Here is a 57,671-nt window from a genome sequence, read left to right on the forward strand (position 1 = left end):
GAGTGCCGCTCCGAGCCGTCGCTCGGACAGCCCGAGCCCGTAGTGCGGCGCGGTGTCGAACCCGCGGACCCCGGCCTCCCACGCGGTGTCGACCGTGGCCCGCGCCTCGTCGTCGGACACCTCGCGCAGCAGGTTGCCGATCCCCGCACCACCGAACCAGAACGGTCCGCGGTCGAGGTCCGGGGCCGTCACGCGTCCACCTGGTCTGCGAGCGACCACACCCGGGGGATGCCGTCGTCGCCGCCGGAGTAGTCGTCGTCCGCCTCGAGCAACGGGTTCACGACCGCCTGCCACTCGGCGTTCACGGGGTCGTCGGCGAGCGCCTTCCGCATCGCCCGGTAGTCGTCGACCTCGACGAGGTGCACGAGGTCCTGCCCGTCCCGCCAGATCGTCCAGTCCTGCACCCCGGCCGCGCGGAGCCGTGCCGCCAGCGCGGGCGGGACCGAGGTGTGCACGCGTTCGTACGCCGCCTCGCTCCCCGCCCGCAGCCGGGTCCTCGTCAGGATGCGCTGCATCAGTCGCGCAGGAAGAGCTCGACCACGGGCACCGCCACGTCCGGCCGGACGATCGGCAGGGTGAGCGTCAGCGTCCCCGCGGGCTGTCCACCGAGGCCGGTGTTCTGCGCCCGGGTGCCGGGCGCGATCTCGCGGTAGTGGATCTCCGACGCGTCGTTCAGGAGCTGGGCGTACGCGACCCGGCCGGCGAGGTCGGCGAGGTGCACGTGCTCGAACGGCCACGTGAAGAGGTGCAGGTACAGCCGGTTCCCGTTCTGCGTGTACACGGTGCCCGCCGGCGCCCGGAACGACGACGGTCCGGCGCCGTACACCGACCGCGCGTGCTGGTGCATCCACGTGCCGATCCCGGCGAGCGCCGTCCGGGCGACCCCGTCGAACTCGCCACGACCGGTCGGGCCGACGTTGAGGAGCATGTTCCCGTTGTTCGAGACCCCGTCGACGAGCATGCGCACGAGCAGGTCGGTGCTCTTGACGTTCAGGTTGTCGCGGTCGTACCCCCACGAGCCGTTGAGGGTCTGGCAGGCCTCCCACGGCACCTGGACGCCGTCGACCTCCATCGGCTTGTCCGGCTGGTACTGCTCCGGCGTGACGATGTCCCCGGGCAGGTCGAGCCGGTCGTTGACGATGATGCCGGGCTGGAGCCGCTTGGTCAGCGCCAACAGCTCCTCGGACCCCCAGTCGTCGCGGCCCTTGCCGCCCCAGATGTCCTCGTGGTCGTTGTCGCGGTACGAGAAGTCGTAGAACAGGTAGTCGATCCGCCCGTAGTCGGACAGCAGCTCCGTCACCTGCCCGTGCAGGTAGTCCCGGTAGCGCGCCATGTCCCGGCCCTCGTTCAGCGCGGCGATCGCCTCGTCGCCGTCGTCCCGCCTCGGGTGCACGCCGTCGATCGTGAAGTCCGGGTGGTGCCAGTCGATGAGCGAGTGGTAGAACCCGACCCGCAGTCCCTCGGCGCGGACGGCGTCGACGAACTCGCGCACGATGTCGCGGCCGAACGGGGTGTTCGTCGACTTGTAGTCGGTCAGTGCGCTGTCCCAGAGTGCGAAGCCCTCGTGGTGCTTCGTGGTGAGGACGACGTACTTCATGCCCGCCTCACGTGCTCGTCGCGCCCAGTCGGCGGCGTCGAACAGGTCCGGGTCGAAGTGGTCGAAGTACTTCTGGTAGTCGGCGTCGGTGATCCGCTCGCGGTTCTTCACCCACTCGTGCCGTGCCGGCAGGGCGTACAGCCCCCAGTGGATGAACATGCCGAACCGGTCGTGGGTGAACCACGCGGGCAGCCCGGAGGGATCGGTCGCGGTCTGCGGCTCTGCAGGTGCGGTGATGGTCATGTGGCCAGTGTTCCTTTCACGAGTACAGCACGTCACCGGCCGCCGAGGCCGCTGGTGACGATGCCCTTGACGAGGTGCTTCTGCAGCAGGACGAGGAGGATCACGGTGGGGAGCATCGAGATCACCGAGGCCGCCATCACGAGGTTCCACTCGGACCCCTGCTGCCCGAAGAACTGCTGCAGGCCGAGCGGGATCGTGCCGTGGGCCTCGACGTCGTTGACGACGACGAGCGGCCAGAGGAACGAGTTCCAGTAGGAGATGAACGAGAAGACCGCGAGCACGGCCATCGTCGGCCGGGCGAGCGGCAGCATCACCGAGACGAAGGTCCGGATGGCGCCGGCGCCGTCGACGCGTGCTGCGTCGTCGAGCTCCTGCGGCACGGTGAGGAAGAACTGCCGGATGAGGAACGCGCCGAGCGCCGTGAACGCCCACGGGACGATGAGCGCCTGGAAGGTGTCCACCCACCCGAAGCCCTGCATCATCACGTACATCGGGATGACGAGAACGTCCTGCGGGATCATCAGCGTCACCAGGAAGAGCAGGAACACGGTGTTCCGCCCCCGCCAGCGCAGCCGCGAGAACGCGTACCCGGAGAGCACGGCCACGACGACGTTGATCACGGTGCCGGCGGCCGCCACGAAGATCCCGTTCAGGATGAAGCGGGCGAACGGCAGGTAGGTGAACGCCTGGACGTAGTTGTCCCACTCGAGCGAGCGTCCCCAGAGCGTCGGCGGCGTGGTGAACACCTGGTCCGCCGGCTTGAGGCTCGTCGCCACCATGTAGATGAGCGGCGAGACGAAGAGCAGCGCGACGAGGCAGAGGAGCGCGTAGCCGATCGCGTGCCGGAGCCGTCCGGGCCGGGGTGCCGAGGCGGTCCGGGGCACGGACCGCGGGTTGACCGTGCGGTTCGACGTCGTGAACCCGCTCGTGCGGGGCTTGGTCAGCTCACTCATAGTGCACCCACCGCTTCTGCCCGAGGAACTGGACGGCCGTGATCCCGAGGATGATGACGAACAGCACCCAGGCACCGGCGGAGGCCAGCCCGAGCTGCTGGTTCTGGAAGCCCGTGTTGTAGATGTACTGCACGAGGGTCTCCGTCGCCGTGCCCGGTCCGCCCTTGGTGAGGACGAAGGGCTGCACGAACACCTGGAACGAGGTGATCAGCGTCATCATCGTGGCGAAGAACACCGACGGTGAGATGAGCGGGAACTTGATCGCCCAGAACGTCTGCCACGCGTTCGCGCCGTCGAGCTGCGACGCCTCGATCTGGTTCTCGGGCACGGCGTCGAGCGCCGCCGAGAAGATGAGCATGTTGTACCCGAAGCCCTGCCAGACGCTCATCGCGACGATCGCCAGCATCGCCCAGTGCTCGTCGGCGAGGAAGTTCGGCGCGTGCACGCCGACCGTCGACTGCAGGGAGGCGTCGATCGCGCCGCCCGGCTGGTAGAGCATCCGCCAGACCACGACGTTCGCGACGATCGGCGTGATGGTCGGGATGAAGAACAGCACGCGGAAGACGTGTCGACCGGCGATCCGCGGCGTCAGCCAGGCGGCGAGCCCGAGCGACACGACGAGGTTGAGCGGCACGTACAGCACGACGAACAGGGCCGTGTTGAGCGTCACCGTCCGGAACACCGGATCGGCGAAGAGCCTGGCGTAGTTCTCGATGCCGGCGAAGCTGCGCTCGCCGAGCATCGGCCAGTTCATGAAGCTGACGACGAGGGAGGCGATGATCGGGAACGCCGTGAAGACGACCAGCCCGATGGAGTGCGGCGCAGCGAAGGCGGCGCCCCACCACGAGCGCCGACCGACGACGCCGTCGGCGTCACCGCCCTTGGGCCGGGGCGTCGCGGTGCCCGTCGCGACCGCGGTCGCGACGGCGGGGACCGCCGGTGGATCCTGGATGGTGGTCATGCGACGACCTCCTCGTCGTTCGCGGGTGCTTGCTGTCGGGGTGGCGGACTGGAGGCGCGGGGCGGGGTCGACCCGCGCCTCCAGTCCGTCAGTCGGTCGCGTCGGTCACTGCGTGCCGAGCTGGCCGGCGATCGAGGACATCGTGTCCTTGCCGGACGTCTGTCCGTTGACCGCCTGGAGCGCGTACTGCGTGAAGAGCTGGCCCAGCTGGTCGCTCTGCTTGTTGCCCGGGAGCGGCGAGGACTTGGCGAGGGCCGCCTTGAGCGCGGTCTCGGCCCCGTCGATGCCGGCGCTGGAGTACCACGCGTCCTGCGCCGCGGTGCGGGCCGGGAAGGCACGCCCCTGCTCGGCGAGGGACGTCAGGACCTTCTCGCTCGTCATCGTCTGGACGGCCTTGAACGCCTGCTCCGGGTACTTGCACTGCTTCGAGACGCCGAAGCCGGAACCGGCGGCGAAGGTCGACGGGCCCGAGGTCCCGGCCGGCAGCGTCGTGACGCCGAGGTCGAACTTCACCTTGGCCTTCTGGCTGATCAGCGACCACGGACCGTCCGTGTACATCGCGACCTTGCCGGCGGCGAAGTCGTTGCCGGGCGTCGAGGTGTCCGACGACGCCTGGGTCGCGTAGCCCTTCTTCACCAGGCTCGCGAGCCAGTCCAGGCCGTCCGCGAACTTCGTGTCGGTGGCGTCGATCTTGCCGGCCTTCGTGATCACCCGGCCGCCGTTGTAGCCGTAGATCATCGACTCGAGGTTGAGGTCGCCCACGGTCGAGCCGAACTCGGTGATGCCCTTCGCCTTGAGCGCCTCGCCGGCCTGCTCGAAGTCGTCGGTGGTCCACCCGGGCTCGGGGTCGGCCACGCCGGCCTGCTTGAAGAGGTCCTTGTTGTAGAACATCAGGATGGGCCCGGTGTCGTACGGCAGACCGTAGAGCTTGCCGTCGACCTTCATGCCGTCGAGCGCCGTGCTGTCGTACGCCGACAGGTCGAGCCCGTCTTTCTTCGCGAGGTCGTCGAGCGACAGGAGCGACGAGGTGTAGTTCGCCGCGCGGAGCGACTGCATGCTCACGATGCACTGGGCGCTGCCGGCGCTGAGCTGCGTGCTGAGCTTCGTGAAGTAGTTCTCGAACGGGGCGCCCTGGATCGTCAGGGTGATGCCGTCCTCGCTCTTCACGGTGTCGGCGACCTTCTGCCAGGCGGCCTTGTCCTCCTTCCCGGCGATCCACATGGACCAGGTCATGGCGTCCTTGGACTGGCTGCCGCCGGCACTGCTGCCGGAGGAACAACCAGCGAGGACGAGCGCGGTGGCGGCGGCTGCCGCCAGCCCCGCGACGATTCGGCGTCGGTGCATCGGAGTCTCCACTTCGTCGTGGTGATCAGGGTGGGGGGGGTCGGTTCGGGAGGAACGTGGTGCGGGTCAGGGTCGTCGGGCGTCGCGATCGGGGTGCGTCAGGCGACGCGGACGGGGTCGGTGTGCGTCAGGCGACGCGGACGGGGTCGGTGTGCGTCAGGCGACGCGGACGGGGTCGGTGTGCGTCAGGCGACGCGGACGGCGTCCGGGACGCTCGCGTCGACGGCGGCCCAGACCGGGCCGTCGGGGAACGCGTGGTCCTCGAGCGTGGCGGCGTGCATCTCGGTGCCCGCGCCGGGAGCGGTGGGGGGCCAATAGCGGCCGTCGTGCACGTCGACCGGTGTCACGAAGTGCTCGTGCAGGTGGTCGACGAACTCGATGCAGCGGGTGTCGAGGTCTCCGGTGAGCGCGACGGCGTCGAACATCGAGAGGTGCTGCACCGCCTCGCACAGACCGACCCCGCCGGCGTGCGGGCAGACGCGGACGCCGTACTTGGCGGCGAGGAGCAGGATCGCGAGGTTCTCGTTCACCCCGGCGACTCGCGTGGCGTCGATCTGGAGCACCGACATCGCGTCCGCCTGGATGAGCTGCTTCGCGATCACCCGGTTCGCCATGTGCTCCCCCGTCGCCACCGGGATCGGTGCGATGCGGCGGGCGATCTCGGCGTGTCCGAGGACGTCGTCGGGGCTCGTGGGCTCCTCGACCCACGCGATGTCGAACGGGCGGAGCCGCTCGATCCACGTGACCGCCTCGTCGACGTCCCAGCGCTGGTTGGCGTCGATCGCGATCCGGATGTCCGGACCGACCGTGGCGCGGGCGATCCCGAGCCGTCGGACGTCCTCGTCGATGTCCCCGCCGACCTTGAGCTTGATCTGGGTGAAGCCCTCGTCGACGGCCTCGCGGCAGAGGCGGGCGAGCTTCTCGTCGTCGTAGCCGAGCCAGCCGGGGGTGGTGGTGTACGCCGGGTAGCCCTCGCGCTCGAGGCGGCGTCGGCGCTCGGCACGGAGCGGCACGGCGGCCTCGAACAGTTCCCGTGCGTCGGCCGGGGTGATGGCGTCGGAGAGGTACCGGAAGTCCACCAGGTCGACGAGCTCGTCCGGGCTGAGATCGGCGAGCAGCGCCCAAAGCGGCTGCCCGGCACGCTTCGCCCGGAGGTCCCAGAGGGCGTTCACCACGGCGCCGATCGCCATGTGCATCACGCCCTTCTCGGGCCCGAGCCACCGGAGCTGCGAGTCGTGGACGAGTGAGCGCCACGTCCCGCCCATGTCCGCCAGGACCGACTCGGCGTCCGCGCCGACGACGTGCTCGCGGAGGGCGGCGATCGCCGCTTCCTGCACCTCGTTGCCGCGGCCGATCGTGAAGACGAAGGCGGTGCCGACGTGGCCGTCCAGGGCGTCGGTCGCGATCTCGACGTAGGCGGCGGAGTAGTCGGGCGCCGGGTTCATGGCGTCGGATCCGTCGTGGTCCCGGGAGGTCGGGAACCGGACGTCGCGGACGCGCAGACCGGTGATGCGGCTCATCGTGTCTCCTACCCGTTCGGTCTCCGTCGACCGAACGGACTCATCGAAACATCCGATGTCTCTGCTGTCAAGGGTCTTCTCATTCAGGTTTGCGCCGGAATGCGCGGTGAGTCGTCCGATGAATGCGGATGTGCCCCCGCTCCGGAGTGGAGCGGGGGCACTTCTGGGTGATCCGGTTACCGCGCGTGCAGGGTGAAGGTGACGTCCTTCGTGCCCGCGGACTTGAGGGTGCGCGTGAAGGTGTCGTCGTTGATGACGGCACCGGTCGTGTACGACCACTTGCCGTCAGCGCCGGCGATCACGTGCATCAGGTACTTCGACCCCGAGTACACATCGACGCGGGCCTTCGGTGCCGCGGCGCCCTCGATCCGCTGCTTCTCACCCTTCACGAACGACGTCGTCGCCACCGTGATCGGTGCCGTCTGCTCCTGCTCGGCAGCCGTCAGCGTGAACGTGACGTCCTTCGCCCCCTCCGACTTGAGCGTCCGGGTGAACGTGTCGGTGTTGATGACCCCACCGGTCGTGTACGACCACTTCCCGTCAGCGCCGGCGATCACGTGCATCAGGTACTTCGACCCCGAGTAGATGTTGACCTTCGCCTTCGGCGCGGCCGTGCCCTCGATCAGCTGCTTCTTGCCCTTCACGAACGTCGTCGTCGCGACCGTGACCGGCGGCGTCTGCGGCCGTTCCGACGGCACGATCGTGGCCTGCAGGGAGCGGTACTCGCCTCCCCCGAAGCCCGACACGATGATCGGGGTCCGGCCGGTGATCGGCTCGCCGCTCGTGGCGACCCAGTTGCCGTCGGCGTCGGCGATCACGATCTTGCCGTTCGACGGATCCCCGGGCAGCCCTCGGAAGTGCACGACCGCGAACGCGTCGGACGTGCCCCGGATCGTGGCGCGTTCCCCGACCACGAACGACTGCCCGCTCGCGAACGCCAGGTCGTGCTCGACGACGTCGAGGTCCGGGTCGGCGGTGACGGTGCGCGTGACCGCGGAGCCCGCGACCGTGAACGTCAGGTCGTACCGGTCGGCCGTCGCGGCACGGTCGGAGGACGCGATCGCCCATGCGCCGTCGACGTCCGCCACCACCCAGTTGGTCTTCGACGGACCGGAGGCGGACGGCAGCCCGTCGACCGCGATCCGGGAGAACGGCAGAGCGGTGCCGGACAGGCCGACGGTCCCGTCCGGGACGTAGGTGAGCCCACGTTCGATCGTGAACGCCTCGAACTCGCCCTCGCGCGGCGCCTGGTCGATCACGGCGGTCACCACCGGACTGACCGTGCCGTGCTGCTGCCCCTGCACCCGGACCTCGAACACGTTCGTCACCGGGTCCGCGCTGGTCGCCGTCCAGTTGCCGTTTCGGTCGGCCACGACCCCGTACCCGAGGGTCCGCCCCGGAAGGCCGTCGACCCGCACGCTCGTGTAGGCGTCAGCCGTCCCGGTCACCGTGGCGACCTCGCCACGGACGTACGTCTGCCCCTCGGTGACCGTGACGTCGCGCTGCACCGGGACGAAGGACTCGTCCGCAGTCGCCCGCTCCGACCGCGATGATCCGCCGACCGTGAAGGTCAGGTCGTAGCGGTCGGCGGTGGCCGATCCGTGCAGCGTGACGAGCTGCCACGTGCCGTCGTCGTCGGCGGTGACGCGGCGGGTCGTCCCGGAGCCGGAACCGCCGTGCTGCTCGGGCAGTCCGTCGACGGTGATGATGGACCCGGGGAGCGCCTCCCCCACCAACACGAGCCGACTGCCCGGTGCGTACACCAGACCCTCCTCGATCGTGAACGCCTCGAACTCGCCGGGCCGCGCCTCCTGCTCGACCCGCTCCTGCACCCAGCGACTCTGCCCGAGTCCCTGACCCCGTGCCTCGAGCAGGAGCGCGCCGAACGCCGGCTCCTCGCTCGTGATCGACCAGTCGCCGTTCTCGTCGGCAGTGGTGCCGGTACCCGGCTGGCCGGGCTTCCAGCCAGGGAGCCCGAGCACCGCGACGGAGGTGTACGCGTCGGCCGTTCCGGTGAGCGTGAGCGTCTCGCCCCGGACGAAGCGCTGCTCCGCCGGGATCGTGAGTTCTCGCTCGGCGAGTCGGTAGCCGTCCGTCGCACGCGTGGTGACGTCGATCGACGCCCCGCCCGAGGCGACGGCGAGGTCGTAGGACTCGGCGAGCGCCGACCCGGGAACGGTGAACACGATCCACTTGCCGCTCTGGTCGGACCGCACCGTGACCGGTCGGTCGATCGTGCCGCCCTTGCGGGGGATCCCGGTGATGGTGACGTCGGCGTTCGGCGCTGCCGTGCCGGTCAGACCGAGCCGGTCCCCCGGTGCGTACTCGAGGCCGTGTGTGACGGCGAGTGCGGCAGTCGTGTCCTGCTGCGTTGCGCGCTCGGCGGCCTGCGACGCGGACGTCGACGGCTCGGCGGCCGTTGCCGGGGTGGCGGGGAGGGCCACGAGGCCGGCGAGGACCGCGACGGCGATCGCACCACCGGCGCAGCGTCGGCCCGTCGTCGTGGGGTGTTTCTGCTGTTCCATGTCCTTGCTCACTTCGCGGTCAGGGTGAAGGTGACGTCGTCCGTACCCGCGGACTTGAGCGTCCGGGTGAACGTGTCGGTGTTGATGACCCCACCCGTCGTGTACGACCACTTCCCGTCAGCGTCGGCGATCACGTGCATCAGGTACTTCGACCCCGAGTACACATCGACGCGGGCCTTCGGTGCGGCCGTGCCCTCGATCAGTTGCTTCTGCCCCTTGGCGAAGGTCGTCGTCGCCACCGTGATCGGCGCCGCCTGCTCCTGCTCGGCAGCCGTCAGCGTGAACGTGACGTCCTTCGCCCCCTCCGACTTGAGCGTCCGGGTGAACGTGTCGGTGTTGATGACCCCACCGGTCGTGTACGACCACTTCCCGTCAGCGCCGGCGATCACGTGCATCAGGTACTTCGACCCCGAGTAGATCTCCACCTTCGCCCGCGGTGCGGCCATACCCTCGATCAGCTGCTTCTGACCCTTGACGAAGGTCGTCGTCGATACCGTGACCTCGTTCGCCGGTGCCTCGGCCGCTGCCGTGAAGATCGTCTCGACCTCGTGGTCGTTCACCCCGAGCAGCCGGAGCGTGAAGGAGTCCTGGGCGGCGAAGGTGGGGCTGATCCGGAGGGACCACGTGCCGTCCTTCCCGACGCTGAGCTTCGGGTCCGAGATGTACTTGCCGTCGAGCCAGTAGCGGATGTCCGTGTCGGGGAGGCCGGTTCCCCGGAGCGTCAGCTGGTCGCCCTTCGTGTAGGTCGTCCCCGAGGTGATCGTCACCGGCGTCGGCTCGGAGTCCGGGTCGGCCGTGAAGGTCGTGGTCGTGTCGTGTCCGTTCACGCCGACGAGTCGGAGCGTGAACGAGTCCTGTCGGGCGAACGTCTGGCTGATGGGGAGCTCCCACTTCCCGTTCTCGTCGACCGTGACCGGTGCGGTGGAGAGCGCGTCGTCCACCCAGTACTGGATCCGCGTCTCGGGCAGCCCGGTCCCGGCGATGGTGAACGGGTCGCCCTTCGTGTACACGGTTCCCGAGGTGATCATCACCGGCGTCGGCTGCGCGTCCGGATCGGCGGTGAAGGTCGTGGTGCTGTCGTGCCCGTTCTCGCCGCGGAGTCGGAGCGTGAAGGAGTCCTGCCTCGAGAACTCGCTGAGGATCGGGAGCTCCCACTGCCCGTGTTCGTCGACGACGAGCCTGGGTTCCGAGACGTAGGCGTCGTTCACCCAGTAGTCGATGACCGAGTTCGGCAGCCCGGTACCGGTGATCGTGAACGGGTCACCCTTGGCGTACTCCGTGCTCGAGGTGATGGTGACCGGGAGCGTACCGGCGTCCGAATCGGCCGTGAACGTCGTGGTGGTGTCGTGCCCGTTGACGCCGACGAGCCGCAGGTCGAGCGTCTCACCGCCGGTCAGGGACGGCGGAAGCTGGAGGGACCAGCGCCCGTCGGCGTCCGTGTGCAGCTGGGGACTGATGCCCGGGACACCGTTGACCCAGTAGTGGATCCGGGTCTCCGGCACTCCGGTCCCCGTGATCGTGAGCGACGCGCCCCGCGTGTACGAGGTCCCCGACGTGATGGCGACAGGCGTGATCTCGGCATCGGGATCCGCCGCGAAGGTGGCCCCGGCTTCCTGCCCGTTCAGACCGAAGAGCCGGAGCTCGAACGAGTCACGCCCCGCGAAGGCCACGCCGATCGGCAGCGTCCAGCGCCCGTCGTCGTCCACCGTGAGTTCTGGCGACGAGATGAGCTTGCCGTCGATCCCGTAGTTGATCGTCGTGTTCGGCAGTCCGGTACCGGTGACCTTGAACGGCTCGCCCTTGACGTAGGACGTGCCGGACTCGATGGTGATCGGCACGGGCTTCGCGTCCGGGTCGACGGTGAAGGTCGTGGTGCTGTCGTGGCCGTTCTCCCCCACGAGCCGGAGCGCGAACGAGTCGCGAGCGGTGATGCCCGCGCTGATCGGCAGCGACCAGCGCCCGTCGGCGTCGACGTCGATCTCCTTCGGCCCCGGGGCGCCGTCGATGAAGTACTGGATCGTCGTGCTGGCCGGCCCGGTGCCCGAGACGGTGAGCGGTTCGCTCGTCGTGTACTCCGTCGCGGACGTGATGGCGATCGGCGTCGGCTGCGCATCGGGGTCTGCGGTGAACGTCGTCTCGATCTGGTGGTCGTTCGTCCCGCGCAGTCGCAGGGAGAAGGAGTCCTGTCCGGCGAACGCGGCACCGATCCGGAGCGACCAGGTTCCGCCCTTGCCGACCGTGATCTCCGGGTACGAGATGTAGCTGTCGTTCACCCATGCCATGACGGTCGTGTTCGGGAGCCCCGTGCCCGTGATGGTGAAGGGCTGACCCTTGACGTAGTCCGTGCCCGACGTGATGGTGACCGGGGTGCGCTCGGCGTCCGGGTCCGCCGTGAAGGTCGTCGTGGAGTCGTGCCCGTTCTCGCCGTACAGCCGCAGTCTGAACGAGTCCTTCGACTCGACGAACGCTGCGCTCAACTGCAGCGTCCACAGGCCGTCCGAGTCGGTCGTGAGCTTCGGGTCGGCGACGAGGTCGTCGTTGATCCAGACGCGGATCGTCGAGTCCGGAATGCCCGTGCCGGAGATGGCGAGCGGGTCACCCTTGACGTAGGTCGTGCTCGACGTGATCGTGATCGGGGTGGTGGCGCTGTCGGCGCTGCGGGCGACCGGCGCCGCCGCCTGCGCGGGGGCGGCCGTCGAGAGCGCCGGACCGCTCAGGAGGACGAGGCCAGCGACGCCGAGCGCACAGGCGCGGGCGATCGTGGATCGTGGGTGCATGGGAGAGTCCTTCCTCGGGGGAGGACTCAAATGTAGTATTTCCCTCTGAAATACGGCACCGTGCAATTGCTACCGCGCCGAGCGCCGACGGCTCAGGCGGGCAGCGCCGCCTCGATCGCGGCGATCACCTGCGGCGCATCCGGCTTCGTCGTCGGGCGGAACCGCGTGACCGTGCCGTCCGGGGCGACCAGGAACTTCTCGAAGTTCCACGTGACCCGCCCGGCCTTGCCGTCGGCGTCCGGGGTCTCCTTGAGCGCCTGGTAGAGCGGGTGGGCGCTCTTGCCGTTCACCTTGACCTTCTCGGACATCGGGAAGGTGACGCCCCACGTGGTGGAGCAGTACTCGTCGATCGCCTCGGACGAGCCGAGCTCCTGCAGGAACTGGTTGCTCGGGAAGCCCAGGACCGTGAAGCCGCGGGGCCCGTACTCCTTCTGGAGCGCCTCGAGCTGCTCGTACTGCGGAGCGAGGCCACAGCGCGACGCGACGTTCACGACGAGCACCGCCTTGTCCGCGAACGCCCCGAACGTGGTGTCCTCACCGTGCAGCGTCGTGATCGCGATGTCGTCGAAGCGTCCCATGTCCCAAACGTTATCCCCAGCCCTGCTGGTTCGCAGGGTCGTCGTCCAGCCAGACCGTAGGATCGTCCCCATGTGTGGAATCGTCGGCTACGTCGGCAGCAACAGCAGCCAGGACGTCCTCCTCGGTGGTCTCCGTCGGCTCGAGTACCGCGGCTACGACTCGGCGGGCATCGCCGTCGTGGACGGGTCGCACGAGCTCGCGTCCGCGAAGAAGGCGGGCAAGCTCCAGGCCCTCGTGGACGAGCTGGAATCGCACCCCATCGCCGACGGCGGGACGGGCATCGGCCACACCCGCTGGGCGACCCACGGTGGCCCGACCGACGGCAACGCGCACCCGCACCTGGCCGACGGCGGCAAGCTCGCCCTCATCCACAACGGCATCATCGAGAACTTCTCCGAGCTCCGCACCGAGCTCGAGGCCGAGGGCGTCGCGTTCCTCAGCGAGACTGACTCCGAGGTCGCGGCACACCTCGTCGCCCGGTCGTTCCGCGCGACCGGTGACCTGACCGCCGCCATGCAGCAGGCCGTGCAGCGGCTCGAAGGGGCGTTCACGCTCCTCGTCGTGCACGCCGACCAGCCCGGTGTCGTCGTCGGCGCCCGTCGCAACTCCCCCCTCGTGGTCGGCCTGGGCGACGGCGAGAACTTCATGGGCTCCGACGTGGCCGCGTTCGTGGCCTACACGCAGCGCGCCCTCGCCATCGGGCAGGACGAGATCGCCACGATCCGCCCCGACGGCGTCGCCGTCATCCACTTCGACGGCACCCCGGCATCGCCGAGCGAGTTCGAGGTGAACTGGGACGCCTCCGCGGCCGACAAGGGCGGCTGGACCTCGTTCATGGCGAAGGAGATCAGCGAGGAGCCCGAGGCCGTCGCCAAGACCATCCTCGGCCGCGTGCACGACGGCGCCGTGACGCTGACGGACCTCGACCCGATCGCCGACCGCCTCGCGCAGGTCGACCGGGTCATCGTCATCGCCTGCGGCACCGCGGCCTACGCCGGTATCCTCGGCAAGTACGCGATCGAGCAGTGGGCCCGCGTCCCGGTCGAGGTCGAGCTCGCGCACGAGTTCCGCTACCGCGACCCGGTGCTGAACGACCGCACGCTGGTCGTCTCGATCAGCCAGTCCGGCGAGACCATGGACACGCTCATGGCCGTGAAGTACGCCCGCGAGCAGGGCGCCCAGGTCCTGTCGATCTGCAACACCCAGGGCGCAACGATCCCCCGCGAGTCCGACGCCGTGATCTACACGCACGCCGGTCCCGAGGTCGCCGTCGCGTCGACCAAGGCGTTCATCGCGCAGGGTGTCGCGCTCTACCTGCTCGGGCTGCACCTCGCCACGTTGCGGGGCACCCTCACGGCCGAGCAGATCGCCGAGCAGGTCGCCGAGCTCGAGGGCCTCGCACCGAAGCTGCAGCAGACCATCGACGACGCGTCCGGCATCAAGGACCTCGCCCGCTGGATGGCCGACACCCGGAGCGTCCTCTTCCTCGGCCGCCACGTCGGCTACCCGATCGCTCTCGAGGGTGCCCTCAAGCTCAAGGAACTCGCGTACATCCACGCCGAGGGCTTCGCCGCCGGTGAGCTCAAGCACGGCCCGATCGCCCTGATCGAGCCGGGGCAGATCGTCTTCGTGATCGTCCCCTCGCCGCGTGACCCGCGGTCGCTGCACCCCAAGGTCGTCTCGAACATCCAGGAGATCCGCGCCCGCGGTGCCCGGGTGATCGCGATCGCGGAAGAGGGCGACGCCGCCGTGCTGCCCTTCGCCGACGAGGTGCTGCGCATCCCGCTCGCGACGCCGCTGTTCGAGCCGCTGCTCGCGGTCGCACCGCTGCACATGTTCGGCATGGAGCTCGCCGCGGCCAAGGGCCTCGACGTCGACCAGCCGCGCAACCTCGCGAAGTCGGTCACCGTCGAGTAGTCGCGCGATGATCATCGGCATCGGTGTCGACGTGGTCGACCTGGAACGGTTCGAGCGGGTGCTCGACCGGACGCCCGCGATGCGCACGCGCCTCTTCACCCCGTCGGAGCTCGTCCGCGACGGGGAACCCCGGCCGATCGCGTCGCTGGCCGCGCGGTTCGCGGCGAAGGAAGCGCTGATCAAGGCGTTCGGGTCGAGCGCCGGGCTGAGTTGGCAGGACCTCGAGGTCGTCTCCGACGACCAGCGGAACCCGTCGCTGACGCTGCGCCAGGGGGCGCGCCAGGTGGCGGACGGGCGCGGGGTGACGAGCGTGCACCTCTCGCTCTCGCATGACGGAGGGATCGCGACGGCGTTCGTGGTCCTCGAAGGGAAGCAAGCGTGAGCGCGTTCACCGGCATCACGGTCGATCGGGAGGCGCTGATCGCCAACTACGCGACCGTCGCCGAACAGGTGGCTCCGTCCGGCGTCATCGCGGTCGTCAAGGCCAACGGCTACGGCCACGGCGCAGCGGAGTCCGCGCAGGCCTTCGTGGACGCCGGCGCGGAGTGGCTCGGCGTCGCGGACATCGACGAGGGGATCGCCCTCCGCCACGCCGGCATCGACGAGGGCGTCCGGATCCTGGCGTGGTTGCACGCCCCCGACGAGGACTTCCGTCGCGCCGCGCAGTACGGCATCACGCCGGCGGTCTCCAGCGTCGACCAGCTCTCCGCCGCCGCCGACTCCGAGGTCCCCGCGGTGCACATCTGCGTCGACACCGGCCTGAGCCGCAACGGCGCGGTCGAGTCCGAGTGGTCCGAGCTCTTCGCCACCGCCGGTCGCCTTGCCCGCAGTGGCAACCGCACCCGCATCGAGGGCCTCATGTCGCACCTGGCGAACGCCTCCCGCGCCGACGACCTCGACCAGGACGCCGCACTCCAGCGGGCGCTCGACGGTCTCGCCGCGAACGGCATCGTTCCCGACATGGTGCACCTCGCCGCCAGCGCTGCGAGTCTCGCCGTCGCGGAGACCCGGCACGACGTCGCCCGGGTCGGCCTCGCGCTGTACGGCCTCAGCCCGTTCCCCGACCGCACCTCGGCCGACCTCGGGCTCCGCCCTGCGATGCGCGTGACCGCCGCGGTCCTCCGGACGGTCCCGGTGCGAGCTGGCGAGGGCGTCAGCTACGGCTACACCTGGCGTGCGACGTCGGACACCCGGCTCGCGGTGATCGGGCTCGGGTACGCGGACGGCTTCGACCGCGACTTCGGCAACCGCGTCTCGGTCCGGATCGGCGACCGCACCTTCCCGGTCGTCGGTCGCGTGGCGATGAACGCCATGCACGTCGACATCGGCGACGCCGACGTCCGGATCGGCGACGAGGCCGTGCTCTGGGGCGACCCGGCGAACGGCGACCCCGCGGTCGAGGACTGGGCCGCCGCAGTCGGCACGATCAACTACGAGGTGGTCGCCCGGGTCGGCCGCAGCGTCGAACGGAGGACCTCGTGAACGCGCCGCTGCGCCGAGCCCGGATCGACCTCGACGCCTACCGCGCCAACCTCGACCTGGTCCGCGAGTGGATGGACCCGGTCGAGCTCATGGCGATCATGAAGGCCGACGCCTACGGGCACGGTCTCGAGCCGATCGCCCTCGCCGCGGTGGACGCGGGCATCCGGTGGATCGGCGTGCTCACGGTCCCCGCGGCCCTGCGTCTGCGGTCGATCGGCGTCGGCGAGGACGTCCACCTCTTCACGTGGCAGCACGACCCGGCGCTGGACTTCCGCGACGCGATCGACTCCGCGGTCGACCTCGGCGTCTCGAACGTGCCGGAGCTGCAGCGGGTGATCGACGCCGTCGACCAGCGTCCCGCCCGGGTGCACCTCGGCTTCGACTCCGGCCTGCACCGCGACGGTTCGACGCCGGACGACTGGCCGGCCCTCGTGACCCTCGCCCGTGACGCCCAGCGTGACGGGCGCATCGAGGTCGTGGCCGCCTACACGCACCTCGCCGAGTCCTCCGACGACGAGGACGCCTCCGCCGTGGCGCTCTTCGACGACGCGGTCGAGCAGGCCGACGACCTCGGGCTCGACATCCCGACGGAGCACGTCGCCGCCTCGCTCGCCGGGCTCGAGCGCAAGGAGTTCCGCAAGGACATGGTCCGGATGGGCGCGAACCTGTTCGGCATCCCCGGTGCCGACGGCGTCTCGGCGGCCGACCTCGGCCTCGAGCCCGTGATGACCCTGACCGCCTCGGTCGCGAAGACGAAGCGCGTGCCCGTCGACACCGGTGTCTCGTACGACTACACGTACCGCACCACCGCCGAGACCACCCTCGCGCTCGTCCCGGTCGGCTACGCGGACGGCGTCCCGCGGCTGGCGCAGGGCCGCATCGAGGTCGCGATCGGCGGCACGCGCTACCCGATCGCCGGTCGCGTCGCGATGGACCAGTTCCTCGTGGACGTCGGCGACGACGACGTCCGGGTCGGTGACACCGTCGTGCTGTTCGGCACGGGTGAGCACGACGAGATGACGGTCCTCGAGTGGGGCGACGCGCTCGGCACCATCGGCGAGGAGATCGTCTGCCGGATCGGCACCCGGGTGCCCCGCGTCTACGAAGGGCACCGGGTCGAGGGCCACGTCGCCGAGTACCTCCGGGGCGAACGGTGACCGACTCCCACGTGCTGCTCGACACCACGGCCCGGACCACCGAGGAGATGGGTGCACTCGGCGCCCGACTCGCGGCCGTCCTCCGCGCCGGTGACCTCGTCGTCCTGACCGGTCCGCTCGGCGCCGGCAAGACCACCCTGACCCGAGGGCTCGGCGCAGCGCTCGGCGCCCGCGGGCAGGTCTCGAGCCCGACGTTCGTCCTCGCCCGGACACACCCGACCTCGGCCGGGCCGGACCTCGTGCACGTCGACGCCTACCGACTGTCCGACCCGGTCGAGCTCGACGACCTCGACCTCGACTGGGACGCCTCGATCGTCGTCGTCGAGTGGGGGCGCGGGTTCGTCGACGGCATCTCGGACAGCGTCCTCGACGTCGAGATCGTCCGCGCGACGGGTGCCGACGACGCGGTCGCAGGTGACGACCTCGACCCGGACGACGTCCCCGACGAGCCGCGCCGTGTGGTCGTCACCGCCTCCGGCCCACGCTGGGCGGACGCCACGATCTGACGGACAGGAGGCGCGGATCACGTGAGCCGGTCGGCTCGCGTGATCCGCGCCTCCTGGTCGACCTGTCGGGCCGATTACTGCGCGGTCAGGGTGAAGGTGAGGTCCTTCGCCCCGTCGGACTTGAGGGTCCGGGTGAAGGTGTCGTCGGTGATGACGGCACCGGTCGTGTACGACCACTTGCCCTCGGCGTTCGCGGTGACGTTCATCAGGTACTTCGACCCGGAGTAGATGTTGACCTTGGCCTTCGGCTCCGCCGTGCCCTCGATCAGCTGCTTCTGACCCTTCACGAACGTCGTCGTGACGACCGTGATCGGCGCCTTCTGCTCCTGCTCGGCAGCCGTCAACGTGAACGTCACGTCCTTCGCCCCCTCCGACTTGAGGGTCCGGGTGAACGTGTCGGTGGTGATGACGGCCCCGGTCGTGTACGACCACTTCCCGTCCTCACCCGCCACGACGTTCATCAGGTACTTCGACCCGGAGTACACATCGACGCGAGCCTTCGGCGCGGCCGTGCCCTCGATCAGCTGCTTCTGCCCCTTCACGAACGACGTCGTCGCCACCGTGATCGGTGCCGCCTGCTCCTGCTCAGCAGCCGTCAACGTGAAGGTGACGTCCTTCGCCCCCTCCGACTTGAGCGTCCGGGTGAACGTGTCACTCGTGATGACGCCACCGGTCGTGTACGACCAGGTCCCGTCCTCACCGGCCACGACGTGCATCAGGTACTTCGACCCCGAGTAGATGTCCACCTTCGCCCTCGGTGCGGCCGTGCCCTCGATCAGCTGCTTCTGCCCCTGCACGAACGACGTCGTCGATACCGTGATCTCCGGGGCCTGCGCCTGCTCCGGCTGGATCGTTCGCTCCACGACCTCGCTGAACCCACCGTGCTCGAAACCGCTCGCCTGCACGGTGAAGGCTGCGGTCGCCGGCACGGCGCTCGTCGCCGTCCAGTTGCCGTGACGGTCCGCCTCGACACCGTAGATGCCGGTCCGCCCGGGGAGCCCGTCGACCCGCACGGTCGAGTACGCGTCGGCCGTACCCGTCACGGTCGCGACCTCGCCGACCACGAACGTCTGACCCTCGGCGACGGTGAAGTCCCGCTGTACCGGGGCGTAGGCCTCGTCCGCCGTCACGCGCTCGACCCTGGTCGATCCGGCGACCGTGAAGGTGATGTCGTACCCGTCTGCAGTCGCGCTCTTCCCGGGCGTGAAGAGCTTCCACTTGCCGGATGCATCGGCGACGATGCGCTGCGTCGGTCCGAGGTTCGGGACGCCGGGGTTCGTCGGCAGCCCCTCGACCTTGATGGCCGAACCCGGGAGCGCCTCACCGGAGAGCGCGAGCCGGGTGCCGGGCGCGTAGGTCAGCCCGTCCTCGATCGTGAACGCCTCGAACTCGCCAGCCCGGGCCTCGAGCTCGACGTGTTCCTGCACGGTCTTCGACTGCCCGAGGCTCTGCCCGGTCACGTCGACGACGATCGCGCCGGACGCGGGCTGCGCGGCACGGATCGACCAGTCGCCGTTCTCATCGGCGATCGCACCCACCGCATCGCTCGACGGCGTACCGGGGAGACCCCGGACGATGACGATCGAGTACGCGTCCGCGGTCCCGGACACCACCGGCCGTTCGCCGGCGACGAAGCGCTGGCCCGCCGGGACGGTGAGCTCCCGCTCGACGAGGTGGTAGTCCGGGTCCGCCTTCGTGGTGACGTCGATCGACGTGCCTCCGGACGTGACGGTGAGGTCGTACGAGTCGGCGCGTGCCGAACCGGCGGAGGTCGCGACGACCCACTTGCCGGTGTGGTCCGCGAGCACCGTGGCGGGCTTGTCGATCGCGCCGTTCTTCCCGGGCAGTCCGGCGATCGTCACCTCGGCGTCGGGGGCTGCGGTACCGGTCAGGCCGACTCGGTCGCCCGCTGCGAACTGGAGCCCGTGCGTGACGGCCAGGGCGGCGGAGGTCGAACGTTCCGCTGACTGCGCCACCGCGGTGGTCTGCGCAGCGGCGGCCGCAGCGGTCGCCGAGGTCGCGGGGAGGGCGACGAGGCCGGCGAGGACGGCCACGGCGATCGCGCCGCCGGCGCACCGCTGACCGGGGGTGTACTTGTGCTGCTTCTGGTGTTCCATGTTCAGTCTGCTTCCTTGGTGAGGGTGAAGGTGCGGTCCCCAGTCCCGGCGGACTTGAGGGTGCGGGTGAAGGTGTCGGTGTTGATGACCCCACCGGTCGTGTACGACCACTTGCCGTCGGCGCCGGCCGTGACGTTCATGAGGTACTTCGAGCCGGAGTAGACGTTGACCGTCGCCCTGGGCGCGGCGGTGCCCTCGATCAGCTGCTTCTGGCCCTTGACGAACGACGTCGTCGCGACCGTGATCGGCGGAGTCTGGGACGGCGCAGCGTGCAGCGTGAACGTCACGTCGTCCGCGCCGAGCGACTTGAGCGTCCGCGTGAACGTGTCGACGTTGATGACCCCACCGGTCGTGTAGGACCACTTGCCGTCGGACCCAGCGATGACGTGCATGAGGTAGTTCGACCCCGAGTAGACGTCCACTCGTGCGTTGGGCTTGGCCGTGCCCTCGATCAGCTGCTTCTGGCCCGTGACGAACGTCTTGGTCGCCACGGTGATCGGTGCGACCTTGTCGGTGCGGGTGAAGGGGAACTCCACGGTCCCGCCATCCTCGAAGTGCTGGGTGACGCTCACCGTCTCGTTGTCCAGGTAGAGCTTCGACGTGGTGATCTCCCACCGCCCCTCGGCATCCGCCCGGACGAGATCGGCGGCGCCGAACCTGCCGAACCACACCGAGAGGAGCGCGTACGGTGACGCCACACCGGTGATCCGGGTCGGCATCCCGCGGACGAAGGTCTGCTCCGACGTGATCGCGACCGGCCGGAAGGCGACGCCCTCCTGCAGGGAACGGAGCTCATGGTGCGTCTCCTCGTCTCCCTGGCGGATCGTGACGTCGAGCCTCGAGCTCAGGGACTCCGTGCCGATCTTCCGCCCTGAGACGTACTCGAACTCGCCGGTGGTGGGCGAAGCGACCACCGATCCGCTGAGGCCGTCGCCATCGAACGCATCCGTTGCGGACACCTCGATCCGCGCACCGGGCGACGCCGTGCCCGAGATCCGGAGCGGCGTCCCGTTGAGGAACGTCAGGTCCGACGTGACGACGACCGGTGCCGTGATCGGTACCGGGTCCTCACCACCGCCGTCGACGGTGACCTCGACCTTGAGCGGGGTGCCGCCAGTGCCGTCCGCATTCGAGTTCCCGGTGATCGTGACCTGTTCGGCGCGCGTGAGCACGTGATTGCTCCGCGCCGACCACATGCCCCGGTGGTCCGCGGTCGCGCCGACCACACCACGCTCGAAGCGAAGTAGCACCGGCGAGAAGGCATTCGCGGTGCCGGAGAGGACGGCGCGTTCTCCGGGCGTTCCGTTCAGCCCGTCGGTGACCGTGAAGTCCCGTTCAGTGGTCGTGAACTCGGGGTCGGCGGTGAGCGTGGCCGACACCGTCGGTCCGGACGGCTCGAGGTCTTTCTCGCCGAGGCGCATCGGCGTCACGGTGACGTCGTACCTGGGAGCGGTCGCGGCAACCGCCCCGCCCGTCGTCGACCAGACGCCGTCCGGGCGGACGAGCGTGGCGGAGGTCCCTGTTGTGCCGTCCTTCTTCGGGAGTCCGGTGATCTTGACCCATTCGTTCGCGGGTCCGGTGCCGGCGATGCCGATGGGCCGGCCCGGCAGGTACCGGAGGTCGCTCTCGATGGTGGCGCGGTCGGTCTGCGTTGCGCGCTCGGCGGCCTGCGAGGCGGACGTCGACGGCTCGGCGGCCGTTGCCGGGGTGGCGGGGAGGGCCACGAGGCCGGCGAGGACCGCGACGGCGATCGCACCACCGGCGCAGCGTCGGCCCGTCGTCGTGGAGGACTTCTGCTGTTCCATGTTCTTGCTCACTTCGCGGTCAGGGTGAAGGTGACGTCGTCCGTACCCGCGGACTTGAGGGTCCGGGTGAACGTGTCGGTGTTGATGACCCCACCCGTCGTGTACGACCACTTCCCGTCAGCGCCGGCGATCACGTGCATCAGGTACTTCGACCCCGAGTAGACATCGACGCGGGCCTTCGGCGCGGCCGTGCCCTCGATCAGTTGCTTCTGCCCCTTGGCGAAGGTCGTCGTCGACACCGTGATCGGCGCCGTCTGCTCCTGCTCGACAGCCGTCAGCGTGAACGTGACGTCCTTCGCCCCCTCCGACTTGAGCGTCCGGGTGAACGTGTCGGTGGTGATGACCCCACCAGTCGTGTACGACCACTTCCCGTCAGCGCCGGCGATCACGTGCATCAGGTACTTCGACCCCGAGTAGACGTTCACCTTCGCCTTCGGCGCGGCCGTGCCCTCGATCAGCTGTTTCTGCCCCTTCACGAACGACGTCGTCGCCACCGTGATCGGCGCCGCCTGCTCCTGCTCGACAGCCGTCAACGTGAACGTCACGTCCTTCGCACCGTCGGACTTGAGCGTCCGGGTGAACGTGTCGGTGGTGATGACGGCACCGGTCGTGTACGACCACTTCCCGTCCTCACCCGCCACGACGTTCATCAGGTACTTCGACCCCGAGTAGACGTTCACCCTCGCCTTCGGCGCGGCGGTGCCCTCGATGCGCTGCTTCTGCCCCTTGACGAACGTCTCCGTCGCGACCGTGATCGCCGGGGCGTCGTCGCGACGGGTGAACACGTGCTCGGTCGTCTCGCCGGCCTCGAAGAGCTGCTCGATGCGCACGGTCTGCTCGGGCCCGGCGAGCTTCGTGGTGGTGAACGTGAAGGCACCGTCAGCGTCCGCCCGCACGAGCTCCGCGCGGCCGAGGTCGGCGACCCGCACCGACAGCAGCGAGTGCGGCGACGTCGTGCCGGAGACGACCGTCTCAGCGCCCTCGTCGTAGGTCGTGTCCGAGGTGACCTGGGTCGATCGGAAGGCGACGCCCTGCTGGAGGGAGTGGAACGCGAGATCGGTCTCGTCATCGCCCTGTCGGACGGTCACGTCCAGCACGGGCAGCCCGTTGGGCATCGCGACGTTGCGGTCGGAGACGAACTCGAACGCCCCGGTCTCGGGCGACGCCGTCACCGTCCCGCCGAGGGACGAGCTGGTGACGGAGTCGGAGGCGATGACCTCGATCTCGGCTCCGGGCGTCGCGGTCCCCGTGATCCGGAGACGCTCCCCCCGCAGGTACGTCAGGTCCGAGGTGACCTCGACCGGCACGGACTCGGGCGGGTCGACTTCCTCACCGTCGCCTGGATCGGGAGCGCCGTCCTCGTCGAGGACCACGAGTTCGACCTGGACGATCGCCGAGAAGTCTCGGTCGGCGTCCGTGTTCGCCAGGACACGAACCGGCTGGTCGGAGGTCACGGCGCTCCGGCTCTCTGCAGACCAGCGTCCTGCATGGTCGGCCTGGGTCCGCACGACCCCGCTCTCGAACTCGACCTGGACCGGCGTGAACGCATTCGCGACTCCGGACAGGACGGCCGTCGAGCCGCGGCGCACCTCGAGGCCGTCGGTCACGCTGAGCTCGCGTTCGACGATGGAGTAGCTGGCATCGGCCGTCAGTGTCTGTGCGATCGCGGCACCGATCGGTGTGAACCGGTTCGACTCGAGGTGCACCGGCGTCGCGGTGATGCGGTAGCTCGACGCCCCGTCACTCGGGATCGAGGTGGTCCAGACGCCTCGGTGGTCGATCGGGACCTGTGTCGGAGCGCCGTCCTGGTCCGTCGGGAGGCCGTCGACCTCGACCCATTCGTTCGACGGGCCCGTCCCCGACAGGTGCACCTGACTGCCCGGAGCGAAGTACGGGTCGCTCTCGATCGTGACGACAGCGTCACGGACCGGCGCGACCGCGCTGCTCGTGGCAGCCGTCGCGGTCGTCGGCACGCTGACGATGCCGGCGAGCAGCATGACGCCGAGCGCGCCCGTCATGCAGGTGGAGAGGGTTCGAGGGATGTGCATCCGGAGCCTTTCGTAGTCGGACACCCAAATATGCGGTATCTGACATGTTGAAAAACTGGATGCGATGACAGTGGCCGGTCACAGACAGGAGGCGCGGTGCGGGTCGGACCCGCACCGCGCCTCCTGGACGTGGTCGCGCTGCTCAGACGGCGGCGAGCCGCCCCATCTCCGCGACCACGCCGCGGAGCCGGTCCGCCAGCTCGTCGCGGGACGCGACCGAGAACCGGTGCGCGACCTCGATGACGGCAGCCATGACGAGCGTGACGGCGGTCCGTGCCGCCTCGGCGTCGGTGCGTTCGGCGGCGACCTCGACGATCGCCGACCGGGCCTCGGCCATCCACTGCAGCATCGTCGGGACCATCTCGGGCCGCGCCTGCACGAGTGATTTCATCCGGCGGCGGTCCTCGGGCAGGGTCACGGTCTGCGCGACGAGGTCGCAGAGGTCGGACACGAGCATGCCCGCACCGGCGAGGAAGGTCGCGCGGGCGGGGTCCGGGACGGTGGTCGCGGGGAGGCCGAGGGCGGCGTTGCCCTTGGACGGGAAGTAGTTGAAGAACGTGCGGGGCGAGACGCCGGCGGCGGCGCAGATCTCCTCGACCGTGACGCCGGCGAGCCCGCGATCGGTGACGAGCTCGAGCGCGGACCGGTGGATGGCGGCCCGGGTCTGCTGCTTCTTGCGCTCCCGCAGGCCGCTGTCGCCGGGGGCGGGGGCTTCGGTGGTGGTCACGTGGTGGCTCCTCGGACGGACGACGGGGCCTCCCGCGGTGGCGGGAGGCCCCGTGCGACCTAGCGGTCCGACGCGCCCCGCTGGACGGGGATCGAACCGGTGACGGGAGCGGTCGGCGAGCCCATGGTGTCGGCGGCCTTGACCGCCTGGACCTCGAGGTCGTCAGCCGTGCCCTCGTTGTCTGCCTGCTCCTGCAGGGCCGAGCTCTTGCGGAGCGGCGGCGCCTTGAAGAACCAGCTCAGGACGAAGGCGAGCAGGATGACCGCGAAGCCGACCCAGTAGACCGTGACGGCCGACGAGTTGAACCCGGTCATGAAGGGCCTGGTGAGCGCGGCGTCCGCACCGTTCAGGTAGGACGTGTCGCTCGTCTCGCTGCTCGACGCGCCCTTGTCGCTCGTGCCCTTGTCGATCTGCTTCGACAGCGCCGGGGCGAGGTCGTCCACCCAGTACGTGCGCTGGGCCGAGTCGGACCAGTCGACGACGAGCTTGCCGTCCTGCACGGACGCGTGGGCCTTGTCGGCAGCGGCGGCGAGCGCCTGCTGCTGCACGGCCTCGGGAGCGCCGGCCGTGGCCTGGGTCACCTGCGCGGTGGCCTGGTCGAGTCCGGACTGGACCTGCTGCTTGATCGGGGTGACGATCGGGTTCCAGATCTGGTCCATGACGCCCTGGTTCGCCTTGGCACTGGCGACCGTCGGGTTGAGCGCCGCGTCGAGTGCACCGGTCAGGTTCTTCTGGTCGGCCGTCGCGTGCAGGATGTTCGCCGGCATGATCGAGAACAGGACGCTCAGGAGCACCGCGGTGCCGAGCGTTCCGCCGATCTGGCGGAAGAACGTCGCCGAACTGGTCGCCACACCCATGTCACGCGGCTGCACGGAGTTCTGCGAGGCGAGGGTGATGCTCTGCATGAGCTGGCCGAGGCCGAGCCCGATGAGGAACATGCCGATCATCAGGAACCAGAGCGGCTTGTCGATGGTCATGAACGTCAGGACGACGTAGCCGAGCGAGACGAGCGCGGTGCCGATCACCGGGAAGATCCGGTACTTGCCGGTGCGGGCGACGATCTGGCCGGAGGCGATCGAGGCGATCATGAGCCCACCGATCATCGGCAGGGTCGCGAAGCCGGACTCGGTCGGGGTGAGCCCCGTGACGATCTGCAGGTACAGCGGGATGGTCAGCATGGCGCCGAACATCGCGAAGCCCACGAGGAAGCCGAGGATCGTGGCCATCGAGAAGACGCCCGAGCGGAAGAGCTTCAGCGGGATGATCGCGTCGTCCTTCATGAGCGTCTCGATGACGAGGAAGGCGACCAGGCCGAGGGCACCGATCACGTAGCAGGCGATCGCGGCGGCCGAGCCCCAGCCCCAGGTGCGGCCCTGTTCGGCCACGAGCAGGAGCGGGACGAGGGTCACGATGACCGAGGTCGCGCCCCACCAGTCGATCCGCGGCTTCGCCTTGGCGTCGCCGAACTTCGGCAGGTGCAGGAACGCGATGACCATGAGGAGCGCCGCGATGCCGATCGGGACGTTGATCAGGAAGACCCAGCGCCAGCCGGTGACGCCGAGGATGGTCGACGCGCCGGAGAAGAGCCCGCCGATGAGCGGACCGATGACCGAGGAGATGCCGAAGACGGCCAGGAAGTACCCCTGGTACTTCGCGCGCTCGCGGGGAGCGAGGATGTCGCCCATGATCGCGAGCGGCAGGGACATCAGCGCACCGGCACCGATGCCCTGGAAGGCACGGAACGCGGCGAGCATGATCATCGACGTCGACATGGTCGAGAGCAGCGAGCCGATGATGAAGACCGCGATGCCGAAGATGTAGAGGGGACGACGGCCGAAGACGTCGGAGAGCTTGCCGTAGATCGGCGTGGTGATCGTCGACGCGATCAGGTATGCCGTGGTGACCCAGGCCTGCTGGTCGAGACCGTGCAGGTCGTCGCCGATGGTGCGGATGGCCGTGCCGACGATCGTCTGGTCGAGCGACGAGAGGAACATGCCGGCCATGAGGCCGTAGATGACGAGGAGGATCTGGCGGTGCGACATGATCGGCTTCCCCGGCTGGCCGGCCGGGGAGCTCTGTCGTCCGCGCGACACCTCGACGGGTGCGGTGGCAGTAGACATGGGGGTCCTTCAGGGGTGCGTGTGGTGGTCGTGGTCGCGAGGGACGCCGGGGCGTCGTGGCGGGCCGATGACGGCGGGTCAACCTTGCAGACGCTGCAACTTTACACCATGAGCACCTTTGCTACATACGCAATCTTTCCCATTGTGCATGTTTGTGAACGCCTCCTCAGGTACCGTGGGCCGCATGGGGCGGACGACGTGGACCGATGTGCCGGCAGTCCTGCGGGAGCGCATCGAGACGGTGCTCGGGGGCGCGGTGGCGCGAGCCGAGTCACAGGCGGGTGGGTACTCCCCCGGTGGCGCCGACCGGGTGGTCACCGCGGACGGTCGACGAGCGTTCGTGAAGACGCTCTCGCGGTCGCGGAACCCGGACGGCTTCGGGATGCACGAGCGTGAGGCCGAGGTCATGGGCCACCTGCCCGGTTCCGTGCAGGCGCCTCGGCTGGTCGACACCGTGCGCGGGACCGTCGACGGGGACGACTGGATCGCCCTCGTCATCGAGGACGTGGACGGACACCACCCCGGCGCGGCGGGCGACGGGTCCGACGTCACCGCCGTGCTCGACGCACTCGACACGCTGCCGACCGCCACCGGGACGCTCGCACAGCTCCCTCGCGTCGCGGACGACCTCGTCGAGGACTTCGGCGCCTGGGACCGGATGGCCGCCTCAGGCTTCCCCGACGTCGTCCCGGCGCACGTGGTCGCCGCTGCCCCCGCGATGGCGCGGGCGGCACGCGGCGCCGCGGCGGCCGTCGACGGAGGTTCCCTGGCGCACGTCGACTGCCGCGCCGACAACCTGCTCGTCGACGCGGACGGTGTCGTCTGGGTCATCGACTGGCCCTGGGCGGCCGTCGGCGCGCACTGGCTCGACCCGCTCACCTACCTGCTCGACGTGCTGGTGCGCGGCGAGGACACCGACGTCGAGCTCCACCTCGCCACCCACCGGGTGTTCGCGGGGGTGCCGGCGTCGAGCGTGGACGCGGTCCTCGCCGGGCTCGCCGGGACGTTCTTCGAGAAGGCGTCCCGCCCGGCGATCCCGCACATGCCGACGCTCCGGGACTTCCAGCGACGCGAGGGGCTGGCGGCCGCCGAGTGGCTGCTGCGACGGTGGGGAGGACTGCCGCCGGGGGGAGAGCCCGCGTACCCCGCTGTCCAGGAAGCGTGATCCGGTCGAGCGTACCGTCCCGCACATGACTGACGAGCACGAAGGCCAGCGTCCGGAAGACGATGCTGCGCGGCTCGGACTCGTCGTCGTCGGCGAGGCAGCAGCGCTGCACTCGGGCGACGAGGCGGCCCTGGACGCGAGCGAACAGAACATCCGCGACACCATCGACGAGATGATCGACGAACCGTTGACCGAGCGGCAGGAGCAGGTGGTCGAACGACTGGCGTCGGCCGGGGGCACGCTCACCGCGGGTCTCAGCGGTGCCCTCGCCGCGCAGACCGGCCGGAGCGTCGACGACATCCTCGAGGGAGCCGCCCGCAGCGTCGTCTGGCAGCAGCGCCTGGCGGACCAGCGCCGGGACGGACACGACGGTTCCGGTGAGCGCGAGGACGCCGGCGGCCAGCAGCGCGACCGCCGCGACGACGACGGGCGCGACGAGGACTGACCCCCGCCGCGCCCGCACCGGACGACGGATCGGCTACTCGGCCGCCGCGGACTCCTGCTCACGCACGACGGCGCGGGCTGCGGCCTGCCCCGTCGTGGTGCTCTTGACGATGTCGCTCAGCGTGAAGCCGGCCGTCGTCCCGAGCAAGGCGTCGACCTCGCTGAACTGACTGACCACGCTCTTCGAGAGTGCTCCAGCGCCATCGGAGGACACGACGGTCAGCTTGTCGATGTTGCCCATCGGCGCCGCGAGCTCGCGGGCGATGCTCGGCAGCGTCTCGATCGCCTTCACCCGGAGGACGGCCTCGGAGTGCTGGGCGAGTGCGTCCGCCTGCGCCTTCGTGGCGTCGGCCTCGGCCTGGCCCTTGGCGCGGATCGCGTCGGCGGCGGCTTCACCCTCGGCGCGGGAGGCGTCCGCCGCGAGCTTGCGCGCCTCGGACTCGGCCTGGGCCTCGGCGGCGATCGCCTCGGCCGAGATGCGTCGGGCCTCTGCCTGGGCACGGGCGGTCTCGACCTGGGCAGCGGCGGCCGCCTCGGCCTCGACGCGGGTCTTGCGCGCCTGCGCCTCGGCCACCGCGGAGACCTCGGACTCGAGCTCGGCACGGCGGAGTTCGGCACGCTTCTGCGCGGTCAGCTGCTCCTGCTCGACGACGCCCTGCGCCGCGCGGGCCTGGGCGAGCGGGCCAGCGGCGGCGGCTTCGGCGGAGGCACGGTCGGCGTCGAGCTGCAGGGCGGCCCGACGGATCGCGAGGGTGTTCTCCGCCTCGGCGATGGCCTGGTCGGCCGTGGCACGGGCCTCACGCGCTTCGCGGTCGGCCTGGGCCTCGGCGTTCTCGGCCTCGAGCCGGACCCGCGCGCGCTCGGCACGTCCGAGGTCGCTGATGTAGTCGTTGCGGTCCGAGATGCCCTTGATCTCGAACGAGTCGACGTCGAGTCCCTGGCTGTGCAGGGCGTCCTTCGCGACGTCGAGCACGGCGACGGTGAGCTGGTCGCGGTTGCGGATGATGGTCGACACGTCGGTCGCACCGATCGAAGCACGGAGCGAACCCGACAGGACCTCGCGCGCGAAGTCGTCGATCTTCTTCTCCTGGCCGAGGAACCGCTGCGCGGCGGCCCGGATCGACGCGTCCGCCTCGCCCACCTTGACGAGCGCCACGGCCTCGACGTCGATGGTCACGCCGCGGGAGTCCTGCGCGTTCACGTTGATGTCGATCGCGCGCGAGCTCAGCGAGATCTTGGCGACGCGCTCGAAGAACGGCCGGACCAGGACACCGGCGCCGAGGACGACCTTGATCCCGGACTCGACCGTCTCGGTGCCGTCGGGGTTCTTCACCTTGCGGGAGCGCTTGCCGGTGATGATGAGCGCTTCGTCGGCGCCGGCGTTGCGGTAGACGAGCTTCGCGTAGATCAGCACGATGACCGCCAGGACGACGACCCCCACGACGATCAGCGGGACGGCTCCGAGCGCGAACAGGACTTCCATGACTCCCCCTCGTGGAACAGGCCGCAGCCTGGATTCCGCATCTGTTGTTCCGTTGGCTCCCATCGTAGGAGAACGCACGGACAGACAGGAGGCGCGGTGCGGGACGGACCCGCACCGCGCCTCCTGGACGGGGTCGCGTCAGCGCCTACGCGCCCGCACGCCACCAGTCGTCGAAGGGCGTCGCCGGGACCTGGCGCTTGTGCTCCGTCGCCCGGTAGCGCGACTCGATCGCCTCGGCGACCTCGATCGGGACGTCGTGGCCCTGCAGGTACGCGTCGATCTCGGCGTACGACAGCCCGAGGTTCGCCTCGTCCGTCTGGCCGGGCGTCTCGTCGAGCAGGTCGGCGGTGGGGGCCTTCTCGTACAGGCGGGCCGGGGCGCCGAGGTGCTCGAGCAGCTGCCGGCCCTGGCTCTTCGACAGCCCGGTGAGCGGGGTGAGGTCGACACCGCCGTCGCCGTACTTCGTGAAGAAGCCGGTCACGGCCTCGGCCGCGTGGTCGGTCCCGACGACGAGGAGCCCCCGCTGCCCGGCGACGGCGTACTGCGCGACCATCCGCATCCGGGCCTTGACGTTGCCCTTCACGAAGTCGCTCAGCTCCACCCCCGAGGCCGCGGTGTCCTGCATGACCCCGTCGACTCCGTGCTCGATGTTGACGGTGATGCCCGGGTCGGCCGCGATGAACTGCAGCGCGAGCTGGGCGTCGTCCTCGTCGGCCTGCACGCGGTACGGCATGCGGACGGTGGTGAACTCGGCGGGGTGCCCCTCGGCGCGGAGCGACTCGACGGCGAGCTGGGTCAGGCGCCCGGCGAGCGTCGAGTCCTGGCCGCCGCTGATCGCGAGCAGGTAGCCCTTGGCACCGGTGGTGAGCAGGTAGTCCCGGAGGAACCCGACGCGACGGGCGATCTCCTGCTCCGGGTCGATGGTCGGCTGGACGTTGAGGTCCGCTGCGATGGCGGCTTGGAGTTCACGCACCACCCCAGTATCCCGCTGCATCCGCCGCGTGCACAGGGTTCAGTGGACGCGATCCGCGCCGACCGGACGGATGGTGTTGTCGTGGTCGGCCCCGATCGCGCAGGTGCAGACGACGCCGATGGTCTCCTGCGCCCGGGTGAGGACGAAGCGTTCCACGTGCGGGGGCCCGACGTGGCGGTCGAGCGGGTGGGTGTCGTGGTCGTGCACGGTGGTCCTCACGTCGCGGTCGGAATCGGTCGGAAGCGGTCGGAATCGGTCGGAATCGGTCGGAAGCGGTGGATCGAGTCGGCCGGCCGGGAGGGGCCGGCGGCGGGACGAGGGGTGCCGGTGCGGTGGTGGCCCGAACCACCACCGCACCGGCGGGACCGCGGCGACCCGAACGCGCCGCGGTCCCGGGAGACGGGCGCCGGTACCCGCCGGCGCCCGTCCGGGTCAGGCTCGACGCATGCGCCGCGCGACGAGCGTGCCGCCGCCGGCCGCGAGGAGCAGCCCGGCGAGGAGCAGCAGCGGCAGGAGCTCGGCACCGGTGTAGGCGAGGCTCCCGGCACCCGCGCCGTTGCCGACCGCACCGGCACCGGCACCGCCCGCGCCGCCTGCGCCGCCGGGGCCGCCTGCGCCTCCGGGGGTCCCCGGCGTACCGGGCGTACCCGGCGTACCCGGCGTCCCCGGGTCGGTCGGGTCGACCGGTGCTGCTGCGACCGCGAAGGTCACCGCGGCGGGGTCGCTCACGAGGGTGCCGATCGTCTCGACCGCCTCGGCCTCGTGGTCACCGACGGCGACCCCGGGGAACGTGACCGTCCACGTGCCGTCCTCGCCCGCGACGGTCGACTGCGTGCCCTCGTCGTCACCGTCGAGCGTGACGTCGACGTCGGCGCCCGGCTCCGCGGTGCCCGTGACCGGCACCGAGGTGGTGTCGTCGTCCGCCGGGACCGTGTAGTCGGTCCCGTCCTCGGGCGAGGTGATGGCGATGCCCGCGAACGGGTCCGCCTGCACGGTCGCCGTCGCGAGGTCGACGGTCGCCAGGTCCGCCGCCGGCAGGAGCTGCACGCGGACGGCCCGGACCGTGGTGGCCCCGGTGTCGTCGGCGGCCGGCTCGGTGAACGCCGGGGCGGTCTGCGAGTTGATCGTGACGGAGACGAGCTGGTTCACGACGTCGAGCAGCGGGTCGAGCGCCGTGACGGTCGACGTGATGGTGGTGAGCAGGGTCTGCACGGTGTCCGCCACGAAGTCCCCGCCGAGCACGTCACCGAGGATGCCGGTCAGCGCCGGGACGATGGTCGAGCCGAGCAGCGGCTGCAGCAGCGGGTCGAGCGTGCCGAGCACCGGGCCGAGGATCCCGTCGCCGGTGACCGTGAGCGTGGCGCCGTCACCGGTGCCGAGCAGGTCCCCGACGGTGGTGTCGACCGTGAGGGTCAGCCCCGCCACGCCGGCTCCGAGCAGGTCGACGCCGGTGTCCACGACGAGCTGCACGTCGGCGACGTCCAGGGCGTTCGTGAGCGTCGTGGTGAGGAGTGCCGGCAGCTGCTCGGTCAGGATGTCCGAGATCGCGCCGGTGATCTGCGCGTTGATCGTCGCGTCGTCGAGCAGCGTGGTGTTCGCCGGCAGGTCGTTCAGCGTGTAGAGCTGCGCGAGGTCGATCGTGACCACGCCCGAGGACAGGTCGATCGTGACCGGGCCGTCGGTGAGCGGCTGCTGCGTCACGGTGGCGAGCGCACCCTGCAGGTCCACGTCGGCGGTGAGCTGGGCGGTGGTGTCGTCGAGCGTCAGGACCCCGAGCCCGAGGGTGTTCACGGCGTCGGTCACCGGGTCGAGCAGCGCCGCGGTGAGGTCGGTGGTGAGACCGTCCTCGCCGATCGCCGCGTTCACGGTGTCGTCGGTGGTGCCGAGCGTCGTGTCCAGCGACGTCACGAGCTGCTGGACGGCGGGGCTGACGAGCCGGACCTGTGCGCCGGCGACCTGGTAGTCGGTGGTGACGTCCGGAGCCCCGAACGTCCGCGTCGCCTCGGCCCGGGCGGACAGGGCGCCGAGCCCGACCGAGAGCTCGCTCACGACGCCGTCGACGTCGAGGTCGCCGAGCAGCGGGGTGAGGTTCACGGTGGCGCCGGTGCCGGGGGTGCCCGGACCGACCTGGATCGCGCCGTCCGCGCCGACGGCTCCGGCGGCCGCGACCGCCGAGGTGGTGTCCGTGCTCGCGACCTGGCCGGCGACGCCGACGTTCACGAGACCGTTCTGGCCGAGCAGCTGGATGCCCCCGGGGACGTTGATCCCGATGCTGTTCAGCACCGAGAGGTCGAGCGGGTCGGACTGCCCGGCGGTCGCCCCGCCGGGAGCGGTCGCGCCGAAGGACCCGGCGAGCGCCGCGACGCTGTCGAGGTCGACGGAGCCGCTGCCGGAGAGCAGACGACCCTCGGCCTGGGTCGCGTCGGTCGCAGCGGCGTGTGCGGGGAGGGCTGCTCCCCCGATGATCACGGCCGCGACGGTGGCCGTGGCGCCCGCGCGGAGCGCGAAGCGTGTTGCAGTGCGTGGCATGGTGCCTCTTCCTCCAGGCGGAGGTCGTCCGCCTGCTGATCCATCCCCCGCTGGTGGGGCGGGAGATCCGACGGGCGCGCTGGTGGGGCGGCCCGGAGTCACGTGTGCGCGTCGTGCTGCGCGCGGGCGCGGCTATCCGGGGTGATCACCCCCGGCGAGGCGGGGAGCGGTGCAGGCAGCGTCCACGGACGGGCGCATCGATCGTGCGCGCATCGTTCGTCCTCGTGCCATGTCCTGATCCCCCCGGGTGGGCTCGGCTGCGTCGTCGAGCTGAGGATGAGCGGTTGGTGAGACCGCGTTTCCTGTGCAATCTACAAGGGGGGTCCCCCGTCGTGGCGATACCCCCGTTCGGGGCACGCCGTGAGCGGATCAGTTCGAGTGTTGACAGTTAGAGATCGAACGGTTAGCGTTCTGATCATGACGCAGCAGGCACCCCGGTTCGACACGCCTCTCCAGCAGATGCGCTGGATCGGGTGGGCGCAGCGCAAGGCGGCCGAGGAATGGGTCCGCGAACGCGACCTCACCCAGGAGCAGAGCTTCGTGCTCGGGTACCTGCAGCACACGCCCGGCGCGATCCAGCGCGACATCGCCGACATCACCCGGACGAGTGCGGCCAGCGTCTCGAGTCTCCTGCAGGGACTCGAGCGCCGCGGGCTCGTCGAACGCCGGGCGGACGCCGAGAACGCCCGGACGAAGCGGGTCTTCGCCACCGACGAGGGGATCGCTCTCATCGCCGGCTTCGAGGACGCCATGATCGCTCTCGACGACGTCCTGCTCGCGCCGCTCGACGCCCACGAGCGCGCCACCCTGCAGGAGCTCCTGCACAAGGTGACCGCGGAACTGCCGGAACCCACCCGGTGACCTGACCCGCGCCTCCAGGCCCGTCCAGGAGGCGCGACCCACCCCCCACGCGTCGGCACCCGCCGATCGCGTCATCAGTCATGCCCTGCGGCGCCGACCGACGGTCGGCGCGCGCTCCGCCCTGCCCAGAAGGAGGCAGCCATGAGTACCACAGCACCCGACACCGCCGCGGCGAAGAACCGCTGGTACCTGTCCGCCGCACCGATCGGCCGCGCGCTCGTCCACCTGTGCGTCCCGATGGCCGCCGCGATGGTCGTCAGCGCCGTCTACAACGTCATCAACGCCGGCTTCATCGGATCGCAGCACGACACCTCGCTGCTCGCCGCGATCACGTTCGGCACCCCGCTCCTCGGCATCATCATGGCCGTCGGCGGCGTGTTCGGCGTCGGTGGCAGTGCCCTCATGTCGCGCATGCTCGGGGCCTCGGAACACGATCCCGCCAAGGCCGAGGACATCAAGCGCGTCGCCTCCTTCGCCCTCTGGGGAGCCGTCGTCACCGGTGTGGTCCTCGCCCTGCTCGGCCTGGTGTTCCTGCACCCGCTCGTCGCCGTGCTCGGAGCAGACGCCGCCGCGGTGCCCGCCACGAGCGCGTACGTCTCGGTCATGCTCGCGTTCGTGCCGGTGCTCGCCGCGTCGTTCGCCCTGGAGCAGATCGTCCGGTCCGAGGGGGCGGCACGGCAGGCCATGGTCGGGCTCGTCCTGTCGACCGTCGGGAACCTCGTGTTCGACGTGCTCTTCATCCTCGTGCTGCACTGGGGCGTCGCCGGTGCCGCACTCGCCGTCGGCCTCGGCAACGTCGTGGCAATCGGCTACTGGATCGTCTGGCTCCAGCGGAACAGCGCGAACGTGAGCTTCGCACCGAAGTGGTTCACGCTGCGGGCGGACATCCTCAAGCCGGTGTTCGGTATCGGCTCGAGCGAACTGCTGCAGTCCGGGTTCCTCATCGTGACGACCCTCGTGCTGAACAACCTCGCGGCCGCCTACGGAGACGACCCGCTCGCGGCGATGGGCGTCGCCGTCCGCATCGCCCAGGTCCCGGAGTTCCTCGTGATGGGCGTGACCATCGGCGTGCTGCCGCTGCTCGCCTACGCCTTCGGCAAGGGCGATGCCGTTCGGCTCCGAGCCGCACTCCGCGGTGCCGCGTTCACCGTCGGGACGATCGTCCTGCTGTTCTCCGGCACGGTGTTCGTCTTCCGCGAGCAGGTCTTCACGGTCTTCTCCGGCGACCACTCGGTGCTCGCGATCGGCCTGACCATCCTCACGGCGCAGCTCGTCGCCACGATCGTGAACGGGTTCACCGGGCTGCTGACCTCGCTGTTCCAGGCCACCGGGATGGTGCTGCCGGCCATGGTGCTGTCGATGGCGCAGGGCGTGCTGTTCATCCCGATCGTGATCGTCGGGAACCTGTGGTTCGGGCTCGCCGGGATCATCTGGGCACTGACCGTGACCGAGGTGCTCGTGTTCGTCGCGGCGCTGGTGCTCTGGCTCGCGTCGCGCGGGCGGATCGCCCGCGGCCTCGCCGAGGGCTCGCCGGAGCGGGCGGACGCCGCGCTCGAGGAGGCGGCGGCGGTCTGACGGGACGCCACGACGGACGGGAGGCGCGGTGCCGGCTGGCACCGCGCCTCCCGTCCGTCAGGTGGCCGCGACAGCTCGTCGCTGGCCGGCCGGCTCGTCGGCGGTCGGTTCAGAGCTGTTCGCCGAGGAAGTCCGCGTAGGACGGCTCGTCCCACGTCGGGCCGACCGCGCGGAGCGTCTCGTCCGCGCCGCCGAGGCGCGCGGCGAGCAGGCCGGCGATGTCCTCGGGCGAGCGCATGCCGTGGCGGTGCCAGTCCTCCTGGCGGCGGGGGGTCACGCGAGCACCAGCTCGACGACGGACACGGCCAGCGGGCCGAGGGGGGTGCGAGGTGAACCGACGAACAGTTCGGCGGGGTGCGAGAACACGTGGACAGTGGCGGTCACGTCGACCAGCCCTTCGTCGGAGTGATGCGCACTCCGGATCCGATCGGACCGTCCCGTTGCGCCAGACCCCGCAGACCGCGAGGAGCATCAAAGGCGACGGAACCCTGAGTCGGTCCGATGTCCCCCAGCGTACTGTCGCGCGACCGTCGGCACGAGAACCGTCCGGAACGCGCACCGGGCGCCCGCCGCCACGTCCTCATCGGATCTCGGACGACGCCGAGCCGTGACCGACGCCGCCCCGGCCGGATCGCCGTCGCCCCGGTACGGTGGGCGGGCACACCCGTACCCCGAGGAGCCCCATGCCCCTGTTCGGCACCCCGCAGCCCCCGCACCCCGACGCACCGCCGAGCCAGGTGGCGAAGCAGTGGTCCGACTCGTTCGGCGCTCTGGCCACCCGCTGCCTGCAGATCATCGTCGTGCTCGTCGTCGTGATCGGCATCGTCTACGCCGCCGCCACGCTCAGCGTCGTCACGATCCCGGTGCTGCTCGCCCTCATCATCGCGTCGGCCATGCACCCCGTCGTGTCCTGGCTGCGGCGGCACCGGGTGCCGTCCGTCCTCGCGACCCTCGCCGTCCTGATCGGCGTGCTCGTCGTGCTCGGCCTCGTCGGCTGGCTCATCGTCGTGGCCGTCATCTCGCAGTGGCCCGACCTGCAGAAGTCGGCCCTGAGCGGGTTCGACCAGCTCCAGGACTTCGCGTCGACGCTGCCGATCTCGATCGACCAGTCGCAGATCGACGATGCCGTGAAGGGCATCCAGGACTTCGTCACCAGCTCGCAGTTCGGTTCCGGCGCGCTCGCGGGGGCATCGGCCACGGCGAACTTCCTCACCGGCCTCGTGCTGATGATCGTGGTGCTGTTCTTCTTCCTCAAGGACGGTCCGGCCATCTGGGAGTTCCTCCTCCGTCCCTTCACCGGTGCCCGCTACGACCGTGCTCGGCGCGTGGGTGACCGGGTCGTGCAGACGCTCGGCGGCTACGTCCGCGGGACCGCCACCGTCGCCGCGGTGGACGCCATCGGCATCGGCGTCGGCATCACGATCGTCGGGGTGCCGCTCGCGCTGCCCCTCGCCGTCGTCGTGTTCATCACGGCGTTCATCCCGATCGTCGGTGCGACCGCGGCCGGCATCCTCGCCGCCCTCGTCGCCCTCGTCGCGCTCGGCCCCGTCCAGGCGCTGATCGTCGTCGGCATCGTCGTCCTCGTGAACCAGCTCGAGGGCAACCTGCTCCAGCCCGTCCTGATGGGCAAGACGCTCAAGCTGCACGGCCTCGTCATCCTGATCGGCCTGACCGCCGGCACGGTGCTCGCGGGCATCACCGGCGCGATCATCTCGGTGCCGCTCCTCGCCGCCGCGTGGGGCGTCGTGCAGGTGTGGGACGGGCCCGACAAGCCGGCGCGCCCGTGGCGGCAGAAGCGCGTGGAGTCCGCCGAGGCGCGCTGACGCGGGCGGGGGCTTTCCGCCGCGTGTTCCACGTTCCGCCAGTCGATCGACAGGCGGAATGTCGAACGATGTACGCGCATCCGATGCACGCGCACACTCCGACGAACCACGTGTCGATCGACGCGTGTGACGTCGCAGAGAAGGGGGCCTCCGCACGTGGCGGAGGCCCCCTTCGTCGTGGTGCAGACCGGCGTCAGTCGGTGCCGGAGTCGAACGCCGCACCCTCGGATGCGAGGTCCGTCGCACGACCGAGCGCGTCATCGGCATCCGAGGTGACGACCGCGCCGCCGAGGATCTCCTCCGACTCACCCGACTCGAGCTCGCCGACGAGGTCGCCCGTCGCCCCGCCGATGAGCCCGGCGGCGGCGTACTGCTCGAGGCGTGCCCGCGAGTCGGCGATGTCGAGGTTGCGCATGGTCAGCTGGCCGATGCGGTCGTCCGGGCCGAACGCAGCGTCGCCGACACGCTCCATCGAGAGCTTGTCCGGGTGGTACGACAGCGCCGGGCCCGTGGTGTCGAGGATCGTGTAGTCGTCGCCGCGACGCAGGCGCAGGGTGACCTCGCCGGTGACGGCCGAGGCGACCCAGCGCTGCAGCGACTCACGCAGCATGAGGGACTGCGGGTCGAGCCAGCGCCCCTCGTACATGAGGCGACCGAGACGGCGACCCTCGGTGTGGTACGACGCGACGGTGTCCTCGTTGTGGATCGCGTTGAGCAGGCGCTCGTAGGCGATGTGCAGCAGTGCCATGCCCGGCGCCTCGTAGATGCCGCGGCTCTTCGCCTCGATGATGCGGTTCTCGATCTGGTCGGACGCGCCGAGGCCGTGGCGGCCACCGATCGCGTTCGCCTCGTAGACGAGCGCCACGGCGTCGGCGTACTCGACCCCGTTGATCGCGACGGGGCGACCGGCCTCGAAGCGGACGCTCACGACCTCGGTGGCGACCTCGACGTCGTCACGCCAGGCGGCGACGCCCATGATCGGCTCGACGATGTCCAGGCCGCTCGAGAGCTCCTCGAGGCTCTTCGCCTCGTGCGTGGCACCCCAGATGTTCGCGTCGGTCGAGTAGGCCTTCTCGGTGGAGTCGCGGTACGGGAAGCCCCGGGCGACGAGCCACTCGCTCATCTCCTTGCGGCCGCCGAGCTCCTCGACGAACTCGGAGTCGAGCCACGGCTTGTAGACGCGCAGCCGCGGGTTCGCCATCAGGCCGTAGCGGTAGAACCGCTCGATGTCGTTGCCCTTGTACGTGGAGCCGTCGCCCCAGATGTCGACGCCGTCCTCCTTCATGGCGCGGACGAGCATCGTGCCCGTCACGGCGCGACCGAGGGGCGTCGTGTTGAAGTAGGTCTTGCCGCCGGAGCGGATGTGGAAGGCACCGGTCTGCAGGGCGACGAGGCCCTCTTCCACGAGGGCGCTCTTCGCGTCGACGAGTCGGGCGATCTCGGCACCGTACTCGTGGGCACGACCGGGGACGGCGTCGATGTCCGGCTCGTCGTACTGGCCGATGTCGGCCGTGTACGTGCAGGGCACCGCTCCCTTCTCGCGCATCCAGGCGACCGCGCAGGAGGTGTCGAGACCTCCGGAGAACGCGATGCCGACTCGTTCGCCGACGGGGAGACTGCTCAGGACCTTGGACACGACGTCAATCGTACGGGGAGTCCAGCCGGTACATCGACGCGAGAAGTGCCCCTGGCCGGCGCTGCAGGGACTCGAACCCCTGCGACCTGCTGGTGCCCCTGGAGGGACTCGAACCCCCAACCGTTTCCTTAGGACGGAACTGCTCTTCCATTGAGCTACAGAGGCTGGCCCACCCACTCTAGCGGCGGAACGGCTCCAGGAAGGCCCGGAGCTCGTCGACGAACAGCCCCGGCTGCTCGAACGCCGCGAAGTGCCCGCCCCGGTCGAGTTCGTGGTGGTACACGAGATTCGTCGTCCGCTCGAGCCACTCCTTCGGCGCCCGCACGAGGTCCCCCGGGAAGATCGAGAACCCGGACGGCACCTCGACCCGACGCTCGAGCTGCGCTGCAGGAACCGCAGCGTTCACGTGGTACATCCGCATCGCCGACCCGATCGTCGCCGTCGCCCAGTACTCGGTGAGCAACGCCAGGACCTCGTCCCGCGTGTACACCGACCAGAGGTCCCCGCCGCAGTCGCTCCACGAGCGGAGCTTCTCGACGATCCACGCCGCGAGCCCGGCCGGGGAGTCGTTCAGGCCGACCGCCGCGGTCTGCGGCTTGGTCCGGTGCATCATCGCGTAGGCGCCTTCGTCGGTACGCCACCGCTCGGTCTCGGCGACGAAGGCACGCTCCGCCTCGGACAGCGTCGACGGGTCGAGCCCGGGCCAGGCGAGCCCGCCGTCGATCCGGTGCACGGCGTCGACCCGCTCGGGGTGGTCGAGCGCGAGGTACCGCACGACGTGCGTGCCGATGTCCCCACCGGACACCGCGAACCGCTCGTACCCGAGGTCGGTCATCAGCGTCGCCCACATCCCGGCGACGGCCCGTGCGTCGATCGGCTGCGGCGGGGCGTCGGAGAACCCGTAGCCGGGCATGTCCGGCACGATCACGTCGAACCCGGCGTCGACGAGCATCGGCAGCACCTTGCGGTACCGCCACCCGGAGTCCGGCCAGCCGTGCGCGAGCAGCACGGGCAGCGCACCCGGCGTCGCCGCGCGGGCGTGCAGCACGTGGATGCCGACGCCGTCCACCTCGACCCGGCGGGACGGCAGTGCGGCGAGTGCCGCCCGGTGCGCGTCGAAGTCGAACCCGTCTGCCCAGTACTCGACGAGCGGGCGCAGCTCGTCGACGTCGATGCCGAGCGACCACCCGGTCCCGGCGGGCGCATCCGGCCAGCGGGTCGCGCGCAGGCGCGCACGCAGGTCGTCGATCGTCGCGTCGTCGATCTCGGGGGTCTCCGTCATGGCGGCACGCTACGCCCGCCCACCGACAGCGGGTCGCCACGGCCGACACGGTCCTGGTCCGGCACCGGGACGGACTGGAGGCGCGGTGCGGGCCCAACCCGCGCCTCCCGTCCGTCACGGTGTCAGGCGGCGATCCGCCGGCTGCGGTCGCTCCCCCGGAACGTCGCCCACACCACGGCCAGCGCCGCGACGCCGATCACCCACTCCAGGACGCCGACGAGGCTCGTCATCGGCGACACCTCGCCGTGCTGCGCCGAGAAGGCGGAGAAGTCCCACAGCGCGTGCAGCACCATCGACCAGACCAGGCTGCCGGTCGTCCGCCGGAGGACGTAGAACGCGGTGCCGACCAGGAACGTGTTGACGACCTGGGCGAGCGTCGGGCCGAGGGCCTGCCCGGCGAAGAAGTTGAGCGAGTGCATCGCCGCGAACGCCGCCGTGCTGAGGAACCACACCATCGGCTCGGCGAACCGGCTGCGCAGGGCGGTGAGCAGGAGGCCTCGGGTCGTGAGCTCCTCGGTGAACCCGACCAGCAACAGTGCGATCGACGCCGCGAGGAACGGCCCGTCGAAGGCCGCCCAGTCGGTGATGGTCAGCCCGAGCACGGCGAGGAGCGCCAACGCGATCGGCACGGTGATCGGCCACCGGTGTCGACTCGGGTGCTCGTCGGACAGGGCCGGCCGCCACCAGCCGAGCAGCGTGGTCGTGACGGCCAACAGGACGGACGCGACGATGAGCGAGAGCCCCGCGCCGAAGAAGAGGTCGTGTCCGTTCCGGCTCAGGTCGGTGTACGGCACCCCGCCGAGTCGTTGGACGGTGAAGACGACGACCATGTAGCCGAGCCAGACCGCGAAGCCGATCCAGACCCGGGGGCGGACGCGGAGGTGTGACGGAGTTCCCTGGTGCTCCATGTCTCGAGCATGGCACGGAGACGGACTGGAGGCGCGGGTCGGGCCCGACCCGCGCCTCCCGTCCGTCACGGCGTCAGCCGCGCGGTACCGCTACGCGGCCACCAGGTACTCGTCCCACTCGGACTGCGGGCGCTCGATGCCCCGCACCACCCACGAGGAGCCGTGCGGCGCCTTCGGGCGGAAGCGGAGCCGCCACCCCATCTCCTGCGGGGTGCGGTCGCCCTTGGCGTTGTTGCACGCCAGGCAGCAGGCGACGAGGTTCTCCCACGAGTCCTCGCCCCCGCGCGAGCGAGGCTGCACGTGGTCGATCGTGGTGGCGTGCCGATCACAGTACGCGCACCGGTTGGCGTCGCGGCGGAGGACGCCCCGGCGCGACACCGGCACGAGTCTCGAGTGCGGGATGCGGACGTACCGGGTGAGGATGATGACGGACGGACGGTCGTAGGAAGACGTCGACCCCGTGACCGGGTGGTCGAGGTCGGCGGCGACGATGGCGGCCTTCTGGTTCATGACCAGCACGAGGGCCCGACGGAACGAGATCACCGCGAGGGGCTCGTAACCGGCGTTGAGGACGAGAGTGCGCATGGGTTCCCTTCCGACGTGCCTGGACGGCTTCCAGGCTGTGCGGGTGCGTCGGACCGGGGTACCGCGCAGGTGACCTCCGCTCGCGCGAACGGCCCCTGAACCACGAAGAGCACCACCCGGATGGGCAGTGCTCACGTCATGCAGGGGCGTGCTCGTGCACGCAGGCGGTGGTCGACCATATGTCGACGTGCGCGCGCCGACCCATGGTGCGGGTCGTGCGGAACGCTGACATGGGGTCTCCCTGCTCGGACCGTTCGGGCCGGTGCACGGTCAGGGTACGTCAGAAACCGGCCCGGCACGAGAGTGCACGGGCCGGTTCCGGCGATGTTCACGGGATCGATGCCCGCGGTACGGGTCAGATGCCGAAGCGGAGTCAGATGCCGAAGCGGACGATGTGGTAGTCGCTGGTCCAGATCGGGCGGATCGACACGGAGCCGCCGGGCTTCGGCGCGTCCATGATCATGCCGTTGCCCATGTAGAAGCCGTCGTGCGCCTCGTTGTTGAAGATGACGACGTCACCCGGCTGCGCCTCGGACTCGGGGATCGTGGTGCCGGCCTGGTCCTGCAGCGGCACGGAGTGCGCGAGGTTGATGCCGTACTGCGCGTACACGAACATGACGTAGCCCGAGCAGTCGAAGCCCGACGGGTCCGCGCCGCCGAAGACGTACGGGGTGCCGATGTACTGCTTGGCGGTGGCGACCACGGCCGGCAGCGAGAACGGGGTGTTCGCGGCGGTCGACGAGGCGACGTAGTCGGAGGCGCTCGGACCCGTGTACGACGCGTACTGCGAGGCGGTCTGCGCGCGGGCGGCCTGGGTGGCCGCGGCCTGCTCGGACGCCTGCTTCGCCGCGGCGTCGGCGGCCTTCTGCGCTGCCTCGGCGTCGAGCGTGGACTGCGCCGTCGCACCGTAGCCGTCGCGGCTCGTGCCGGCGAGGGCGACCGCGTCGGAGACGGAGAAGTTCTGGGCCTCGGTCGTGCGGACCTGGCGCTGCGCGGTCGCGGCGTCCGTCCCGGTCGACTGCTGCGTCGCGGCGAACGCCGGGGCGACCGCGACGGTGCCGAACATGCCCGCGGCCACGGTCAGGACGACCGGCGCGAGGAAGCGGCGCTTGCGGGCCGACGAGCTCGCCTTGGTGGAGGCGGCGGTACGCGCGGCCTGGGCGGCACGACGGCCGCCGGGGAGCGGAGCGTCGCGCACCGGGGTGACGGCGCGGGCTGCTCGGCGCGAGAGGGGGGCGTCGGTGGCGTTCGCGGTGTTCGTCGGGTTCGCGGGCGTCTGGTCGTCCGCGGCGGAACCGGTCTGCGTCAAGGGTGTCTCCGGCGTCTCGTCACCACTGCCAGCGGGGGTGATCGCCGACCGTGCAACCCCATCCGTTCGTCATCGTTTCCGATCGAGACAGGAGACGGGTTCGAGACGTCCTGTCACGGGTCCTGGGCCTCGTGGGTGGCCGGCGGACTCGTCGAGTGTACGTGCCGACCGTTACCTTGTCGAGATGAAACCGCCGCTTTGTAACGAATCGGTAAAGAAGCCCTGATCAGGCCGCAGAAACGCGCCCCGCCCCAGTTTCAGGGGCAGACAGGTCAGGAGCGCTCGATGTAGACGTGCTGCGCGACCTCGGTCGGGAGCTCGATGCCCGCGTCCTCGCCGTCGACGCGCACGGCGACGTAGGCCCCTGCGCGCTGCACGCTCGCGACCCGGCCGGGCATGACACCGGCGGACCGCAGCTGGTGGAGGAGCTCCGGTTCGAACTGCACGGGCTCGCCCAGGCGGCGGATGACCCCGGTGGCGACCGCGTCGGTGCCCTCGGTCGCGGCGACGATGTTCTGCACGCCGTCGAGGAAGCCGGGTGCGGCCGGGCCACCGATCTCGGCGAGACCCGGGATCGGGTTGCCGTACGGCGACTCGGTCGGGTTGCCGAGCATCTCGAGCAGACGGACCTCGACCTGCTCGCTCATCACGTGCTCCCAGCGGCATGCCTCGTCGTGGACGAACGCCCAGTCGAGACCGATGACGTCGGAGAGCAGACGCTCGGCGAGCCGGTGCTTGCGCATCACGTGCGTCGCGCGCGAGCGTCCTTCGTCGGTGAGTTCGAGGTGCCGGTCGCCCGAGACGACGACGAGGCCGTCGCGCTCCATGCGGGCGATGGTCTGCGAGACGGTGGGGCCCGAGTGACCGAGGCGCTCCGAGATGCGGGCGCGCAGCGGCACGATCGCCTCTTCCTCGAGGTCGAGGATGGTGCGAAGGTACATCTCCGTGGTGTCGACGAGATCGGTCACGGTCCGCCTCTCATGTCTGGGCCCAGCGCGCCCCACCCTACTTGTTCGAGGCGACATGGAATGACCAACACTTGCAAGGTGCAAGAAAGTCCGTGCGCGATGCGGCCAGGAGGCGCGGCGTCGGCCCGCCCCGTCCGGCCGGTACACGGTCACTCGCGCTGGGATACCGCTCGTTAGGATCGGTGCATGGCAGACATCGTCATCCCCGCCGAACTCCTCCCGACCGATGGCCGATTCGGCTGCGGACCGTCCAAGATCCGTGGCGCGCAGCTCGAGTCCCTCGTGACCCGCGGCGCGACGATCCTCGGCACGTCCCACCGCCAGAAGCCCGTCAAGGACCTCGTGGGCAGCGTCCGCGCCGGCCTCGGCGACCTGTTCGACCTGCCAGAGGGCTACGAGGTCGTCCTCGGCAACGGCGGCTCGACCGCGTTCTGGGACGCCGCCGCGTTCGGGCTCATCGAGCGCCGGGCCGAGAACCTGTCCTTCGGCGAGTTCGGCTCGAAGTTCGCCAAGGCCGCCGGCGCCCCCTGGCTCGAGGCGCCGCACGTGGTCGAGGCCCCCGGCGGATCCCTCGCCCCGCTCGAGATCGTCGAGGGCGTGGACGTCTACGCCTACCCGCACAACGAGACCTCGACGGGTGTCATGGCGCCGGTCGTCCGCGCCGCCGGGGACGCCGGCGCACTCACCGTCGTCGACGCCACGAGCGCCGCCGGTGGTGCTGCGTTCGACGTCAGCGCCACGGACGTCTACTACTTCGCCCCGCAGAAGAACTTCGCCTCGGACGGTGGCCTCTGGCTCGCACTGTTCTCCCCCGCGGCGATCGAGCGTGTCGAGCGCATCGCCGCGAGCGGCCGGTACATCCCCGAGTTCCTCTCGCTCAAGAACGCCGTCGACAACTCGCGGCTGAACCAGACGCTGAACACCCCGGCGCTCGCGACCCTGATCCTCCTCGACGACCAGGTCCGCTGGATCAACGAGTCCGGCGGCCTCGCCTGGGCCGACACCCGCACGAAGACCTCGTCGTCGACGCTCTACGACTGGGCGGAGTCGGTCGACTACGCGACGCCGTTCGTGACCGACCCCGCAGCCCGGTCGCAGGTCGTCGCCACGATCGACCTCGACGACTCGATCGACGCCAAGGCCGTCGCCGCGACGCTGCGCCGGAACGGGATCGTCGACACCGAGCCGTACCGGAAGCTCGGCCGCAACCAGCTCCGCATCGCGACCTTCACGGCGATCGACCCGGACGACGTCGCGAAGCTCGTGCAGGCGATCGACTTCACGGTGAACGCCCTGCGCTGACGCGGTCGGTCCGCACGACAGGAGGCGCGGTGCCAGCTGGCACCGCGCCTCCTGTCCGTCCGGGAACCGGTCGGTCGCCCGTCAGGCGCGGTGGTGCTCCGGGTCGACCTCGCCGGCGTCCAGCCGGTCGACCTCGAGGTCGGCGTCCGGGTCGACCGGGCGCACCCGCTGGGTGCGACGGCGGCCGCGGGCCGGCTCGGCCGGTGCGTCCTGCTGGCCGGCGACGTCGGTGTCCGCGTCGTCGGTGTCGTCGTCGGAGTCGTCGGTGTCGTCCTCGGACCCGTCCAGCTCGTCGACGTCCACACCGTCGATGTCGTCGTCGTCCGGCTCGTCGAGGTCGTCCTCGTCGGCGTCGAAGTCGTCCTCGTCGTCCGCTTCGTCGTCGTCGGACTCGTCGTCGTCCGAGTCGTCGTAGTCGGCGTCCTCGTCCGCGTCGTCCTCGTCGCCGTCGAAGTCCTCGTCGTCGTCCTCGTCAGACTCGTCGTCGTGCTCGCCCTCGGCACCGTCGGCGTCCTGGCCGGCCCGGTACTCGGCGAGCCGCTCGGACCACGGCACCCAGTCGGGCGCCAGCAGCGAGCCGTCACCAGGCATGAGCTCGACCTCGAGCACGGTCGGCTCGTCACCGGACACCTGGGCGATCGAGACGGTCCAGCGCCAGCCGGGGTACCCGGCCATGCGGTTGGCGAACAGCACCGAGACGACGCCGTCACCCTCGTCGACGGTCCCGGCGAACGCGCCGACGGTCGACTCGGGGGTCACCTCGAGCAGCGCCGTGCGGGCGAGCGCGGTGAGGTCCTCGGAAGGGGCAGGAGCAACAGGGGAGGTATCGGTCATCACGCGTCCAACTGGTCAGCGACGTGCCGCAGGATCGCAGCGATTCGGGTGCCGTTCTTCGGGTACCGGCCGTGCCGGAAGTCCCCGCTGATCCGGTCGAGCTCCTTCACGAGGTCCTCGACGATCACGGCCATGTCGTCCGCCGATCGTCGCGACATCTTCGCGAGGGACGGCTGCGGGTCGAGGAGCCGCACGGACAGCGCCTGCGACCCCTTCTTCCCCTGGACGACGCCGTACTCGAGCCGCGAACCGGCCTTCACCGACGTGACGCCGTCGGGGAGCGAGGACGCGTGCAGGAAGACGGGTTCGCCGTCGTCGCCGGTGATGAACCCGAACCCCTTCTGGTCGTCGTAGAACTTGACCTTGCCGGTGGGCATTCGTCGGTCTCCTCGTGATCGTGGAACGGCCGTGGTGCGTCGGATATCCTGGGTCGATGGCCAACCCGACCCGGCCCACCGGGAACACGCAGGACTCCGCGGAACCCCCGGTGACGTTCAATCGTACCGAACGCGCCCTCGCGTTCATGGTCGGCGGGATCTTCATCGCCGCCTTCCTCTGCATGGCCGCCATGATCGTGATGTGGCTGACCGTCCCCAGCGCCCAGGGATCGATGCCCTGGCCCGTGATCATGGCGATCCCGCTGGTCGGCTTCCCGATCGGCATGGTGCTCGTGTTCACCCTCCTCGGCATCACCTGGACCCGTCGGGCCCGAGCGAACCGGACGGCGCGCTGAGGACCGCGTCGGACGAGCGCGGCGGACGATGACGACCACCGCAGACCTCGCCGCCCGGCTCCGGGCGATGCCGGACGACGCCCTCGAACGGCTCGTCGTGGCGCGCCGGCTCCCCGCGGCGGTCCTCGCCGAGACCGGCCCGCTGCGCATCTCGGACTTCTTCGACCTCGCCGAGGCGCTCCGTACCGACGACGCGGTCGACGCCGCGATCGAGCACCTGCCCCGTCGGACGCTGCTCGCGCTGCGTGACGGCGCGGGCTCCACCGACGACCTCGCCCCGGCGGTCGCGCTCGGTCTGGCGGACGAGGACGGCGGCGTCGACGACGCGGTGTCGGCCCGACTGGCCGCCCACGACGAGATCGCCGGTCTCCCAGGAGGCGCGGATCACCCCCGCCCCGTCGCTCCGGTGGACGAGACGGGCGACGACGAGCGCGCCCGGACGACCGGCGCGGAGCACGCCTTCGCGACGATGACCGTGCTCGCCGAACTCCTCCGGGCGGTGTCCGAGGGCGCGGTGCGCGAGCTCGTGAAGGGCGGCATCGGCACCCCGCTCGCGAAGACGCTCGGCGAGCGTGCCGGCGCGGACCCCGTCGTGGTCCCCGGCCGCCTGGCACTGCTCGAACGGATCGGGTTCGCGGACACGGGCAACGGGACGTGGGCGACCACGGCGGCGGGCGACGCCTGGCTCGTCGCGAGCTGGCCGGACCGCTGGTCGACGCTGGTGTCGGCATGGCGGGACGCACTCGACCCCGCCGTCCGGAGCGTGCTCGACGTGGCCGGCGACGACCTGCGCGACCTCGTGTCGGCCGGCCGGTGGGCGTACCCGGCGGGCTCGCGCTGGCTCGACGCGGTGCTGCTCGACGTCGCGGGCACCGCGGCCGCACTCGGGCTCACGGTCGACGGCCGCGTGACGAGCACCGGCCGTGCACTGCTGGACGGAGACCCGGCCCCCGCTGCGGAGGACCTCCCCCGCACCGTCGACGCCGTGTACCTGCAGCACGACCTCACGGTCATCGCACCGGGACCGCTCGCGCCGGTCGACGACGCCGCCCTCCGGACCGTCGCCGTGCTCGAGGCACCGGGCCTCGCCGCCCGGTACCGCATCTCCGAGGACTCGCTCCGCCGCGCGTTCCGGGCCGGCCACACCCGGCAGGACGTCGTCGCGCTGCTGGAACGACTGTCCGCGACGGGCCTGCCGCAGCCGCTCTCCTACCTCGTCGACCAGGTGTCCTCGCGGGACGGCAGCATCGTGGTCGACGTCGGCGCCGACGGGGTCGGGGCCCGCGTGCACGGTACGCCCGACCAGCTCGACCTCATCGGGGTGGACGCCGAGCTCCGGCAGCTGGCGTGGGAGCGCAGCGACCTGACCACCCTGCTGACCCGCTACCCGCCGCACGTCGTCCACACGGCGCTCGAGGACCAGCGCTACCCGGCCGTCCTGACGGCCGCAGCCCGCCCCGCGACGGGATCCGTTCCTCCAGGCCGTCGACGCACCACCGGACGCAACCCGGAGCAGGCGGCGCACGCACTCGTGGAACGGCTCCGCGTCACCACCGAGCGCGGCGAGGCCGAGCCCGAGCAGGAGTGGCTGGGGCGGCAGATCGACCTCGCCGTCCGGGGTCGCACGCCGATCCGCCTGACGGTGCGCATGCCGGACGGCTCCGAGCGGCCGTTCTCGATCGTGCCGACCTCGGTCGCCGCCGGACGCGTGCGGGGACGCGACACGGCCGTCGACGTCGAGCGGACGCTCCCGCTCTCCCTCGTGGTGGCTGTGGAGAGCGACGCCTGATCCACAGGTGAGCCGATCCGCGCTGGTTCGCAGCCGAGCGGCCTAGGCTGATCCGTCATGAACGGACCGCTGATCGTGCAGAGCGACCGCACCGTGCTCCTCGAGGTCGCGCACCCCGACGCTGAGGACGCACGGCACGACCTCGCGGTGTTCGCCGAGCTCGAACGCGCGCCGGAACACGTGCACACGTACCGCATCACCCGACTCGGCCTGTGGAACGCGCGGGCGGCCGGGCACGACGCCGAGAGCATGATCCACACGCTCGAGCACTTCGCGAAGTTCCCCGTCCCGCAGAGCGTCACGGTGGACATCCGCGACACCGTGGCACGGTACGGCCGACTCGTCATCCGGCGCGAAGAGCGTCCGGACGCGCCGGCGATCGCGAACTCCCCGGCCGAAGAGCTCGAGCGCCAGCCGGTCCTGCTCCTCACCGCGTCCGAACCCACGGTCCTCGCCGAGGTCATCCGCTCGAAGCGGATCAAGCCGCTGCTGGGCGACATGCGCTCCCCGGAAGAGGTCGAGCTGCTCCCGTGGGCACGCGGGCAGATCAAGCAGGAGCTCGTGAAGCTCGGCTGGCCGGCCGAGGACCTCGCCGGGTACACGCCCGGGCAGCCGCACCCGATCGACCTCGACACCGACGACTGGCACCTGCGTCCCTACCAGGAACAGGCGGTCGACACGTTCTTCGCGCAGGGCTCCGGCGTCGTCGTGCTGCCCTGTGGTGCCGGCAAGACGCTCGTGGGCGCCGGGGCGATGGCGACGGTCAAGGCGACGACGCTCATCCTCGTGACGAACACCGTCTCGGCCCGGCAGTGGCGGTCCGAGCTGCTGCGCCGGACCACCCTCACCGAGGACGAGATCGGCGAGTACTCGGGCAGCGTGAAGGAGATCCGTCCGGTCACGATCGCGACGTACCAGATCCTCACCGCCCGCCGGAAGGGCGAGTACACGCACCTGTCGCTCCTCGACGCCCTCGACTGGGGACTCATCGTCTACGACGAGGTGCACCTGCTGCCGGCGCCGGTGTTCAAGCTCACCGCCGACCTCCAGGCCCGGCGGCGACTCGGGCTCACGGCGACCCTCGTGCGCGAGGACGGGCGCGAGGGCGACGTCTTCTCGCTCATCGGGCCGAAGCGCTACGACGCCCCGTGGAAGGAGATCGAGGCGCAGGGGTACATCTCCCCCGCCGCCTGCTACGAGGTACGCATCGACCTGCCGCACCAGGACCGCCTCGAGTACGCGGCGTCCAGCGACGACGAGCGGTACCGGCTCGCGGCGACCTCGCCGGCGAAGACCCCGGTGGTGCGCGAGCTCATCGAGAAGCACCGCGGCGAGCAGATCCTCGTGATCGGGCAGTACATCGACCAGCTCGACTCGCTCGCCGAGTCCCTGGACGCCGCCGAGATCACCGGTTCGACCCCCGTCGACGAGCGGGAGCGGCTCTACCAGGCCTTCCGCGAGGGGTCGATCGACGTGCTCGTCGTCTCGAAGGTCGCGAACTTCTCGGTCGACCTGCCCGACGCGACGGTGGCGATCCAGGTGTCCGGCTCGTTCGGTTCCCGTCAGGAAGAGGCCCAGCGACTCGGCCGACTCCTCCGCCCGAACAAGGACGGGCTGCCCGCGTCGTTCTACACGCTCGTCACGCGGGACACCGTCGACCAGGACTTCGCGCAGAACCGGCAGCGGTTCCTCGCGGAGCAGGGGTACTCCTACACGATCCTCGACGCCGACCAGGTCCAGGCGGTCGTGGGCTGACGCACCAACCGCTCTCAGGAAACCACTAGGGAACGGTCAGAAGATAGGACCATGAGCGATGGCCCCAAGATCCTGATCGTCGACGACGAGCCGAACATCCGCGACCTCCTGACGACCTCGCTGCGTTTCGCCGGCTTCGCCGTGCGCGCGGTGGGCAACGGAGCACAGGCGATCTCCGCCGTGCTCGAGGAAGAGCCGGACCTGATCATCCTCGACGTCATGCTGCCCGACATGAACGGCTTCGGCGTCACCAAGCGCCTGCGGTCGTCGGGCTACACCTCCCCGATCCTGTTCCTCACCGCCAAGGACGACACCGAGGACAAGATCACCGGCCTCACCGTCGGCGGCGACGACTACGTCACGAAGCCGTTCTCCCTCGACGAGATCGTCGCCCGCATCAAGGCGATCCTCCGTCGCACGATGAACGACGAGGAAGACGCGATCATCCGCGCCGGCGAGCTCACGATGGACCAGGACACGCACGAGGTCACGATCGGCGACGCGCAGATCGAGCTCTCGCCGACCGAGTTCAAGCTGCTCCGCTACCTCATGCTCAACCCGAACCGCGTGCTGTCGAAGGCGCAGATCCTCGACCACGTGTGGGAGTACGACTTCAACGGCGACGCCGGCATCGTCGAGTCCTACATCTCCTACCTGCGCCGCAAGCTCGACCAGTACTCGGCCGAGCCGATCATCCAGACCAAGCGCGGGTTCGGCTACATGCTCAAGGCGTCCAAGGCCTCGTAGGTCTCCCCGATCCCTCGGGGTTCGTCTTCACGGCGGTCGTCCGGTTTCACCGGGCGACCGCTGTCTATCGTTGGGGCAGCATGCACACGCGAATGAGCCGCTGGTGGGACGGGATCTCCCTGCGCACCAAGATCACCGGGATCACGGTGCTCCTGGTGGCGCTCGGACTGCTCGTCGCGGGGCTCGGCACGATGACGGTGCTGTCGACGTACCTCATGGCCCAGCTGGACAACAACGTCCGTCAGACGACGGAACAGCTCGAGGGTCAGAACATCAGCGACGGTGAGCAGTACTGCAAGCTCTCCGTCGTCCTCTCGCAGAGCGCGTACGTCGCCGCCTACGACTCCGCCGGCAAGCAGATCTGCCAGACCCCGGCGTCGAGCCGCCCCGACATCCACGAGCTCGACTTCTCCTCCGCGGCGCAGACCAGTTCTCGCTTCTCGCTGTACGACAGCCAGCACAACCACGAGTGGCGTGCGCAGGTCATCCCGGCGTCCCTGCAAGACCAGTCGACCGGCACCACGCAGGCCGGGTACGTCCTGGTCGCGGTGTCGAGCGCCGACACCGACCAGACCGTCCTGCGATTCACCGCCATCTTCCTGAGCTTCGGTGCCTCGGTGATCCTGCTCGGCGCCATGCTCACGCGGCTCCTCGTGACGGCGACCTTCGACCCCCTGCGCGACGTCGAGGACACCGCCGCCCGGTTCGCCGCCGGTGACTTCAACCAGCGCCTCGAAGCCGACACCCCCAACACCGAGGTCGGTCGACTGAACCGGTCCCTCAACTCCATGCTCGAGCGCATCGACTCCGCGTTCGAGGACCGGCAGCGCACCATCGACCAGATGCGTCGGTTCGTCGGGGACGCCTCCCACGAGCTCCGCACGCCCCTCGTGTCGCTCCGCGGGTACGCCGAGCTCTACCGGATGGGCGCGCTCCGCAAGGAAGAGGACGTCGCCCAGGCGATGGAGCGCATCGAGAAGGAAGCCCAGCGCATGGGCCTCCTCGTGCAGGACCTGCTGCAGCTCGCCCGCATCGACGAGTCGAAGCCGCTCGAGCTCGGCCCGGTCGACCTCGTCGCCATCGCCCGTGACTCCGCGCTCGACACGATGGCGTCGAACCCCGACCGCGAGATCCAGGTGCTCGTCGAGGACTCGGTGACCGGCGAGAGCGTGCCGCACGCGGTCCGTCCGGCGTCAGCACCCGCCTCGGCCCCCGGTTCCGGCGACGGGCCCCCGGCATCGCCGACGTCCGCGAACACGACCGGCCCCATCGCGTTCTCGCGCCAGACGATCGCGCGACTCCGCGCCCGCCGCACCCGCGCGATGGGCGTGGACGGCACGGCTGCCCCCACCGACGAGACCACGCCGCTGCCCACCGTCGTGCTGCCGAAGCGGCCGCCGATCGTCCTGGCGGAGGAGAACAAGATCCGCCAGATCGTGACGAACCTCATGGGCAACGCCATGCGCTTCACGGAGCACGACGACCCGATCGAGATCGGCATCGGCGTGGACGACGAGCGTGGGATGGCGCACATCGACGTGATCGACCACGGCGAGGGCATCCCGCCGCAGTTGCGCGACAAGATCTTCCAGCGCTTCTGGCGTGCCGACACCTCGCGCGCACGGGACACCGGCGGCTCGGGCCTCGGGCTCGCGATCGTCTCGGGCATCGTCGCGGCGCACCACGGTTCGGTCGAGGTGTTCGACACCGAGGGCGGCGGCGCGACCTTCCGCGTGTGGCTCCCCCTGCTCCCCCGCGACTACGCCGCCCCCGCGCCCGCCGGCGCGTGACGCCCGCGGGCGTGCCGCCCGCCCGCTCGCTGGCCCACGCCTGCCCACCCGCGCCCACCCCCGTCCCGAGCGGGCACTATCTGTCACGTTCGACGCTCCAGACCGGCACGAACCGCCCGGTCGGCGGTCGACTGGCCGCGTGTCCTGCCCGCTCGCAACGCGAAGGCCTGACGCAGTCGCTCGAACATGACCGCTGGACGAGCGGCATCGGCAGCGGTGACGTGGATCACGAGCCAGCCGTTCACCTCGAAGCCGTTCCGGCGACGCTGGTCGTGGTGGAAGGTCTCGCGCTCCCGGTGGTGGTCACCGTCGTACTCGAGGGCGATGCGGTACTCCGGCCAGGCCATGTCGACGCGTCCGAGGAACACGCCAGCACCGTCGAGGACGTCGAGGTTGAGCTGCGGCTCGGGGAACCCCGCGTCGACGACGGCGAGACGGACGCGGGTCTCCATCGCTGACTCCGCTCCGACACGGATCAGCTCCAGCGCAGCACGCGCTGTCCGAGATGCTCGTGCCCCAGGTCGGATCGCCTCGGCGAGCTCATCGATGGTCGCGAGTCCGCTCCGACCAACGAGGTGATCACCGATCACCACCAGGTCGGCGAGTTCGAGTAGCGACGCACACTCGAACCACATCTGCGCCGGTGCGCTCACCCGTTTGCCACAGTGCAGTCGGACGTCCGTCGATGCCGACCGGTGCCCCACCACTCCGGTGCGCCGCATGGCGTTGTCCGACGCCGAGGTGACGTGCACCGGGCCGTTGCGAGCAGCCGACGGCAACGGTGCGCCCCAGATCGACGCCGCACTGGTGTGGCTGAAGTGCTGGTCGGGTCGGAGCACCACCGCGATCGCGTCGATCCGACTGACCGTCGAACCGGCACGAGCGCGCACACCGTGGACGGGCGACTCGAGGTCACGACGCCGGAGTCGACCCGCGGGGATGTCCCGCGCAAGCGCGTCCCGAACGCGGAACGGGGTGTACTGGAACGGCACCGGAAGGGGATGTGCGTCGCGCATGCGCACCATCGTCGCCAAGAGGTGCCCAACGGAGGATCTTCGGGAGGCGACCTGTGGAGAACCGCCGAGCCGCGCCTCCTGTGCGGGAACAGTCTCGAGACTGAACGGGCAGAACACGCCGCGCGTGGTTCGCGGAGCGGGCAAAAGGTGCCGCCGGGCACCGGCGAGCGTGACGTATTTCGCCCACTCGGCGCCCCCGCCCGCCCGTCGGGGCACCCCCCGCACGCGGAAGGGCCCCGCACGCGCAGCGTGCGAGGCCCTTCCGTCAGGACTGCTCAGAAGTCCATGCCACCCGTCGGGTCGCCGGCCGGAGCAGCAGGGGTGCGCTCGGGCTTGTCGGCGACGACGGCCTCGGTCGTGAGGAACAGACCGGCGATCGACGCAGCGTTCTGCAGCGCCGAGCGCGTGACCTTGGCCGGGTCGATGATGCCCGCGGCGACGAGGTCGACGTACTCACCGGTCGCGGCGTTGAGGCCGTGACCCGACTCGAGCTCGCGGACCTTGGCGGCGACGACACCCGGCTCGAGACCGGCGTTCAGCGCGATCTGCTTGAGCGGCGCGTCGATCGCGACGCGGACGATGTTCGCACCGGTCGCCTCGTCGCCCTCGAGCTCGAGGGTGTCGAGCACGACGGACGCCTGGATGAGGGCGACGCCACCACCGGCGACGATGCCCTCTTCGACAGCGGCCTTCGCGTTGCGGACGGCGTCCTCGATGCGGTGCTTGCGCTCCTTGAGCTCGACCTCGGTCGCGGCACCGGCCTTGATGACGGCCACGCCACCGGCGAGCTTCGCGAGGCGCTCCTGGAGCTTCTCGCGGTCGTAGTCGGAGTCGGTCGCCTCGATCTCGGAGCGGATCTGACGGACGCGGCCCGCGATCTGCTCCTCGTCGCCGGCACCCTCGACGATGGTCGTCTCGTCCTTGGTGATGATGACCTTGCGGGCCTTGCCGAGCAGGTCGAGCGTCGCGTTCTCGAGCTTGAGGCCGACCTCTTCCGAGATGACCTGGCCGCCGGTGAGGATCGCGATGTCCTGCAGCATGGCCTTGCGACGGTCGCCGAAGCCCGGGGCCTTGACGGCGACGGACTTGAAGATGCCGCGGATCTTGTTCACGACGAGCGTGGCCAGGGCCTCGCCGTCGACGTCCTCGGCGATGATCAGGAGCTGCTTGCCCGCCTGGATCACCTTGTCGACGACCGGCAGGAGGTCCTTGATGTTCGAGATCTTCGAGTTGACGATCAGGATGTAGGCGTCCTCGAAGACGGCTTCCTGACGCTCGGGGTCGGTCACGAAGTACTGCGACAGGTAGCCCTTGTCGAAGCGCATGCCCTCGGTGAGCTCGAGCTCGGTGCCGAAGGTGTTCGACTCCTCGACGGTGACGACACCTTCCTTGCCGACCTTGTCGATGGCCTCGGCGATGAGCGCGCCGATGGTCGGGTCAGCGGCCGAGATCGACGCGGTCGCGGCGATCTGGTCCTTGGTCTCGATGTCCTTCGCGTTGGCGAGGAGCTGGTCGGAGACGGCGGCGACGGCCTTCTCGATGCCGCGCTTGAGCGACACGGGGTCGGCACCGGCGGCGACGTTGCGGAGGCCTTCGCGGACGAGGGCCTGGGCGAGGACGGTCGCGGTGGTCGTACCGTCACCGGCGACGTCGTCGGTCTTCTTGGCGACCTCCTTGACGAGCTCCGCACCGATCTTCTCGTACGGGTCGTCGAGCTCGATCTCCTTGGCGATGGAGACACCGTCGTTCGTGATCGTGGGGGCGCCCCACTTCTTCTCGAGGACGACGTTGCGGCCGCGCGGGCCGAGCGTCACCTTCACGGCGTCAGCCAGGATGTTCAGGCCGCGCTCGAGGCCACGGCGGGCCTCCTCGTCGAAAGCAATGATCTTAGCCATGTGAGTTTCTCGTCCCTCCCGGACGTCGTCATGGGGGTCGTGCTGGCACTCAGCGTGAGCGAGTGCCAACGCCGATTCTGGCACTCGCAGGGGTCGAGTGCAACACCGCCAGGAGGCGCGGGTCGAGTTCCCAGGACACGCACCGACACGAGCGACGAACGCCGCGCACGCCGCCCCGCGGCGACGAACGCCGGTCGCCGCACACGGACGAACGCGCCGCCCCGGACGGGACGGCGCGTTCGCGAGGTGGTTGCCGGGTCAGGCGGGACGGACCGATTCGGCCTGCGGCCCCTTCGACCCGGTGCCGACGTCGAACGTCACTGCCTGGCCCTCCTCGAGGACCTTGTACCCCGACATGTCGATTGCCGAGTAGTGCACGAACACGTCCTGGCCCCCTCCATCGACGGTGATGAAGCCGAAGCCCTTCTCGGCGTTGAACCACTTCACGGTTCCGTTGGCCATGATCTCTTGCTCCCTGCGGTGGTGCTGGTGCGGACGGCGTAGTCGCCGTCTTGGGGAGACTCTTACCGAACAATGCCGACAGGGCAAGAGGTGTGACGTTGTTTCACGTCGATTCCGACAAGAATCAACGTGCTCGAAACACGGCCGTCACAAATGCGCGCACCACGACCCGGAGAACGCGACCAGGAATGCGCCGGGAACGATCAGCCGGCGTAGTCCGCGCCGAGCACGACGCTGATGTCGGCGTTCGGGAACGCCGCCGACTGCTGCACCGCGGTCGTGCCGAGCGACTTCGCGATGCCCTGCGCCACGGCGGCCTGTGCGGCCTGCTGGTAGTACACGATCGTCGAGGTCGCCCCGGTCGTGCCGGCGTCGCCCGTCGACGTCACCTTCCACCCGGCCGAGGTCAGCGCCGCGCTGCCCTTCGCCGCGAGGCCGGTCGTCGACGTGCCGTTCAGGACGACGAGCGTCGTCGCACCCTGGTCGGCCGGGGTCCCCGCGGCCGGTGCCTGCGACGCCGACGAGGACGCGGACGACGACGGCGCCGCCGATGCGGACGCCGACGCCGAGGCCGAAGCCGACGGCGATGCCGAGCCGGTGAACGAGTAGCTGCCGTTCAGGAGCGCGAGCGCGACGACGCAGACCCCCACGATGACACCAGTGGCGAGCGCCGCCCACGCGAACGCGATCCACCCGCGCCCACGCCGCTGCGCACCGCGGTGCGCCCCGACCCGGGGGCCGTCGGCGACGTCGTCGAACCGGTCTCGGGGGTATCTCGTCGTCATCGTTCCTCTTCACGTCCTTCGGGAGCTGCACCGGGCGCGACGAAGCTGCGCGCTGCCCGGGCACTGGTGCGCGCGTACCGGAGCCGCTGCAGCCGGGAGACCAGCTGCGGGTCGTACGCGAGCGCCGCGGGCGAGTCGATCACACGGTTCAGCACCTGGTAGTACCGAGCGGGCGACATGTCGAACTCGACCCGGATCTCCGCTTCCTTCGTGCGGTCGTGCCGTGCCCGGTCGTGCTCGAACGCGAGCACGTGCTTGGCGAGCTCGTCGAGCTCGACGGGTGTGGCGGTCACTGCGGTTCCGATCACGGTGGGGGAACGGGTCTCGCACATCGTAGGGGTGGAGGTCATCCGCACCCTGGCACGCCGCTGGACTGTCGCGAAGACCGGTCACAGGTTCGGATCGGCCACCCACCGGACACGGACCCCGAACGGGTCCGAGACGGCCAGGGCCACACCGTCGAGCGACGCGGTCGCGAACGCGTCCGGATCCGCCGGGTCGACGTCGTCCGGCAGGGTCGCGGCGACCCCGCTGAGGATCCCCGTGCGTTCCAGCGCGATCCAGTGCACGCCCCGCTCGCGCACCCGGTCGACGAACCGCTGGCGGTCCGCGCCGGGGACGTACACGAGGGTCCCGGTGGTCAG

At 70.4% G+C, this 57,671-nt stretch carries 50 protein-coding genes and 1 tRNA gene (2 of these 51 cut by a window edge); 16 read left to right on the forward strand and 35 right to left on the reverse strand.

The window, feature by feature from the left end; translation table 11 throughout:
• The 10 genes from BM028_RS05015 to BM028_RS05060 form a co-directional block, all read right to left on the reverse strand.
• A protein-coding gene (locus BM028_RS05015; protein ID WP_092385067.1) for an aldo/keto reductase crosses the window boundary here: on the reverse strand, nt 1-192 show its 5' portion. It extends 765 nt beyond the left edge of the window; 192 of the gene's 957 nt are visible here — the first part of the coding sequence; its start codon is at nt 190-192; its stop codon lies beyond the left edge, outside the window.
• The gene (locus tag BM028_RS05020) at nt 189-515 is read right to left on the reverse strand and encodes an L-rhamnose mutarotase (RefSeq protein ID WP_092385069.1); all 327 of its coding nucleotides are present in this window, start codon (nt 513-515) and stop codon (nt 189-191) included. The genes BM028_RS05015 and BM028_RS05020 overlap by 4 nt, the downstream gene beginning before the upstream one ends.
• Nucleotides 515-1,840, reverse strand: coding sequence for an alpha-L-fucosidase (locus BM028_RS05025; RefSeq protein WP_175496000.1), 1,326 nt, complete (start codon nt 1,838-1,840; stop codon nt 515-517). Before BM028_RS05025 ends, BM028_RS05020 begins: the two co-directional genes overlap by 1 nt.
• A gap of 32 nt (nt 1,841-1,872) precedes the next feature.
• Nucleotides 1,873-2,793 (reverse strand): carbohydrate ABC transporter permease, encoded by a 921-nt coding sequence (locus BM028_RS05030; protein WP_070417845.1) that lies wholly within the window; start codon nt 2,791-2,793, stop codon nt 1,873-1,875.
• Nucleotides 2,786-3,754, reverse strand: coding sequence for a carbohydrate ABC transporter permease (locus BM028_RS05035; protein WP_070417844.1), 969 nt, complete (start codon nt 3,752-3,754; stop codon nt 2,786-2,788). The genes BM028_RS05030 and BM028_RS05035 overlap by 8 nt, the downstream gene beginning before the upstream one ends.
• A 105-nt stretch (nt 3,755-3,859) precedes the next feature.
• Nucleotides 3,860-5,098, reverse strand: a complete 1,239-nt coding sequence (locus BM028_RS05040) for an ABC transporter substrate-binding protein (protein ID WP_229085756.1) — start codon at nt 5,096-5,098, stop codon at nt 3,860-3,862.
• A gap of 185 nt (nt 5,099-5,283) precedes the next feature.
• Entirely contained in the window at nt 5,284-6,618 is a 1,335-nt protein-coding gene (locus BM028_RS05045; protein WP_092385071.1) for an enolase C-terminal domain-like protein, read from the reverse strand.
• A gap of 176 nt (nt 6,619-6,794) precedes the next feature.
• Complete coding sequence (locus BM028_RS05050) at nt 6,795-9,143, reverse strand: hypothetical protein (RefSeq protein WP_175496001.1); 2,349 nt, start codon at nt 9,141-9,143, stop codon at nt 6,795-6,797.
• A gap of 8 nt (nt 9,144-9,151) precedes the next feature.
• The gene (locus tag BM028_RS05055; RefSeq protein ID WP_092385075.1) at nt 9,152-11,920 is read right to left on the reverse strand and encodes an RHS repeat domain-containing protein; all 2,769 of its coding nucleotides are present in this window, start codon (nt 11,918-11,920) and stop codon (nt 9,152-9,154) included.
• 92 nt (nt 11,921-12,012) lie between these two features.
• Nucleotides 12,013-12,498, reverse strand: coding sequence for a glutathione peroxidase (locus BM028_RS05060; RefSeq protein WP_070417700.1), 486 nt, complete (start codon nt 12,496-12,498; stop codon nt 12,013-12,015).
• Nucleotides 12,499-12,568: 70 nt separating this feature from the next.
• Here BM028_RS05060 and glmS point away from each other — a divergent pair, with 70 nt between their 5' ends.
• From glmS to tsaE, 5 genes are read left to right on the forward strand one after another with little or no spacing between them, the layout of a single operon-like run.
• Entirely contained in the window at nt 12,569-14,416 is a 1,848-nt protein-coding gene (gene glmS, locus BM028_RS05065) for a glutamine--fructose-6-phosphate transaminase (isomerizing) (protein WP_092385077.1), read from the forward strand.
• Nucleotides 14,417-14,423: 7 nt separating this feature from the next.
• Nucleotides 14,424-14,798, forward strand: a complete 375-nt coding sequence (locus tag BM028_RS05070) for a holo-ACP synthase (protein WP_092385079.1) — start codon at nt 14,424-14,426, stop codon at nt 14,796-14,798.
• Nucleotides 14,795-15,898: an alanine racemase gene (gene alr, locus BM028_RS05075; RefSeq protein WP_092385081.1), complete on the forward strand. Its 1,104-nt coding sequence runs from the start codon at nt 14,795-14,797 to the stop codon at nt 15,896-15,898. The genes BM028_RS05070 and alr (BM028_RS05075) overlap by 4 nt, the downstream gene beginning before the upstream one ends.
• Nucleotides 15,895-17,055: an alanine racemase gene (alr, locus tag BM028_RS05080; RefSeq protein ID WP_175496002.1), complete on the forward strand. Its 1,161-nt coding sequence runs from the start codon at nt 15,895-15,897 to the stop codon at nt 17,053-17,055. The genes alr (BM028_RS05075) and alr (BM028_RS05080) overlap by 4 nt, the downstream gene beginning before the upstream one ends.
• Nucleotides 17,052-17,561 carry a tRNA (adenosine(37)-N6)-threonylcarbamoyltransferase complex ATPase subunit type 1 TsaE gene (gene tsaE, locus BM028_RS05085; protein ID WP_441294440.1) on the forward strand — a complete coding sequence of 170 codons (510 nt, stop codon included), beginning with the start codon at nt 17,052-17,054 and terminating at the stop codon, nt 17,559-17,561. The genes alr (BM028_RS05080) and tsaE overlap by 4 nt, the downstream gene beginning before the upstream one ends.
• 74 nt (nt 17,562-17,635) lie before the next feature.
• Here the strand turns inward: tsaE and BM028_RS05090 are convergent, their stop codons facing one another.
• The 5 genes from BM028_RS05090 to BM028_RS05110 all read right to left on the reverse strand — a co-directional run bounded on the left by BM028_RS05090 (nt 17,636) and on the right by BM028_RS05110 (nt 26,378).
• Nucleotides 17,636-19,678, reverse strand: coding sequence for a hypothetical protein (locus BM028_RS05090; protein WP_092385083.1), 2,043 nt, complete (start codon nt 19,676-19,678; stop codon nt 17,636-17,638).
• A 2-nt stretch (nt 19,679-19,680) separates the two neighbouring features.
• The gene (locus BM028_RS05095) at nt 19,681-21,495 is read right to left on the reverse strand and encodes a hypothetical protein (protein WP_092385085.1); all 1,815 of its coding nucleotides are present in this window, start codon (nt 21,493-21,495) and stop codon (nt 19,681-19,683) included.
• Entirely contained in the window at nt 21,492-23,531 is a 2,040-nt protein-coding gene (locus tag BM028_RS05100; protein ID WP_139219751.1) for a hypothetical protein, read from the reverse strand. The genes BM028_RS05095 and BM028_RS05100 overlap by 4 nt, the downstream gene beginning before the upstream one ends.
• Before the next feature lie 142 nt (nt 23,532-23,673).
• Nucleotides 23,674-24,258: a TetR/AcrR family transcriptional regulator gene (locus BM028_RS05105; RefSeq protein WP_092385089.1), complete on the reverse strand. Its 585-nt coding sequence runs from the start codon at nt 24,256-24,258 to the stop codon at nt 23,674-23,676.
• Between the two features lie 59 nt (nt 24,259-24,317).
• Nucleotides 24,318-26,378 (reverse strand): MDR family MFS transporter, encoded by a 2,061-nt coding sequence (locus BM028_RS05110; protein WP_092385091.1) that lies wholly within the window; start codon nt 26,376-26,378, stop codon nt 24,318-24,320.
• A 184-nt stretch (nt 26,379-26,562) separates the two neighbouring features.
• Between BM028_RS05110 and BM028_RS05115 the strand changes: the two genes are divergently transcribed.
• Nucleotides 26,563-27,543, forward strand: a complete 981-nt coding sequence (locus BM028_RS05115; RefSeq protein WP_092385093.1) for a phosphotransferase — start codon at nt 26,563-26,565, stop codon at nt 27,541-27,543.
• 25 nt (nt 27,544-27,568) lie between these two features.
• Nucleotides 27,569-27,988, forward strand: a complete 420-nt coding sequence (locus BM028_RS05120; protein WP_092385095.1) for a hypothetical protein — start codon at nt 27,569-27,571, stop codon at nt 27,986-27,988.
• A gap of 33 nt (nt 27,989-28,021) precedes the next feature.
• On the opposite strand, the gene BM028_RS05125 is transcribed toward BM028_RS05120, so the two are convergent.
• The 4 genes from BM028_RS05125 to BM028_RS05140 all read right to left on the reverse strand — a co-directional run bounded on the left by BM028_RS05125 (nt 28,022) and on the right by BM028_RS05140 (nt 32,972).
• Complete coding sequence (locus BM028_RS05125) at nt 28,022-29,470, reverse strand: SPFH domain-containing protein (RefSeq protein ID WP_070417837.1); 1,449 nt, start codon at nt 29,468-29,470, stop codon at nt 28,022-28,024.
• 145 nt (nt 29,471-29,615) lie between these two features.
• Nucleotides 29,616-30,443 (reverse strand): ammonia-dependent NAD(+) synthetase, encoded by an 828-nt coding sequence (gene nadE, locus BM028_RS05130; protein ID WP_092385774.1) that lies wholly within the window; start codon nt 30,441-30,443, stop codon nt 29,616-29,618.
• A gap of 39 nt (nt 30,444-30,482) precedes the next feature.
• Nucleotides 30,483-30,662, reverse strand: a complete 180-nt coding sequence (locus BM028_RS05135; protein ID WP_070417835.1) for a hypothetical protein — start codon at nt 30,660-30,662, stop codon at nt 30,483-30,485.
• Between the two features lie 213 nt (nt 30,663-30,875).
• Nucleotides 30,876-32,972, reverse strand: a complete 2,097-nt coding sequence (locus BM028_RS05140) for a choice-of-anchor G family protein (RefSeq protein ID WP_092385097.1) — start codon at nt 32,970-32,972, stop codon at nt 30,876-30,878.
• Between the two features lie 417 nt (nt 32,973-33,389).
• Between BM028_RS05140 and BM028_RS05145 the strand changes: the two genes are divergently transcribed.
• Nucleotides 33,390-33,833, forward strand: a complete 444-nt coding sequence (locus BM028_RS05145) for a MarR family winged helix-turn-helix transcriptional regulator (protein WP_070417833.1) — start codon at nt 33,390-33,392, stop codon at nt 33,831-33,833.
• 141 nt (nt 33,834-33,974) lie between these two features.
• Entirely contained in the window at nt 33,975-35,408 is a 1,434-nt protein-coding gene (locus BM028_RS05150; RefSeq protein ID WP_092385099.1) for an MATE family efflux transporter, read from the forward strand.
• A 109-nt stretch (nt 35,409-35,517) separates the two neighbouring features.
• Here the strand turns inward: BM028_RS05150 and BM028_RS18455 are convergent, their stop codons facing one another.
• The gene (locus tag BM028_RS18455; RefSeq protein ID WP_175496003.1) at nt 35,518-35,685 is read right to left on the reverse strand and encodes a hypothetical protein; all 168 of its coding nucleotides are present in this window, start codon (nt 35,683-35,685) and stop codon (nt 35,518-35,520) included.
• A gap of 406 nt (nt 35,686-36,091) precedes the next feature.
• Here BM028_RS18455 and BM028_RS05155 point away from each other — a divergent pair, with 406 nt between their 5' ends.
• Nucleotides 36,092-37,231 (forward strand): AI-2E family transporter, encoded by a 1,140-nt coding sequence (locus BM028_RS05155; RefSeq protein ID WP_092385101.1) that lies wholly within the window; start codon nt 36,092-36,094, stop codon nt 37,229-37,231.
• A gap of 193 nt (nt 37,232-37,424) precedes the next feature.
• Here BM028_RS05155 and argG read toward each other — a convergent pair whose 3' ends face one another.
• The 7 genes from argG to BM028_RS05190 form a co-directional block, all read right to left on the reverse strand.
• Entirely contained in the window at nt 37,425-38,867 is a 1,443-nt protein-coding gene (argG, locus tag BM028_RS05160) for an argininosuccinate synthase (protein ID WP_070417830.1), read from the reverse strand.
• A 90-nt stretch (nt 38,868-38,957) separates the two neighbouring features.
• A tRNA-Arg gene (locus BM028_RS05165) sits at nt 38,958-39,032 on the reverse strand.
• Between the two features lie 13 nt (nt 39,033-39,045).
• Nucleotides 39,046-40,149, reverse strand: coding sequence for an epoxide hydrolase family protein (locus tag BM028_RS05170; protein WP_092385103.1), 1,104 nt, complete (start codon nt 40,147-40,149; stop codon nt 39,046-39,048).
• Between the two features lie 122 nt (nt 40,150-40,271).
• Nucleotides 40,272-41,057 (reverse strand): CPBP family intramembrane glutamic endopeptidase, encoded by a 786-nt coding sequence (locus BM028_RS05175; RefSeq protein ID WP_092385105.1) that lies wholly within the window; start codon nt 41,055-41,057, stop codon nt 40,272-40,274.
• Between the two features lie 90 nt (nt 41,058-41,147).
• A complete protein-coding gene (locus tag BM028_RS05180) occupies nt 41,148-41,642 on the reverse strand; it encodes an HNH endonuclease (protein WP_092385107.1) in 495 nt (164 codons plus the stop codon).
• 373 nt (nt 41,643-42,015) lie between these two features.
• The gene (locus tag BM028_RS18840; RefSeq protein ID WP_071294899.1) at nt 42,016-42,951 is read right to left on the reverse strand and encodes a C40 family peptidase; all 936 of its coding nucleotides are present in this window, start codon (nt 42,949-42,951) and stop codon (nt 42,016-42,018) included.
• A 272-nt stretch (nt 42,952-43,223) separates the two neighbouring features.
• Complete coding sequence (locus BM028_RS05190; RefSeq protein ID WP_022906596.1) at nt 43,224-43,919, reverse strand: iron-dependent transcriptional repressor DtxR; 696 nt, start codon at nt 43,917-43,919, stop codon at nt 43,224-43,226.
• 186 nt (nt 43,920-44,105) lie between these two features.
• Between BM028_RS05190 and serC the strand changes: the two genes are divergently transcribed.
• Nucleotides 44,106-45,221 carry a phosphoserine transaminase gene (gene serC / locus BM028_RS05195; protein ID WP_092385109.1) on the forward strand — a complete coding sequence of 372 codons (1,116 nt, stop codon included), beginning with the start codon at nt 44,106-44,108 and terminating at the stop codon, nt 45,219-45,221.
• An 81-nt stretch (nt 45,222-45,302) separates the two neighbouring features.
• On the opposite strand, the gene BM028_RS05200 is transcribed toward serC, so the two are convergent.
• Nucleotides 45,303-46,055 (reverse strand): DUF3027 domain-containing protein, encoded by a 753-nt coding sequence (locus BM028_RS05200; RefSeq protein WP_092385111.1) that lies wholly within the window; start codon nt 46,053-46,055, stop codon nt 45,303-45,305.
• The gene (locus BM028_RS05205) at nt 46,055-46,432 is read right to left on the reverse strand and encodes a cold-shock protein (protein ID WP_022906598.1); all 378 of its coding nucleotides are present in this window, start codon (nt 46,430-46,432) and stop codon (nt 46,055-46,057) included. The genes BM028_RS05200 and BM028_RS05205 overlap by 1 nt, the downstream gene beginning before the upstream one ends.
• 56 nt (nt 46,433-46,488) lie before the next feature.
• Here BM028_RS05205 and BM028_RS05210 point away from each other — a divergent pair, with 56 nt between their 5' ends.
• The 5 genes from BM028_RS05210 to BM028_RS05230 all read left to right on the forward strand — a co-directional run bounded on the left by BM028_RS05210 (nt 46,489) and on the right by BM028_RS05230 (nt 52,869).
• Entirely contained in the window at nt 46,489-46,788 is a 300-nt protein-coding gene (locus BM028_RS05210; RefSeq protein ID WP_092385113.1) for a hypothetical protein, read from the forward strand.
• A gap of 28 nt (nt 46,789-46,816) precedes the next feature.
• The gene (locus BM028_RS05215) at nt 46,817-48,577 is read left to right on the forward strand and encodes a helicase-associated domain-containing protein (RefSeq protein ID WP_092385115.1); all 1,761 of its coding nucleotides are present in this window, start codon (nt 46,817-46,819) and stop codon (nt 48,575-48,577) included.
• Between the two features lie 57 nt (nt 48,578-48,634).
• Nucleotides 48,635-50,332, forward strand: coding sequence for a DNA repair helicase XPB (locus tag BM028_RS05220; RefSeq protein WP_092385117.1), 1,698 nt, complete (start codon nt 48,635-48,637; stop codon nt 50,330-50,332).
• A 51-nt stretch (nt 50,333-50,383) separates the two neighbouring features.
• Nucleotides 50,384-51,079 (forward strand): response regulator transcription factor, encoded by a 696-nt coding sequence (locus tag BM028_RS05225; RefSeq protein ID WP_017888045.1) that lies wholly within the window; start codon nt 50,384-50,386, stop codon nt 51,077-51,079.
• Between the two features lie 80 nt (nt 51,080-51,159).
• Nucleotides 51,160-52,869: a sensor histidine kinase gene (locus BM028_RS05230; RefSeq protein WP_070417820.1), complete on the forward strand. Its 1,710-nt coding sequence runs from the start codon at nt 51,160-51,162 to the stop codon at nt 52,867-52,869.
• An 83-nt stretch (nt 52,870-52,952) separates the two neighbouring features.
• Here the strand turns inward: BM028_RS05230 and BM028_RS05235 are convergent, their stop codons facing one another.
• From BM028_RS05235 to BM028_RS05260, 6 genes are all read right to left on the reverse strand, one after another.
• Complete coding sequence (locus BM028_RS05235; RefSeq protein ID WP_139219753.1) at nt 52,953-53,885, reverse strand: endonuclease domain-containing protein; 933 nt, start codon at nt 53,883-53,885, stop codon at nt 52,953-52,955.
• Between the two features lie 275 nt (nt 53,886-54,160).
• Nucleotides 54,161-55,780: a chaperonin GroEL gene (gene groL, locus BM028_RS05240; protein WP_070417818.1), complete on the reverse strand. Its 1,620-nt coding sequence runs from the start codon at nt 55,778-55,780 to the stop codon at nt 54,161-54,163.
• Nucleotides 55,781-56,038: 258 nt separating this feature from the next.
• Nucleotides 56,039-56,242, reverse strand: a complete 204-nt coding sequence (locus tag BM028_RS05245) for a cold-shock protein (protein WP_022903461.1) — start codon at nt 56,240-56,242, stop codon at nt 56,039-56,041.
• A gap of 203 nt (nt 56,243-56,445) precedes the next feature.
• Complete coding sequence (locus tag BM028_RS05250; protein WP_070417817.1) at nt 56,446-57,027, reverse strand: LytR C-terminal domain-containing protein; 582 nt, start codon at nt 57,025-57,027, stop codon at nt 56,446-56,448.
• Nucleotides 57,024-57,320, reverse strand: a complete 297-nt coding sequence (locus BM028_RS05255) for a DUF3263 domain-containing protein (RefSeq protein WP_229085283.1) — start codon at nt 57,318-57,320, stop codon at nt 57,024-57,026. The genes BM028_RS05250 and BM028_RS05255 overlap by 4 nt, the downstream gene beginning before the upstream one ends.
• Before the next feature lie 96 nt (nt 57,321-57,416).
• Nucleotides 57,417-57,671: the final stretch of a DUF2332 family protein gene (locus tag BM028_RS05260; RefSeq protein WP_092385121.1), read on the reverse strand. It continues 747 nt past the right edge of the window; the window shows 255 of its 1,002 coding nt (coding positions 748-1,002); its start codon lies beyond the right edge, outside the window; its stop codon occupies nt 57,417-57,419.

The organism is Curtobacterium sp. YR515, assembly GCF_900113095.1.
In the GTDB taxonomy this organism is placed as follows: Bacteria; Actinomycetota; Actinomycetes; order Actinomycetales; family Microbacteriaceae; genus Curtobacterium.

What these genes read in the sequence shown, in the direction of transcription:
- BM028_RS05020 (WP_092385069.1), bottom strand. Translation starts at nt 515, where the DNA reads ATGCAGCGCATCCTGACGAGGACCCGGCTGCGGGCGGGGAGCGAGGCG.
- BM028_RS05025 (WP_175496000.1), bottom strand. Translation starts at nt 1,840, where the DNA reads ATGACCATCACCGCACCTGCAGAGCCGCAGACCGCGACCGATCCCTCC.
- BM028_RS05030 (WP_070417845.1), bottom strand. Translation starts at nt 2,793, where the DNA reads ATGAGTGAGCTGACCAAGCCCCGCACGAGCGGGTTCACGACGTCGAAC.
- BM028_RS05035 (WP_070417844.1), bottom strand. Translation starts at nt 3,754, where the DNA reads ATGACCACCATCCAGGATCCACCGGCGGTCCCCGCCGTCGCGACCGCG.
- BM028_RS05040 (WP_229085756.1), bottom strand. Translation starts at nt 5,098, where the DNA reads ATGCACCGACGCCGAATCGTCGCGGGGCTGGCGGCAGCCGCCGCCACC.
- BM028_RS05045 (WP_092385071.1), bottom strand. Translation starts at nt 6,618, where the DNA reads ATGAGCCGCATCACCGGTCTGCGCGTCCGCGACGTCCGGTTCCCGACC.
- BM028_RS05050 (WP_175496001.1), bottom strand. Translation starts at nt 9,143, where the DNA reads ATGGAACAGCAGAAACACCCCACGACGACGGGCCGACGCTGCGCCGGT.
- BM028_RS05055 (WP_092385075.1), bottom strand. Translation starts at nt 11,920, where the DNA reads ATGCACCCACGATCCACGATCGCCCGCGCCTGTGCGCTCGGCGTCGCT.
- BM028_RS05060 (WP_070417700.1), bottom strand. Translation starts at nt 12,498, where the DNA reads ATGGGACGCTTCGACGACATCGCGATCACGACGCTGCACGGTGAGGAC.
- glmS (WP_092385077.1), top strand. Translation starts at nt 12,569, where the DNA reads ATGTGTGGAATCGTCGGCTACGTCGGCAGCAACAGCAGCCAGGACGTC.
- BM028_RS05070 (WP_092385079.1), top strand. Translation starts at nt 14,424, where the DNA reads ATGATCATCGGCATCGGTGTCGACGTGGTCGACCTGGAACGGTTCGAG.
- BM028_RS05090 (WP_092385083.1), bottom strand. Translation starts at nt 19,678, where the DNA reads ATGGAACACCAGAAGCAGCACAAGTACACCCCCGGTCAGCGGTGCGCC.
- BM028_RS05100 (WP_139219751.1), bottom strand. Translation starts at nt 23,531, where the DNA reads ATGCACATCCCTCGAACCCTCTCCACCTGCATGACGGGCGCGCTCGGC.
- BM028_RS05110 (WP_092385091.1), bottom strand. Translation starts at nt 26,378, where the DNA reads ATGTCTACTGCCACCGCACCCGTCGAGGTGTCGCGCGGACGACAGAGC.
- BM028_RS05115 (WP_092385093.1), top strand. Translation starts at nt 26,563, where the DNA reads ATGGGGCGGACGACGTGGACCGATGTGCCGGCAGTCCTGCGGGAGCGC.
- BM028_RS05120 (WP_092385095.1), top strand. Translation starts at nt 27,569, where the DNA reads ATGACTGACGAGCACGAAGGCCAGCGTCCGGAAGACGATGCTGCGCGG.
- BM028_RS05125 (WP_070417837.1), bottom strand. Translation starts at nt 29,470, where the DNA reads ATGGAAGTCCTGTTCGCGCTCGGAGCCGTCCCGCTGATCGTCGTGGGG.
- BM028_RS05140 (WP_092385097.1), bottom strand. Translation starts at nt 32,972, where the DNA reads ATGCCACGCACTGCAACACGCTTCGCGCTCCGCGCGGGCGCCACGGCC.
- BM028_RS05145 (WP_070417833.1), top strand. Translation starts at nt 33,390, where the DNA reads ATGACGCAGCAGGCACCCCGGTTCGACACGCCTCTCCAGCAGATGCGC.
- BM028_RS05150 (WP_092385099.1), top strand. Translation starts at nt 33,975, where the DNA reads ATGAGTACCACAGCACCCGACACCGCCGCGGCGAAGAACCGCTGGTAC.
- BM028_RS05155 (WP_092385101.1), top strand. Translation starts at nt 36,092, where the DNA reads ATGCCCCTGTTCGGCACCCCGCAGCCCCCGCACCCCGACGCACCGCCG.
- BM028_RS05170 (WP_092385103.1), bottom strand. Translation starts at nt 40,149, where the DNA reads ATGACGGAGACCCCCGAGATCGACGACGCGACGATCGACGACCTGCGT.
- BM028_RS05175 (WP_092385105.1), bottom strand. Translation starts at nt 41,057, where the DNA reads ATGGAGCACCAGGGAACTCCGTCACACCTCCGCGTCCGCCCCCGGGTC.
- BM028_RS05180 (WP_092385107.1), bottom strand. Translation starts at nt 41,642, where the DNA reads ATGCGCACTCTCGTCCTCAACGCCGGTTACGAGCCCCTCGCGGTGATC.
- serC (WP_092385109.1), top strand. Translation starts at nt 44,106, where the DNA reads ATGGCAGACATCGTCATCCCCGCCGAACTCCTCCCGACCGATGGCCGA.
- BM028_RS05200 (WP_092385111.1), bottom strand. Translation starts at nt 46,055, where the DNA reads ATGACCGATACCTCCCCTGTTGCTCCTGCCCCTTCCGAGGACCTCACC.
- BM028_RS05205 (WP_022906598.1), bottom strand. Translation starts at nt 46,432, where the DNA reads ATGCCCACCGGCAAGGTCAAGTTCTACGACGACCAGAAGGGGTTCGGG.
- BM028_RS05210 (WP_092385113.1), top strand. Translation starts at nt 46,489, where the DNA reads ATGGCCAACCCGACCCGGCCCACCGGGAACACGCAGGACTCCGCGGAA.
- BM028_RS05215 (WP_092385115.1), top strand. Translation starts at nt 46,817, where the DNA reads ATGACGACCACCGCAGACCTCGCCGCCCGGCTCCGGGCGATGCCGGAC.
- BM028_RS05220 (WP_092385117.1), top strand. Translation starts at nt 48,635, where the DNA reads ATGAACGGACCGCTGATCGTGCAGAGCGACCGCACCGTGCTCCTCGAG.
- BM028_RS05225 (WP_017888045.1), top strand. Translation starts at nt 50,384, where the DNA reads ATGAGCGATGGCCCCAAGATCCTGATCGTCGACGACGAGCCGAACATC.
- BM028_RS05230 (WP_070417820.1), top strand. Translation starts at nt 51,160, where the DNA reads ATGCACACGCGAATGAGCCGCTGGTGGGACGGGATCTCCCTGCGCACC.
- BM028_RS05235 (WP_139219753.1), bottom strand. Translation starts at nt 53,885, where the DNA reads ATGCGCGACGCACATCCCCTTCCGGTGCCGTTCCAGTACACCCCGTTC.
- groL (WP_070417818.1), bottom strand. Translation starts at nt 55,780, where the DNA reads ATGGCTAAGATCATTGCTTTCGACGAGGAGGCCCGCCGTGGCCTCGAG.
- BM028_RS05245 (WP_022903461.1), bottom strand. Translation starts at nt 56,242, where the DNA reads ATGGCCAACGGAACCGTGAAGTGGTTCAACGCCGAGAAGGGCTTCGGC.
- BM028_RS05250 (WP_070417817.1), bottom strand. Translation starts at nt 57,027, where the DNA reads ATGACGACGAGATACCCCCGAGACCGGTTCGACGACGTCGCCGACGGC.